At 62.7% G+C, this 57,671-nt stretch carries 45 protein-coding genes and 1 pseudogene (2 of these 46 running past the window's edge); 24 read left to right on the top strand and 22 right to left on the bottom strand.

Going from position 1 to position 57,671, the window contains the following annotated elements:
* The 4 genes from M2375_RS09820 to M2375_RS09835 all read left to right on the top strand — a co-directional run.
* Positions 1–113: the 3' end of an ABC transporter ATP-binding protein gene (locus M2375_RS09820; protein WP_259165567.1), read on the top strand. Its footprint begins 868 nt before the window's first position; 113 of the gene's 981 nt are visible here — the last part of the coding sequence; the start codon falls outside the window, past its left edge; the stop codon is at positions 111–113.
* A 21-nt stretch (positions 114–134) separates the two neighbouring features.
* Positions 135–1,163 carry an aldo/keto reductase gene (locus tag M2375_RS09825; protein ID WP_259165569.1) on the top strand — a complete coding sequence of 343 codons (1,029 nt, stop codon included), beginning with the start codon at positions 135–137 and terminating at the stop codon, positions 1,161–1,163.
* Between the two features lie 17 nt (positions 1,164–1,180).
* Positions 1,181–2,407: an acyl-CoA dehydrogenase family protein gene (locus tag M2375_RS09830; protein WP_259165571.1), complete on the top strand. Its 1,227-nt coding sequence runs from the start codon at positions 1,181–1,183 to the stop codon at positions 2,405–2,407.
* Between the two features lie 195 nt (positions 2,408–2,602).
* Complete coding sequence (locus M2375_RS09835; RefSeq protein WP_259165574.1) at positions 2,603–4,687, top strand: IPTL-CTERM sorting domain-containing protein; 2,085 nt, start codon at positions 2,603–2,605, stop codon at positions 4,685–4,687.
* A gap of 90 nt (positions 4,688–4,777) precedes the next feature.
* On the opposite strand, the gene M2375_RS09840 is transcribed toward M2375_RS09835, so the two are convergent.
* The 5 genes from M2375_RS09840 to M2375_RS09860 all read right to left on the bottom strand — a co-directional run bounded on the left by M2375_RS09840 (position 4,778) and on the right by M2375_RS09860 (position 13,924).
* Entirely contained in the window at positions 4,778–6,631 is a 1,854-nt protein-coding gene (locus M2375_RS09840; RefSeq protein ID WP_259165577.1) for an Hsp70 family protein, read from the bottom strand.
* A gap of 3 nt (positions 6,632–6,634) precedes the next feature.
* Positions 6,635–7,297 carry a DUF2760 domain-containing protein gene (locus M2375_RS09845; RefSeq protein ID WP_259165579.1) on the bottom strand — a complete coding sequence of 221 codons (663 nt, stop codon included), beginning with the start codon at positions 7,295–7,297 and terminating at the stop codon, positions 6,635–6,637.
* A gap of 237 nt (positions 7,298–7,534) precedes the next feature.
* On the bottom strand, positions 7,535–9,679 hold the full coding sequence (locus M2375_RS09850) for a TonB-dependent receptor (protein ID WP_259165580.1): 2,145 nt from the start codon (positions 9,677–9,679) through the stop codon (positions 7,535–7,537).
* A gap of 82 nt (positions 9,680–9,761) precedes the next feature.
* The gene (locus M2375_RS09855) at positions 9,762–12,092 is read right to left on the bottom strand and encodes an ATP-dependent DNA helicase (RefSeq protein WP_259165581.1); all 2,331 of its coding nucleotides are present in this window, start codon (positions 12,090–12,092) and stop codon (positions 9,762–9,764) included.
* A complete protein-coding gene (locus M2375_RS09860; RefSeq protein ID WP_259165582.1) occupies positions 12,089–13,924 on the bottom strand; it encodes a VRR-NUC domain-containing protein in 1,836 nt (611 codons plus the stop codon). Before M2375_RS09860 ends, M2375_RS09855 begins: the two co-directional genes overlap by 4 nt.
* A gap of 249 nt (positions 13,925–14,173) precedes the next feature.
* On the opposite strand from M2375_RS09860, the gene M2375_RS09865 reads away from it, so the two are divergent.
* From M2375_RS09865 to M2375_RS09885, 5 genes are all read left to right on the top strand, one after another.
* Positions 14,174–14,710, top strand: a complete 537-nt coding sequence (locus M2375_RS09865) for a DUF2325 domain-containing protein (protein WP_259165583.1) — start codon at positions 14,174–14,176, stop codon at positions 14,708–14,710.
* Entirely contained in the window at positions 14,707–15,201 is a 495-nt protein-coding gene (locus M2375_RS09870) for a hypothetical protein (RefSeq protein ID WP_259165586.1), read from the top strand. Before M2375_RS09865 ends, M2375_RS09870 begins: the two co-directional genes overlap by 4 nt.
* 56 nt (positions 15,202–15,257) lie before the next feature.
* Positions 15,258–15,884, top strand: a complete 627-nt coding sequence (locus M2375_RS09875) for a superoxide dismutase (protein WP_259165587.1) — start codon at positions 15,258–15,260, stop codon at positions 15,882–15,884.
* Between the two features lie 60 nt (positions 15,885–15,944).
* The gene (locus M2375_RS09880; protein WP_259166064.1) at positions 15,945–16,883 is read left to right on the top strand and encodes a ZIP family metal transporter; all 939 of its coding nucleotides are present in this window, start codon (positions 15,945–15,947) and stop codon (positions 16,881–16,883) included.
* Between the two features lie 414 nt (positions 16,884–17,297).
* The gene (locus M2375_RS09885) at positions 17,298–19,139 is read left to right on the top strand and encodes a cold-shock protein (RefSeq protein WP_259165589.1); all 1,842 of its coding nucleotides are present in this window, start codon (positions 17,298–17,300) and stop codon (positions 19,137–19,139) included.
* A gap of 481 nt (positions 19,140–19,620) precedes the next feature.
* On the opposite strand, the gene M2375_RS09890 is transcribed toward M2375_RS09885, so the two are convergent.
* A complete protein-coding gene (locus M2375_RS09890) occupies positions 19,621–19,899 on the bottom strand; it encodes a helix-turn-helix domain-containing protein (RefSeq protein WP_259165590.1) in 279 nt (92 codons plus the stop codon).
* A gap of 152 nt (positions 19,900–20,051) precedes the next feature.
* On the opposite strand from M2375_RS09890, the gene M2375_RS09895 reads away from it, so the two are divergent.
* Together M2375_RS09895 and M2375_RS09900 are read left to right on the top strand one after the other, a co-directional pair.
* A complete protein-coding gene (locus M2375_RS09895; RefSeq protein ID WP_259165591.1) occupies positions 20,052–20,387 on the top strand; it encodes a hypothetical protein in 336 nt (111 codons plus the stop codon).
* 50 nt (positions 20,388–20,437) lie between these two features.
* Positions 20,438–20,876: pseudogene (locus tag M2375_RS09900) on the top strand (ZIP family metal transporter); the annotation flags it as partial.
* A 289-nt stretch (positions 20,877–21,165) separates the two neighbouring features.
* Here the strand turns inward: M2375_RS09900 and M2375_RS09905 are convergent.
* The 10 genes from M2375_RS09905 to M2375_RS09950 all read right to left on the bottom strand — a co-directional run bounded on the left by M2375_RS09905 (position 21,166) and on the right by M2375_RS09950 (position 37,834).
* Positions 21,166–21,915 (bottom strand): DUF2321 domain-containing protein, encoded by a 750-nt coding sequence (locus tag M2375_RS09905; protein WP_259165592.1) that lies wholly within the window; start codon positions 21,913–21,915, stop codon positions 21,166–21,168.
* 383 nt (positions 21,916–22,298) lie between these two features.
* Positions 22,299–26,333: a hypothetical protein gene (locus M2375_RS09910; RefSeq protein WP_404979301.1), complete on the bottom strand. Its 4,035-nt coding sequence runs from the start codon at positions 26,331–26,333 to the stop codon at positions 22,299–22,301.
* 23 nt (positions 26,334–26,356) lie between these two features.
* On the bottom strand, positions 26,357–27,265 hold the full coding sequence (locus tag M2375_RS09915; protein WP_259165594.1) for a hypothetical protein: 909 nt from the start codon (positions 27,263–27,265) through the stop codon (positions 26,357–26,359).
* Between the two features lie 920 nt (positions 27,266–28,185).
* Positions 28,186–30,450: a TonB-dependent siderophore receptor gene (locus tag M2375_RS09920; protein WP_259165595.1), complete on the bottom strand. Its 2,265-nt coding sequence runs from the start codon at positions 30,448–30,450 to the stop codon at positions 28,186–28,188.
* Between the two features lie 159 nt (positions 30,451–30,609).
* Positions 30,610–31,623: a siderophore ABC transporter substrate-binding protein gene (locus tag M2375_RS09925; RefSeq protein WP_259165596.1), complete on the bottom strand. Its 1,014-nt coding sequence runs from the start codon at positions 31,621–31,623 to the stop codon at positions 30,610–30,612.
* A gap of 11 nt (positions 31,624–31,634) precedes the next feature.
* Positions 31,635–32,396, bottom strand: coding sequence for an ABC transporter ATP-binding protein (locus tag M2375_RS09930; protein ID WP_259165598.1), 762 nt, complete (start codon positions 32,394–32,396; stop codon positions 31,635–31,637).
* Positions 32,393–33,343 carry an iron chelate uptake ABC transporter family permease subunit gene (locus M2375_RS09935; RefSeq protein WP_404979302.1) on the bottom strand — a complete coding sequence of 317 codons (951 nt, stop codon included), beginning with the start codon at positions 33,341–33,343 and terminating at the stop codon, positions 32,393–32,395. Before M2375_RS09935 ends, M2375_RS09930 begins: the two co-directional genes overlap by 4 nt.
* A gap of 14 nt (positions 33,344–33,357) precedes the next feature.
* The gene (locus M2375_RS09940; RefSeq protein WP_259165601.1) at positions 33,358–34,299 is read right to left on the bottom strand and encodes an ABC transporter permease; all 942 of its coding nucleotides are present in this window, start codon (positions 34,297–34,299) and stop codon (positions 33,358–33,360) included.
* Positions 34,299–36,062: an ABC transporter ATP-binding protein gene (locus M2375_RS09945; RefSeq protein ID WP_259165602.1), complete on the bottom strand. Its 1,764-nt coding sequence runs from the start codon at positions 36,060–36,062 to the stop codon at positions 34,299–34,301. Before M2375_RS09945 ends, M2375_RS09940 begins: the two co-directional genes overlap by 1 nt.
* On the bottom strand, positions 36,056–37,834 hold the full coding sequence (locus M2375_RS09950) for an ABC transporter ATP-binding protein (protein ID WP_259165603.1): 1,779 nt from the start codon (positions 37,832–37,834) through the stop codon (positions 36,056–36,058). The genes M2375_RS09945 and M2375_RS09950 overlap by 7 nt, the downstream gene beginning before the upstream one ends.
* 346 nt (positions 37,835–38,180) lie before the next feature.
* Between M2375_RS09950 and M2375_RS09955 the strand changes: the two genes are divergently transcribed.
* The 10 genes from M2375_RS09955 to M2375_RS10000 all read left to right on the top strand — a co-directional run bounded on the left by M2375_RS09955 (position 38,181) and on the right by M2375_RS10000 (position 43,191).
* Positions 38,181–38,804, top strand: a complete 624-nt coding sequence (locus M2375_RS09955; protein WP_259165604.1) for a TetR/AcrR family transcriptional regulator — start codon at positions 38,181–38,183, stop codon at positions 38,802–38,804.
* Positions 38,805–39,031: 227 nt separating this feature from the next.
* Complete coding sequence (locus tag M2375_RS09960; RefSeq protein ID WP_259165605.1) at positions 39,032–39,259, top strand: hypothetical protein; 228 nt, start codon at positions 39,032–39,034, stop codon at positions 39,257–39,259.
* 73 nt (positions 39,260–39,332) lie between these two features.
* Positions 39,333–39,662, top strand: a complete 330-nt coding sequence (locus M2375_RS09965) for a hypothetical protein (RefSeq protein WP_259165607.1) — start codon at positions 39,333–39,335, stop codon at positions 39,660–39,662.
* 56 nt (positions 39,663–39,718) lie between these two features.
* Positions 39,719–40,501, top strand: a complete 783-nt coding sequence (locus M2375_RS09970; RefSeq protein WP_259165608.1) for a DUF692 family multinuclear iron-containing protein — start codon at positions 39,719–39,721, stop codon at positions 40,499–40,501.
* The gene (locus tag M2375_RS09975) at positions 40,474–40,755 is read left to right on the top strand and encodes a putative DNA-binding domain-containing protein (RefSeq protein WP_259165611.1); all 282 of its coding nucleotides are present in this window, start codon (positions 40,474–40,476) and stop codon (positions 40,753–40,755) included. Before M2375_RS09970 ends, M2375_RS09975 begins: the two co-directional genes overlap by 28 nt.
* Positions 40,718–41,173 (top strand): DoxX family protein, encoded by a 456-nt coding sequence (locus M2375_RS09980; protein ID WP_259165612.1) that lies wholly within the window; start codon positions 40,718–40,720, stop codon positions 41,171–41,173. The genes M2375_RS09975 and M2375_RS09980 overlap by 38 nt, the downstream gene beginning before the upstream one ends.
* Before the next feature lie 12 nt (positions 41,174–41,185).
* Positions 41,186–41,755, top strand: coding sequence for a sigma-70 family RNA polymerase sigma factor (locus tag M2375_RS09985; RefSeq protein ID WP_259165613.1), 570 nt, complete (start codon positions 41,186–41,188; stop codon positions 41,753–41,755).
* Positions 41,752–41,964: a hypothetical protein gene (locus M2375_RS09990; protein WP_259165615.1), complete on the top strand. Its 213-nt coding sequence runs from the start codon at positions 41,752–41,754 to the stop codon at positions 41,962–41,964. Before M2375_RS09985 ends, M2375_RS09990 begins: the two co-directional genes overlap by 4 nt.
* 127 nt (positions 41,965–42,091) lie before the next feature.
* Positions 42,092–42,493 (top strand): DUF3224 domain-containing protein, encoded by a 402-nt coding sequence (locus M2375_RS09995; RefSeq protein ID WP_259165617.1) that lies wholly within the window; start codon positions 42,092–42,094, stop codon positions 42,491–42,493.
* A gap of 215 nt (positions 42,494–42,708) precedes the next feature.
* On the top strand, positions 42,709–43,191 hold the full coding sequence (locus M2375_RS10000; RefSeq protein ID WP_259165618.1) for a hypothetical protein: 483 nt from the start codon (positions 42,709–42,711) through the stop codon (positions 43,189–43,191).
* Between the two features lie 127 nt (positions 43,192–43,318).
* Here the strand turns inward: M2375_RS10000 and M2375_RS10005 are convergent, their stop codons facing one another.
* On the bottom strand, positions 43,319–45,634 hold the full coding sequence (locus M2375_RS10005; RefSeq protein WP_259165621.1) for a TonB-dependent siderophore receptor: 2,316 nt from the start codon (positions 45,632–45,634) through the stop codon (positions 43,319–43,321).
* A gap of 155 nt (positions 45,635–45,789) precedes the next feature.
* On the opposite strand from M2375_RS10005, the gene M2375_RS10010 reads away from it, so the two are divergent.
* Together M2375_RS10010 and M2375_RS10015 are read left to right on the top strand one after the other, a co-directional pair.
* Positions 45,790–46,530 carry a response regulator gene (locus M2375_RS10010; protein ID WP_259165623.1) on the top strand — a complete coding sequence of 247 codons (741 nt, stop codon included), beginning with the start codon at positions 45,790–45,792 and terminating at the stop codon, positions 46,528–46,530.
* Positions 46,523–47,995, top strand: coding sequence for an ATP-binding protein (locus M2375_RS10015; protein WP_259165625.1), 1,473 nt, complete (start codon positions 46,523–46,525; stop codon positions 47,993–47,995). Before M2375_RS10010 ends, M2375_RS10015 begins: the two co-directional genes overlap by 8 nt.
* A gap of 92 nt (positions 47,996–48,087) precedes the next feature.
* On the opposite strand, the gene M2375_RS10020 is transcribed toward M2375_RS10015, so the two are convergent.
* Both M2375_RS10020 and M2375_RS10025 read right to left on the bottom strand, forming a co-directional pair.
* On the bottom strand, positions 48,088–48,495 hold the full coding sequence (locus M2375_RS10020) for a BLUF domain-containing protein (protein WP_259165626.1): 408 nt from the start codon (positions 48,493–48,495) through the stop codon (positions 48,088–48,090).
* Between the two features lie 227 nt (positions 48,496–48,722).
* Entirely contained in the window at positions 48,723–49,289 is a 567-nt protein-coding gene (locus M2375_RS10025) for a hypothetical protein (protein ID WP_259165627.1), read from the bottom strand.
* Positions 49,290–49,629: 340 nt separating this feature from the next.
* Here M2375_RS10025 and M2375_RS10030 point away from each other — a divergent pair, with 340 nt between their 5' ends.
* Positions 49,630–50,136 (top strand): DUF6314 family protein, encoded by a 507-nt coding sequence (locus M2375_RS10030; RefSeq protein ID WP_259165628.1) that lies wholly within the window; start codon positions 49,630–49,632, stop codon positions 50,134–50,136.
* Between the two features lie 202 nt (positions 50,137–50,338).
* Here M2375_RS10030 and M2375_RS10035 read toward each other — a convergent pair whose 3' ends face one another.
* From M2375_RS10035 to M2375_RS10045, 3 genes are all read right to left on the bottom strand, one after another.
* Positions 50,339–56,089, bottom strand: coding sequence for a PilC/PilY family type IV pilus protein (locus M2375_RS10035; protein ID WP_259165629.1), 5,751 nt, complete (start codon positions 56,087–56,089; stop codon positions 50,339–50,341).
* Between the two features lie 81 nt (positions 56,090–56,170).
* Positions 56,171–56,764, bottom strand: coding sequence for a hypothetical protein (locus M2375_RS10040; protein WP_259165630.1), 594 nt, complete (start codon positions 56,762–56,764; stop codon positions 56,171–56,173).
* Positions 56,761–57,671, bottom strand: the 3' portion of a protein-coding gene (locus M2375_RS10045) for a PilW family protein (RefSeq protein ID WP_259165631.1). 235 nt of this gene lie beyond the right edge of the window; 911 of the gene's 1,146 nt are visible here — the last part of the coding sequence; its start codon lies beyond the right edge, outside the window — the gene reads right to left on this strand; it ends in the stop codon at positions 56,761–56,763. The genes M2375_RS10040 and M2375_RS10045 overlap by 4 nt, the downstream gene beginning before the upstream one ends.

A 57,671-nucleotide genomic window follows, 5' to 3' on the forward strand; every position in this document is an offset into this window, starting at 1 on the left:
CAGCGCAAGAACCACTGCTCAGCGACAGCGGCAACGGCCATCTGGTCGCCTGCCACCATCCGCAGCTGCCACAGACCTCTGGCACGCAAACCTCCGTGATTTCCTTTCACTAACCCTTCGTTTTTTCTTTTGCCATGACCTACCGTTATCTCGGCCGCAGCGGCCTCAAAGTCTCCCGCCTCGCACTGGGCACCATGATGTTTGGCGGGCCCACCGACGAGCAGACCGCGCACGCGATCATTGCCAAGGCCAAGTCCCAGGGCATCAACTTCATCGACACGGCCGACGTCTACCAAAAGGGCGTGACCGAGCAGGTGGTAGGCCGGGCACTGGCTAAGGATCGCCATGACTGGGTGCTGGCCACCAAGTTTGGCAACCCGCTGGGCGAGGGCCCGAACCGGAGCGGCACCTCGCGCAAATGGATCATCGAATCCGTCGACAACAGCCTGCGCCGCCTGGGCACCGACTACATCGACCTGCTGTACTTTCACCGCGCCGATTTTGATGCGCCCCTGGGCGAGGCGGTGCGCGCCATTGGCGACCTGGTGCGTGCGGGCAAGCTGCGCTACTTTGGGCTGTCCAACTTTCGCGGCTGGCGCATTGCCGAGGTGGCCCACCTGGCGGACGCCGAAGGCATTGACCGGCCCATCGCCAGCCAGCCGCTGTACAACATCGTCAACCGCACGGCCGAGGCCGAGCAGCTGCCCGCTGCCACCGCCTATGGCCTGGGCGTGGTGTCGTACAGCCCGCTGGCCCGGGGCGTTTTGACCGCCAAGTACCCGAATGTGGAGGCGGCCGAGCCCGGCTCGCGCGCCGCACGGCTGGACAAGCGCATGCTGGAGACCGAGTGGCGGCCCGAGTCCATCGACATTGCCGCCGAGATCAAAAAGCACACCGACGAGCGCGGCATCAGCACCGTGGACTTTGCGCTGGCCTGGGTGCTGAACAACCGCCTGGTGACCGCCGCCATTGCCGGCCCCCGCACGGCAGAGCAATGGGATGGCTATATTCGCGCGCTGGACTACCAGTTCACCGCCGATGACGAGGCACTGGTCAACCGCCTGGTCGCGGCCGGCCACCCCTCGACCCTGGGCTTTACCGACCCAGGCCACCCCGTTGAAGGCCGCGTGCCCTACGTGGCGGCTGCAGCTGCCAGCGCCTAACCCACCAGGTCCCCACTATGAATGCATCGGTTCCACCCCTGCGGTCTGGCCACCCCAGCCGCGACGAACTGCTGGCCCGCCTGCCCCAGCTGGCCGCCGACATTGGCACGGGCGCTGCGCAGCGCGAGCTGCAGCGCGAGCCGCCCTGGGCGGCCTTTGATCTGCTGCGCGCATCAGGCCTGGGCGGCCTGCGCATTGGCCGCGAACAAGGCGGGCCGGGAGGATCGGTGGCCGATGTGATCGAGGTGGTCAGCACCTTGGCCGCAGCGGATTCCAATGTGGCCCATGCGCTGCGCACCCACTTCAACACCACCGAGCTGCTGCGGCTGGAGCCCAAGCCCTCAGCACTGGCCCAGCGCCAAAGCGCCTGGGCCTTGCAGGGCAAGCTGTTTGGCGGTGCTTTTACCGAGCTGGGCACCGCACGCGCCGGCATCAGCACCTCCACCTTGCTGCGCGATGGCGCGCACCACCGGCTGAATGGCAAGAAGTACTACGCCACCGGCACCGCCTATGCGGACTACTTCAATATCTTTGCGGTCAACGACGAGGGCCAAGCCCTGAACGCCGTGATCCCCGTGCAGCGCGAAGGCGTACGCGTGCTAGACGACTGGGACGGCATGGGCCAGCGGCTGACCGCCAGCGGCAGCCTGGAGCTGAACAATGTGCTGGTCTATGACGACGAAATCAGCCCCGGCGCCCGCGACCATTTGGCAGGCCGCCATGCCTCTGCGCTGCGCCAGCTGATCTTGGTGGCGACTGCCGCCGGCATTGTGCGCAACATCCTGGCCGATGCCCGCCACTATGTGCTGCAGCTGGGCCGACCTGCGATGCACAGCCCCGCCGAGCGCTCACGCGACGACCACTTTGTGCAGGCCGTCGTCGGCGAGCTGGCTGCCGCCAGCTATGCCATTGATGCGCTGGTCGCCGCCAATGCCCGCCAGCTGGACCAGGGCGCCTACGCCATCGTGCACGCACCGGCCACCGCCGACGATGTGGTGCTGCAAGGGGCTTTGGCCACCGCCCAGACCCAGCTGGTCGTCAGCCGCCTGGCGCTGAATGCCGGCGAGCGTTTGTTTGAAGTGGGCGGCGCGTCAGCTACCTCGCGCCAGCTGAACCTGGACCGCCACTGGCGCAACCTGCGCACCATCTTTAGCCACAACCCGCTGCTGCACAAAACCAGGGTGGTGGGGGACTATGTGCTCAATGGCACGCGGACGCATCTGGAGGAAGGGCGGGTGTTTTGAGGGGCTGCCACAGGCTTGCAAGCGTCAGGCAGCCCCCTGCCGACCCATAAATCAAACACGCGATCAACAAACCAAATGACTTCAATAAAGTTGACAATTTTTCAGCAGACCTACAGAGCAACACGCTAGCGAAATTAAATTGTTGCGGTTATCTTGTAAAAGTTACCTATTAAGTAAATTTCTTACAAATACGCCATGCACCTCGCTTCTGAATCCGCGACTTCGCATCTGAATCCCCTTCGTGCCGCATCCCCATGGGGCAAAACCGCCCTCCATGGCAGCTTGCTTGCTGGGTTGTTTGCAGCGCCTCAGATAGCGCTGGCCTGCCCTCCCAACCTCAACGCATCGACTTACACCACGCAGGCTTCGGACAATGGTTTGACCTGCGTCTACACCGCAGACCCCGTGGCCGTCACCGTCAATGGATGGCTGGCCACCGGTTTGGTCCAAATCACCGGCAACACCACCGTCAATGGCGTACTGACCGTCACCGACACCAACGGCAACAACAGTCGGGGCATCCTGGTGTCTGGTGCTGGGATTGGCAATTTTCTGAAGGACGTCACCATCAACAAGCCCAGTGGCTCCAACAATGCGGCGGGGATTGAGAAAGCTGGATCCGGTGTCGCCACCTTCCAGGGCAATGTCGCCGTCAGCTCCAACACTGGCGCACCTTCTAGCACCATCAATACGCGCGATGGGGTGCGCAACAACTCAGGTACCTCCAACTACCAACAAAACCTCAACATCACCAGCTTGGGCGGCACCCGTTCGGGCCTGTATGTGGGCGCTGGCACGGTGACGGTGAGCGGCAATCTGTTGTTGGACTTCCAGTCCAACTACTACAACACCAACTTTGCGCCGCTGTGGAGCCAGGGCGGCACCACCACGGTAACGGGCACCACAACGGTCAACACGGCAGTCGCCTCGGGCCTCACGCCAGCGGTGGTGGTGACGAATTCACAGGTCACTCTGAACGGCCCAACCACCGTGACGGCAGCGGGCGCAGGCGCTGCTGCGGTGGATATCCGCGCTGGCGGCATTGCCCAGTGGCCGCTGGCGGGCAACACCATCACCGCATCGGGCGCGGCAGGCATTGGTCTGCAACTGCGGGGCAATGGCAGCTTCAGTGCGGGCTCCGGTCTCATCATCAATGCGCAGGGCAGCTCCTTCAACTACCTGGCAGCGACCGGCAGCACCAGCCTGGATGCAGTGACCGCCACCACCGCCCCGGTGGTCTGGAACGCCGATGCCACCAGCACGGCCACCTACACCGGCAACGGCGGCCACTACAAGGGTGCCAGCCAGCTGGCGGGAGGCGGTCAGCTGACCCTGAACCTGAACAGCACCGCCTTGTGGGAGGCCACTGCTGCCTCGGCCTTTACGGTGCTGAACCTGCAAAGCGATGCGGTGCTGGATGCCTCGTTGCTGCCCAGCCTGGCCGCCACGGGCAACCTGAGCAATGCCGGTGGTGTCGTGTCGTTGGCACGCAGCGATGCCAGCCCCAACAACACCTTGGCCTTGGCGGGTGTCTACACCGCCAATGGCGGCAGCCTCGTGCTCAATACCGTGCTCAACGATGGCTCCACCTCGGTCAGCGATGTGCTGCAAGTGACGTCCACAGCAGCCGCCGGCGCCCCCACCCTGCTCTCGGTTCTGCCAGATGCCGCCAGCGCGCCGGCCTTCACCACGGGCAAAGGCATTCTGGTCGTGCGCGTGACCGGCGGCGCAGCCAGCTCGGCGGCCAGTGCCTTTGCGCTGCCAAGCGGTTTCTTGGATGCCGCAGGCGTTCGCTACGAACTGGTGCGCGACGCAGACGATGGAAACTGGTACCTGCGCTCGGTGGCAGCTGCGCAGCTGACCGTGAACAAGGTGGTGACCGCCCCTGCAGGTGCAGCACCGTTTGCCGGCGAGATTCCTTTTACCGTCACCTGCACCGGCCCGGCTGCGTCCTTCAGCGGCAGCCTGGTGGTTGCGGCCAACCAGGGCAGTGCCGCGCCGCTCACCATCCAGCAAGGCAGTACCTGCACCGTAGCCGAAGGCACCTTGCCCGCCGCCCCCACGGGCTACCGCTGGGCAGAGCCCAGCTACACGCAGCCTGCGGCCATAGCCGCTGGTGCCAACACTGCGACCATCACCAACACCTTGGTCTCTAACGCCACCCCCACCGATGCCGGCACGCTCAAGCAGGTTCCAACGCTTGGCACTTGGGCCGTCAGCGCGCTATCGCTGGGCATGGCGCTGATGGGCCTGGGCCGTATGCGCCGACGCACGGTCTGATCGCGCCGCCTTGCTGCGGCCAGACGCAAAAATGCCACCTCGCGGTGGCATTTTTTCTGGGGCCTTCAATAGGTAAACAGCGGCAGCTTACTACTCCGCCGCCACCGGCGCCCGCACATCAAACTCCACCTTCCAGCGCTCATTGCCGCCCACGGGCACGGCATTGAGCTCCAAGGTGCCAATATCAGTCACACGGGCCTGCAGGGTGACGGGGACGACCTCGCCATTGGCGCGGCCTTCGGCGGGCAGGTTCAGCTCGATCTCTTGCAGCTCCAGCAGCTCCTCCGGCCCCCAGAAATCGAGCATGGTGCCGACCGTATCGCTGCGGCGCACGCTGGAGCCAAAGAAGCGCAGGCGCACCGGCTCGCCGACGACCAGGCCAAACTCCTGCGTGTCCAATACCGCCTCGCTGCCCTCTTCCATGCCAAACGGTGCCAGGCACAGTGCAGACATAGGGGGATCCATGCCTGGGATGGCAGGCATGTTGGATTCAACGCCCACGTAGTAGGACTGGGCGGTGCCGCCCCGGATGCGCACACCCCGGCCTTCGCGCACATGGCCGTAGTAGGCGGCGCCACGGGCGACAGCCAGGTCCAGGTTGGCGCCGTCCAGCAGGCGTGCGGGGGCAGCGCCTTCGGCGGCCAGCCAGCTGCCCAGCACTTCGGTGATGCGCTGCTCGATCTGCGGGGCCTTGAGCACGCCGCCGTTGAACAGGATGGCGCTGGGGTGCAAAAAGCTGGCGCCTTCAGGCTGCGTGCCCTGCAGGCCGTCGATCTGCTCGGTCACGCCGGCTTGGCGCGACAGGAAGGCGGCCAGATGGCGGGTGACGGCGGCATCTTGCGCATAGGGCAGACCCAGCTGGGTCAGTGCGCCACGCGCGCGGCTGATGGGCTTGTCACTCACGGCCACTTGGGGGAAGAAGCCCTCGACCAGGGTGGCCAGCACTTCGGCGCGGGTCACCTCCGTGCGGATGCTGCCGCCGATCAGCTTGCTGCCCCGGCTGGGCACCACCACGGGTACGGATTGCAGCGCCGCATCGGACAGCAGCTGCTCCTTGGCGGCGCGGCAGCCATGGGCCAGCGCACGGGTTTGCCAGGCGTCCAGCTGCTTGCCCTCTTGCGCCAGCTTGCGCGCCACGGCATAGGCCAGGGCCAGGTCCATGTTGTCGCCGCCCAGCAAGATGTGCTCGCCCACGGCCACGCGCTGCAAGGCCAGGTTGCCATCGCGCTCCAGCACGGCGATCAGCGACAGGTCGGTGGTGCCACCGCCCACGTCGACGACGAGGATCACATCGCCGCTTTCTACCTGCTTGCGCCAGTCGCCGCCGCTCGCCTGGATCCAGCTGTAGAGCGCCGCTTGCGGCTCTTCGAGCAGGCTCAGCTTTTGAAAGCCGGCCGCCTTGCAGGCCTCGGCCGTCAGCTCGCGCGCGGCCGGGTCAAAGGATGCGGGAATGGTGACCGTGATGTCCTGCGCATCAAAGGGTGCCTCGGGGTGGGCCTGCTCCCAGGCCCAGCGCAGGTGCGACAGGTAGCGGATGGAGGCCGTCAGCGGCGAGACGCGGTGCACCTCGGCCGGCGCATCCGCTGGCAGCAGGGGGCTGCGGCGGTCCACACCGGGGTGGCACAGCCAGCTTTTGGCGCTGGAGACCAGGCGGATGGGTGTGGCCGCCCCGCGTGCGCGGGCAAACTCGCCAACGACAAAATCCTGCTGCGCGCCCCAGGGCAAGGCGATATCGGCGGCGCTCAGCTCGCTCTCATGGGGCAGGTACAAAAACGAGGGCAGCAAAGGCCGCGCCTCGATGCTGGCGGGCGCCGTGAGCTGGGGGATGGCGAGCACGCCCTGGACCAGGTTTTCGCCATCGCTGGCGGCCTTGTCCACATAGGACAGCGCGCAGTGCGTGGTGCCCAGGTCGATACCGATGCTGAATTGTGCGGGTGCTTGCATGGTTTAGAGCTCCACCTCGGCCTGGGCCAGCACCTTGGCTGCGGCCGTGTCGGTCAGCTGGGGCAGCTTCACCTCCGTCACCTGCCAACCCCGGTGGCCCAGGGTACCGCTGAACGGGGCCTCGCCCACCACATGGCCGGTCAGGCGCACGGCGGCGGCATCAAAGCCGGCCTGCAGGGTGACGCGGCTGCCTTCGGCCTCCGTACGCACAGGGGCCAGCGCAAAATGCTCGCGCAGCACCTTGCGGCAGCCTTCGTGCACCACGCGGGCGGCTGCGCCAATCTCGGCATCGGTGTAGGGCGCCACGTCCTCCTGCACAAAGTCAACAAAGCGGGCCTCACGCTGGAGCAGACCCAGCAGCTGCAGGGCAGCGGTCTCGGTGGGCAGTTGCACGGTCTTTTCGACCACTTTCTCGACCAGCTTTTCTACCGGTACTTCAACCCGCTTTTCAACGATTTTTTCGACCGGCACTTCGATGCGGACTTCAACGATCTTCTCGACCGGCACTTCGACGCGTACTTCCTTCGGCGGCACATCGGCTGCCAGGCTTTCGCCGCCGCGCACGCGCTGCACATCGGCGGCCAGGCGGCCATTGCCCAGAATGGCGAAAAAACTGCCGATCGCAATGGCGATGCGGCTGAGAAAGGATGGGGGGGTGTTGTTCATGGAGGCACCAACAGACACCCGCCAGGACGCTGGGGGCTGCGCGGCTAGGGCCGGGACAGCTACATCGCGCAGGCGGGTGGTTTTAAAAATGGGGTTTGCGCCAAGCGCTGGGCCCGGCACCTACAGCCAGCGGCCAGCCCGCAAAACCGGGGATTTTACCGGCGGCCCTATGCCCCCGTGCGATGCACCAGCAAGCTGTGGATAAGCATCCCGGTGTGCGATGGCGAAGCTAAGGGCTTAGAACTGGTAAGTCACGTTGACGCCGCTGGCCCAGTTGCGGCCCATGGCGCTTTCAAAATAGCGCTGGTTGCCATCATTGACGATGACCGAGCCGATGTAGTTCTTGTCAAACACATTGTCGACCCGCGCAAAGGCAGCCAAGGTCCAGCGCGGGGCGATCTGTGCGCGGTAGCCCAGGCTGAGCGCGGTGGTGGCGTAGCCCGGGGCAGCCTGGGTGTTGGCATCGTTGGCCTGCACATGGGAGCTGGCCTGCAGGCCCATGCCGACGGTCCAGGCCGGCGCAAAGTGCCAGTCGGCACCCAGGTAGGCATTGTGGCGTGCCAGGCCGGGCAGGCGCTGGCCGGCGATGCCGCTGCCCGAATCCTCGCGGAAGCGCGCATCCAGCCAGGTGTAGGCGGCGCGCAGTTGCCAGTCACGCATCAAATCCAGCTGGGCCGACAGCTCCAGGCCCTGGCGCCGGGTCTTGCCGGCATTGCGGTAGGTGGTGCGGCCGCCAGCGCTTTGGTCGGTCACTATCTCGTCGTTGCTGTGCGACTGGAACAGCGCCGCACTCCACAGCCCGCGCAGCGCATCGCCACGCAGTTGCTGGCGGTAGCCCAGCTCCCACTGCGTGCTGCTGGTGGGCCGCAGATCGGTGTTCAGGCCCGAGCCGCTGTTGCGGTAGGACATCTCGGTGATGCTCGGCGTCTCAAAACCCCGGCCTACGCTGGCGTAGATGGTTTGCTGCGGGCTGAGCTGGTAAGAGAGCGAAGCAACCGGCAGCAGCTTGCTGTGGCGGCTGCTGCCGCTGTCGTCGCCATTGCCCGGGGTAATGTAGTCATCGTCCGAGCTAAAGCGCACGCGGCTGTAGCGCAGGCCGGTATCCAGGCTCCAGCGCGGGGCCAGTTGCCAGCGGGCTTGCACAAAGGGGTCGGTGCTGCTGACCTTGTTTTTCTCATCGCGGCGCAGCTGGCCGCGCAGGCCATAGGTGTCGCCGATAAAGTTTTCGTAGCCCTGGCGGTCTTCAGTCATCTGCTGCAGATCCAAGCCCACGCTCAGCTGCAGCGGCACGATGGTATCGAACTCACCCACCCAGACCAGGCGCGCACCGGCATAGTCGCGCGCCATGTCGATCACGCCGCCGGCGTGGCCGGGCGCCAGCTGCGGCGCCTTGGGGATGGACTGGTACTGCAGCATGCTGCGGTGGCCGTAGTAGGCCGACAGGCTCAGGCTTTGCTGGGCGTTGATGCGCAGGTCATAGGTGGCGCCCAGCTGCTGCTGCTCCAGTGATTTGCGGGTGTTGTACTGTTCGGCCACACTGCTGGCCTGGCGCGGATTGGCCTGCCACTGCGCCATCGTCAGGCCCTGCGGGTCCTGCGCGTCGCCCCGGGTCTGATTGGCCACCAGGGTCAGCTTGTCGTCATGCGCCAGCGGAATCACCAGCTTGGCATTGAGCAGGTTGCGATCGGCCGCGCTGTGGTCGCGGTAGCCATCGGTCATAAAGCGGCTGGTGCTCAGCACATAGCCCATGCCGCCATCGGTCTGGCCGCTGGCCTTCAGGCTGTAGCGCTGCTGGCCATCGCTGCCCATGCTCACGCCAGTCTCCAGCTTCAAGGGGCCTTGCGGGTCTTCGGTATAGAAGCTGATCACGCCCCCCGAGGCATTGCCGTACAGCGCCGAGTATGGGCCGCGCAGCACCTCCACCCGCTCCAGGCTGGAGATATCGACATTCGAGGTCTGGCCCTGGCCATCGGGCATCGTTGCCGGTATGCCATCGACATACAGCCGCACACCACGCACGCCAAAGGTGGAGCGCGCGCCATAGCCGCGCACGCTCAGCTGCAGATCCTGGGCGTAGTTGTTGCGGTTGTTCAGGGTCAGGCCGGGCACGCTGCCCAGCGCTTCAGACAGGTTGACCTGCATCTGCCGGTCCTGCAGCTCGCGGCCTTTCACCACATTGGCCGAGGCCGGCAGGCGCAGCAGATCGGCTGTGCCGACCGCCGAGCGCACCGATACCGTTGGCAAGGTGGCTTCGGCAGCGGGGGTTTCAGGGGTGGAGGGTGTTGCTGGTGCGGTCTGCGCAGCGGCGGACAAGGCGCACAGCAGCGCAGCAGCCCCGGCCACGGGGCGCAGGGGCGAGAAGGAAAAGGCTTGGATCGGCATAGAGGCCGCTATTTTCTTACAGCGCCTGCCGCTATGGGAAATTTGGTACATAAACCCCTCCTCTACTCTGAGAAACCCCAAACTACAACCGTTGCGGCTGCCACCAGCTTGGCAGCAGCGCGCGCACCTGGGCGCGGTGAAAGCGGTCATCGATCAGCACCACCACACCCCGGTCGTCCTCACTGCGAATCACCCGACCTGCAGCCTGCACCACCTTGCGCAAACCGGGGTAGAGGTAGGTGTAGTCATAGGCCTTGGCGGCACCAAAGCGCTGCGCCATGGCCTGCTGCATATGCGTGTTGATGGGGTTGATCTGCGGCAGGCCCAGGGTGGCGATAAAGGCGCCAATCAGCCGGTTGCCCGGCAAATCCACCCCTTCCGAAAAAGCCCCGCCCAACACGGCCAGGCCAATGCCCTGCCCCGCCTCATCAAACCGCGCCAAAAAGGCGGCGCGCCCGGCATCGTCCATGGCCGAGGTCTGGCAAAACAGCGGCAGCTGCGGGTGCAAGCGCTGCATGCATTCGGCAGCGCGTTGCAGGTAATCAAAGCTGCTGAAAAAGCACAGGTAGTTGCCCGGCTGGCGGGCAAACTGCGCTGCCACCAGCTCGGCAATCGGCGCCAGCGACTGCGCCCGGTCCTGGTAGCGGGTGGAGATATGCCCCGCAATCTGCACCTGCAGCTGCGCGGCCTGGAAGGGCGATGCCACCTCTACCCACTGCGTGGCGGGCGGCAGGCCCAGCAAATCCTGGTAGAAGGCCTGCGGCCCCAAGGTGCCAGAGAACAGCACCGTGGCGCAGGCGGCGCTGTGGCGCGCGGCCAGGTGCGGCGCGGGCACGACATTGCGGATGCAGAGCGTGGACATGGGCCCCCGGCGGCCCGCCGATGTCCCCCCAAAAGCACTGCCCCACAAACTGATATCAAACAGCGCATGCGGCCCCAGCTGCTCGGCCAGGTTCAGCCAGGACAGCGCCTCCAGGTAAAAGCCCAGCACTGCATCGCCCGGCAGCAGGGGGCTGTCGCCCTGGGCCTGGGCAATGGCGGCCACGGCGCGCTGCACGGCGCCCAGCAGGCCGGGCGGCAGCTCGGCGTAGACTTGGTAGTCCTGGCCGCCTTCTTGCTGCGCCTTGTTCAGGGCGGTCCATTGCCGGTTCAAGGCATCCAGCGATTTTTTAACCGGGCCGCTGGCGGCCTTGCGCGCCGCAGCCAGGGTGTGCTGCGGCAGCTCGGCCGTGTACATGCGGCGCGCGCGTTCGAGCAGGTTATGGGCCTCGTCCACCAGCACGCCCACCTTCCACTGGTGGGCCTGGGTCAGCGCATACAGCATCGCGGCGCTGTCGTAAAAGTAGTGGTAATCGCCGACGACCACATCGCTCCAGCGCGCCAGCTCCTGGGTCAGGTAATAGGGGCAGACTTGGTGCTGCAGCGCCAGGCTGCGCACCTTGTCGGGCGTCAGCATCGGCTCTTGCACCAGGGCCTGGGCGCGGGCAGCGGGCAGGCGGTCGTAAAAGCCCTGGGCCAGCGGGCAGGAATCGCCATGGCAGGCCTTGTCCGGGTGCTCACAGCTTTTGTCGCGCGCCTGCAGATCGACCACGCGCAGCGGCACTGCCCCCGTCTGGCCCTGCAGCGCCGTCTGCAAAAGGCCCAGCGCATGCAAGGCCAGCCGATGGCCGGTGGTTTTGGCGGTCAGAAAAAACAGCTTGTCCAGCCCCTGCGCCGCACTGGCCTTGAGCATCGGAAAAATCGTGGCCACCGTCTTGCCAATGCCCGTGGGCGCCTGCGCCATCAGGCAGCTGCCGCCGCCCGCCTGCAAGCCCGCCTGGGCCGTGCGGTACACCGCAACCGATAGCGCCCGCTGCCCCGTGCGGAACTGCGCAAACGGAAAGCGCAGCGCCGCCATGGCCGCATCGCGCGCGCTGCGGTGCGCGGCCTCGCTACGCGCCCAGTCCAAAAACAAGCGGCATTGCTGCTCAAAAAACGCCTGCAGGTCGGCGGCGCTTTGCTGCTCAGCCAGCACCGTCTCCTGCTGCGTGCCGACGTTGAAGTAGACCAGCGCCACCTTCAAGCTGGGCAGGCCCCGCTCCAGGCACAGCAGGTGGCCGTATACCTTGGCCTGCGCCCAGTGCAAGGCGCGGTGGTTGTCGCGCACGCTGTCGATCTGGCCCCGGTAGGTTTTGATTTCTTCGAGCTGACCCAGGACCGGGTCAAAGCCATCGGCGCGGCCGCGCACCTGCAGGTCTTCATAACTGCCTGCCAGGCGCAACTCCGACTCATACCCGGCGCCCCGGCGTGCGCGCACCAGGCCATGGCCTTCAATGCCTTCCAGTGCCGATGGCGCAGGCGTAAAGCGCAAATCCAAGTCGCCTGCGCGGGCGGTGAACTCGCACAAAGCGCGCACCGCCACGGTGTAGCTCATGCGCCCGCCTCGCGCCACTGCACATGGCAGACGCCCACGGGTATGCCATGGGCGGCGCAGTACTCCAGCCAGCGGATCTGGTTGTCCTGCAGCTTGTCGCCCGGGCCTTTGACCTCCACCAGCTGGTAGCGCCGCTCTTGCGGCCAAAACCGCACCAGGTCCGGAAAGCCCGTGCGGTTGGCCTGCAGATTGCCAAGCAGGCGCTGGAACAGCAGCTTGAGGTGGGCAGCCGGTATGCAGGCCAGTGCATGGTCCAGCAGCGCATCCGTCAGCGTTCCCCAAAACACAAAGGGCGACTGCAGCCCCGCCTTGTCGGCAAAGCGCTGGCGGATCACTGCCGGGTAGCTGCCGTCATCCAAGGCCGCCAAGCAAGCATCAAACAGCGCCGCGCGACGGGCGACAAAATCGGGCGCATAGACATCGGCCGGCCCCGCCTGGAATGGATGAAAAAACGCCCCCGGCAAAGGCGCAAAAATGGCCGGCCAGCACAGCAGGCCAAACAGCGAGTTGACGAGCGCGTTCTCAACATAGAACACCGGTGCGTCTTCGCGGTGCCAGTGGTCGCGCAAGGCGTATTCCACGGCCATCAGGCGCAGGCCTTCGGTGGCCTCGGCGGCATCCGTTGCCTCCATGGCCTCGATGGCTTCGCCAGCGCGCAAGGCCGCCTCCAATGCAGCCGCATCGCTCAGCGCATCCATCGCAGGCTGGCCCTCAGCCATGCGTGGCATGCCTGGCATGCGCAGCACGCGATCCAGCGCCACATCCTCGCGCAGCTGCGCCACCTCGGGTTTCAGCGCGCGGCGGCTGGCGCTGCGCTGGCCCAGGTGGCGGCGCAGGCGCGGCAGCATGCGGGCCAGGCGCTGGCTCTCTTCATCGCTCTCGGGCTGCAGCGCGGCGGCGCTGGCGAGGGCCAGGGCCTCGTCAAAGCGCTCCATGCGTTCGAGCACGCGCATGCGGCGATGGCGTGCGCCCGGGTAGGGGCTGGCGGCATAGGCCTGCTCGGCAAGGCCCCAGCTTTGGCTGCGCTCGCAGGCCTGGCCCAGGCGCAGCAACACCTTGGCATGGCGCTGCTGCAGCCAGGGGTTGGCGCTGCGCCAAGCGGCCAGCGCATCCATCAACGCTTGTCGGTCTTCGTCCTCATCCACCGCCTGGCGCCATTGCTGCAGCTGGCGGTAGCCCTGCACATCGGCACGGGTCTGGAAGGCGCGCGACTGCGCATCAAAGTCCACCGTCTCGTATTTGAAGATGCCCAGATCGGCCAGCACAAACTCCGACCAGTCCTGGTGCAGATTGCCAAAGAACATCAGGCGCAGGCCTTCGGCCAGCTCGCCGACGGTGACGCGCCAGGCGGCATGTTCGGCTTGGGGGTGCCAGCGGTGGTAGGGCTGCAGCTGCTCTTCGGCTTTTTGCTCGGTGCTTGGGTCTGACGGCTGCGCCAATTGCGTCAGTTGCGCCAGCATCTCCGCCTTGCGCAGCGACCGCGCCAAACCGGCGTTGGCAAATATCTGCAGCAGCTCGGGCTTGGTGTGCAGCGCAAACAGCTCCGTCAAGGCCATGTCCGCATCGGCATCGATCCAGCCCAGCGCCAGCAAGGGCTGTGCAGCGGCCTGCACATCGGGGATCTCGTCATACACCAGCTTGTCGGCCCGGAACCAGGGCCCGCGCCGCATCAGCATGCGCACCATCAGCGCCTGCGACGGCATGGGGACCTGCGCAAAGTCGGCCAGAAACTGCTGCTCCTGCGCATCCAGCACATCGCCATAGCGCTGCCCCAGCCACTGCAGCGCGCGCTCGAAGTTGTGCAAGTAATAGTAGCGGTGGGGGGCCAACATGGGGGTTCGTGTCAGGGGGTGGCGGCGATAGGCTATCTGTTTTTTTATACAGCTATTTTAACGGCGTACTTCTTCCCTAGCCTTGCGCAGGGCCAGGCGGAGGCGATAGCACTAATCCACTGTTTGCAGACAGGCTATAAGCAAATGCGTTTGCGAATAGAAACGATTCTCATTTATTATGTTTTTTATTTGATGACGCCTTAGGCCTAGCAAAGTGTTTACCGTTTATCCCGTGGAGGCGAGCCAACCGTGCCAAACCCAGACAGTGACATCCACCCGTTGGTGCAGGAGCACGGTGTGATGCTGCGCCACTATGCTGCGCTGCAAGCGCGCTGCACGGCCCAGGTCGATGCTCTGCGTGCCGAAGTCGCCTCCCTGCGCACGCAGGTCACGAGGCTGCGGGCCCAGGTCATCATGCGCGACAGCGCCCTGATCTGGGAGCGCGAAGACCGGCTGCTGCACCTGTCGGCCATTGCCAACCGCGCAGCGGTAACAGCGGTGCGCCGCTGTGTGGACCCTGCTGCCACCATGGAGGTAGTGGCCGTGCCGCAGCCCGCGCCCGATGCCTATTTGCAAGAGCTGGGCCAGCATGCCGCCAACCTGGTGATCTGCCAGACCGGCTGCATCAGCCACGGCGGCTATTGGCGCGAGCACGACCAGTGCAAGCGCCTGGGCACCACCTGCTTGCTGGAAGACCCCAAGGCCTTTGCCCCCACAGAAACCGCCAAGGCATCACACGCCTGGGTGATGACGGCGGCCAGCGTGCCCGCCAAGGAACTGCCATGAGCTCGCGTTTTCCGTCGTCGGTATCCGGCCCGCTGCTGCTGCGCGAATGGGAACGCCTGACCCAAACCGGCGTAGAGGCCAGCCGCGACAACCGCCCCGAGCAAGCGCTGGCCTGGCACGAGCATGCACTGCGCGTGGCGCACCAGCTGTTCCACGACGCACCAGCCGGCGTCTGCGCCGATGACCGCCTGGCCGCCTTTGTGGTGGCGCACCTGAACCTGGCCGACTGCTTCAACAGCTTGAGCCAGCCGGTATCGGCCGGCGAGTGCATCAACTGCGCCCACCACCAGCTGCTGGCCTTGACGCGTGACGACCATGCCAGCGCAGAGCTGCGATCGGCCGCCTGCAAGCACCTGCACCACACCTTTGCCGCCTTGACCGAGCACCACAACCGCTGCGCCGCCCGCGAGCGCGAGGATGCGATGGAGCGGCAGGCCCACAGCGTTTCCATGCCTTCGGGCAAGCCGCCGCCGGGCACGCTGCTGCACTGACAGCCGCCGCACCGGTATTGACCTCCCTGCTCCCTACCCAACGACCAACACACGATATGCCCTATACCCTGCCCAAGCTGGCCTATGCCTACGATGCCCTGGAGCCCAACATTGACGCCCAGACGATGGAGATCCACTACAGCAAGCACCACCAGACCTATGTGAACAACCTCAATGCAGCGCTTGAAGGCACCGAGTTCGCCAACCTGTCGATTGAAGCGCTGGTGGCCCAGGTGGAATCGCTGCCCGAGAAGCTGCGCCTGCCCGTGCGCAACAACGGCGGCGGCCATGCTAACCACTGCCTGTTCTGGGAAGTGATGTCCCCCACCGGCGGCGGCCTGCCCCAAGGTGATGTGGCCAAGGCCATCGATGCCGACCTGGGCGGTTTTGAGGCCTTCAAGGACGCTTTCACCAAGGCCGCACTGAGCCGTTTTGGCAGCGGCTGGGCCTGGCTGACCGTGACGCCACAAGGCAAGCTGGCCGTGGAAAGCAGCGCCAACCAAGATTCGCCCTTGATGAAGGGCATTGGCTCGGGCAACACCCCGATCCTGGGCCTGGACGTGTGGGAGCACGCCTACTACCTGAAGTACCAGAACCGCCGCCCTGAATACATTGCCGCTTTCTACAATGTGGTGGACTGGGGCACCGTTGCCCGCAAGTACGCCGCCGCACTGGGCAAGTAAGTCACTCCCATCTTCGAGCACGCGAGCACGCACATGACCCCAGGCAACCAACCGATGGAAATGGACAACCAGCCCGATCCGCGCGACGACACATCGCGCAGCACCGCCAGCCCTGCGCCCAAACCGGCGCTCAAGCTGCGAACCCGCATCGGTCTGTTGATCTGTGCCCTGGGGGTATTTGCGCTGGCCGCCCTGATCTGGGATGGCCTCAAAAACCAGCCCTCGGTGCGCAACGCGCTGCTGGGCGGCTGCATGGCCGCGCTGGCTACTGCCCTGGGCACCCTGCCCGTGCTGCTGGCCCAGCGCCCATCGGAACGCACACGCGATACCTTGTTTGGCTTTGGCGCCGGCGTGATGCTGGCCGCCTGCGCGTTCTCGCTGGTCATCCCTGCACTGGATGCCGCACGCGCCTCCAACCTGATGGGCGGCAGCGCCTGGGCTGCTGGCGGCGTCGTCGGCACCTCCATCTTGCTGGGGGGACTGGCCCTGCTGGCCATGGACCGCCTGCTGCCCCACGAACACTTCATCAAAGGCCGCGAAGGTGCCAGCGCCCAGCAGCTGCGCCGCACCTGGCTCTTTGTGTTTGCGATCATCCTCCACAACCTGCCCGAGGGCCTGGCCATTGGCGTGGGCTACGCCGGCAATGAAGGCATGCGCGCCAACGCCCTCGCCATCGGCATCTCCATCCAGGATGTGCCCGAAGGCTTTGTCGTTGCCGCCGCGCTGCTGGCCGTCGGCTACAGCCGAGGCTTCTCCGTCCTGCTGGGCATCGCCTCCGGCCTGGTCGAACCCCTGGGCGCCGTCGCCGGCGCCGCCATCATCGGCAGCTCCGCCCTGCTCCTGCCTTGGGGCCTGGGCTTCGCCGCCGGCGCCATGCTCTTCGTCATCAGCCACGAAATCATCCCGGAATCGCACCGCAAGGGGCATGAGTTTTTTGCGACTACGGGGTTGATGGTGGGGTTTGTTTTGATGATGGTGTTGGATACGGCTTTGGGGTGAGGGGCGCAGTTACCGGTATTTTTGAATGCACTCGGGCCCTGCACAGGGCGCTCTCAGTTCCCTAGGTTTAAGGCTGTTTTGCAGCGGGTGCTGTTGCTAATGGCTGCATCAAGACGTATTGAGCGCTGCCACGTAGACACTAATCGAGCATCGAAGCCAGCGGCTTCATCACAATGGGTTTGAGTTATGCAGCCGACGATAACTAACAGTCCGGCCCGATTAGATGCAGGAAGTCCGTAGATGCCGCTGAATGCTCGTACCGACCCATTGTGGAATTTGGATGCCTCTAAATCTGCGGGAGGAAAACAGACTTATGACTGCTGTTAAAGGAAAGGATGCATGCTGCGGCAGACGCGACCCGATGCGCTAATGGCTTAGACTGCTCAACGGAAAAAAAGGAGCAGGAGAAATCAAATGAGATCTGAAGTGGTGTTGCAGACGGCCGGAAAGGTGCGCAGTTACGGAACTGTCAAATGGTTTGGTGGTTTAAACAACAAGACTGGCCGGGAGAATCACTTCGGATTCATTAGCGATCTGAATGGGAAGGACATTTTCTTACACAAGGGTGAGTGGCTGGGGGCGTGTCAGCCTGCTGAGGGCCAACTAGTTACGTATCTGCAACAAGAAAGAGATGACAAGTTCAGCGCCCATCAAGCTGAAAGCCTGGACAGCGCCAAAATACGCGCGCCGGAGTGGTACTCAGCACTGTGCAATCCGCCCCTGAATACGAGCAAATTTGCCCCCTCTGACTTACAAGAGGCCATAGAGGAGAAGCTGCGACGAAGCCTAGACTACAGCAACCAGGCGGACTTGCACGAACTACTCGAACTATCACAGCAGCCAGGAGCACCCTCGGTTTTCGCCCTTGTTGCCAACGACATGGATGCGGCGAAGAACTACCTCGTGCTGATGGAGGCGGCCCGTCTAAGCATTACTGACGCCGCTCCCTGGGCCGGTCTATCGCACTGTGTGGCGAGCCATTTCGAGACAGAAATTGCAAGTCGTCTAGGGAGTTTGGAACCTCAGATAGCGCGTGAAAAATGCACCGACTTCCTGACAGTCCTTCCGGTGTCGATCCTCACATATTTGCTCACGAGAGGCATCTTCACAACCACCGACCAGCTGGGGTCAGCAAGCGTGAAGAAGATTTACGACTATGTGAGCTCAGTGATTGCCCGGGGTACTTCCACGTTCCCCGACTACCTGCGAGCCAGCTTCGACACGAGTCTTGTCACGCCAAATGGCCGACCTTCCAACCCAATCCTCCGAGACATCGTAGACAACCTACAGTTCAAGAAGAGCCTGTTTGAGAAAAGTACTGAATTCACTGACATCTACAACGCATCGGCCCGCCTGCAGCGCAATGTTGAGACCTTCATCCTCAACCACCTCCTAGGGCTTGTTGTCGCGGGGAATGATCATCAGGTGGTGTATAGCGTTTTCATGCAGCGCCTATGGGAGGCACTGATGTTGAACGCTCTGCCTCTTGAACACCGAACTGCTCAATTGCAGTCACTTTTTCCTTCATGCACGATGATGGGCCCTAAGCTTTCGTGTGAAGCAGTTTATTGGTCCAAGCAGAACCTCTTCCTGTGCCGAGGCAAGCGTTGCATCTCCCAGAAGATTCTTCCGAATCTTACGCGCCACTTCTTGGACTTCAACATATACGACTGGTTGAGCCATTACGGTGTCAATTACATGTTGAGCGACAAGCCGCAGGATAAGGATTTCCCGATAAAACTTGCCAGTTACTTCAACCGTCTGCGGGAAATCTTGCCTGTGCTGCATTGCCGTGCGTGCTGCGATCTGATGCTGCCGAACATGAAATATGCGCGGACACAATATAAGGAAGTAGTCAGGGGGGTTATCGAGATCAAAGAGATGGCTGCAGCCTATCGACTTACGGTCTTTCACTGCAACAATGCCAACTGCGAGGAGTTCAACGTCGGCCACTATATTAGTCACTGCGTCGGATTTGGCTGCTCCCACATCGTTGATTCACGAGACCTGAAGCAGCGTTGCAGTGAAGGTCGCTATGTCTGCCAAGGCTGTGGAAGTTGTTGCCCGAGCCATGCACAATCGCACCCCGTGGGAATCTGCGCTGAGTGCGGCGACGAACTGGAGGTCTTGAGCGAAAGAGTGCGTGGCAGACAAAGTACTTACAGTCGAAAATACGTGAAGTGCAAGTCGGCATCGTGCAGCTTCACGATCCTCAGTGAAGATTTACCTGCAAAGTTTAGTCTCCTTCCGGCGTAGAACCATCTCGAAACTGCCAACGCCGACGAATTCCATGATCTTGGCTAGACTGTTGCGCGGCTGATCAGATAGGTCGAGTCGTAGGCACTAGAGCCTCTTTCCGAATTTGAAGGAAGTATCTGCCTAACTGCCGCCACCGGCGCCGGCGTCTTATAGGGGCTCGCCGAGGACATCCGAACCTTGTAGGCAGCTGCCAGCACCTCGTCCGAAAGTTGGAGGGCGCCTAGAGCGGCCATTGACGAGCGCCTGCTCCTGGCTGACAACCGCCCTACCGGCCTGCCCATATCTCGTAACCACCGAGAAACAAGAGCTCTGCGCTGATCTATCAGCAAGTTCATTGAGCAGAGTCACGATCGCCGATCCTGACCAGTAAAGACAAGCCCACGACACCACAAGCGCCTTGGCTATCCATCTGGCCCACACGCCGCGCAGTTTTCTACAACCAAGCAGGCAGGCAGGCAGTTGCCTGGTTCTTTCAGCTTCAGCTTCTCGTCTTCTTGCTAGCTGCGAATAGGTTGCTGTCCCGTCTTTCGAGATATTCCGTCATCACCTCCAACGGTGGCACACCAAGAGCCTCGGCGAACTCCACCAACTCCACAGCATCAATGCGACGCTCGCCGCGTTCGCACTTGGACACAAAGGTCTGCGTGTTGCCAAGCCGCTGTGCCAGCTCCACTTGCGACACGCCCATGCGCTTGCGAGTGGAAGTGAGAACGGACAGTAAGAGCTGGTAGTTGGGATTGTGGGTGGAGCGGTACATGGTGCATAGACATAAAACTGCTCCCAAGTTAAAGTCCGTTCTGGAATAGTCTGAAATAGACTATTTTTGTATCCAAACCGCCCTCTGAATGCTTGCGAGCGGGGCTACCCATATGTCTGCGTTTATGCGTCAACCTGAAAGGATTCATTGCTATGGAGCACGAGCACAAGCGCTTCGTCGTGACCGATGAAGCCGTCAGTCCAACTCCCTTGGATGAAGGCCATATCGAAGCCGAAGTGCTTGATCCCTCCGGCTCTAGAGTTGATGAACAGGGTGATGCGCACATGCACCAACAGATGCCGCGCCGGTTCAGGCCTATACAGCTTTGGATCTGTCTGCTGTTTTTTGTTGAAGGCGTCTTGGGAGTCTTTGTCGTCGGATGGCCAGCGCTGAGCCTGTGCATCCTGGGGACCTTGTATATGGCATGGGCGGCTAAGCTGCCTAACGCGCCAGCAAATGAGGGTTTGAAACGAAGCGGGCTTGAATAAAAAGTGCCTGCGCTTGACGGCAAGGCCTTCAAGCGATTGACGCCGCCCAGGCCCAACAGCTGCGCCGCAACTGGCTCTCTGTGTTTGCACAACCTGCCCGAGGGCTTGGCCATTGCAGTGGGCTACGCGGGCAATGAAGGCATGCGCGCCAATGCGCTCGCCATCGGCATCTCCATCCAGGATGTGCCCGAAGGCTTTGTCGTTGCCGCCGCGCTGCTGGCCGTCGGCTACAGCCGAGGCTTCTCCGTCCTGCTGGGCATCGCCTCCGGCCTGGTCGAACCCCTGGGCGCCGTCGCCGGCGCCGCCATCATCGGCAGCTCCGCCCTGCTCCTCCCCTGGGGCCTGGGCTTCGCCGCCGGCGCCATGCTCTTCGTCATCAGCCACGAAATCATCCCGGAATCGCACCGCAAGGGACATGAGTTTTTTGCGACTACGGGGTTGATGGTGGGGTTTGTTTTGATGATGGTGTTGGATACGGCGCTGGGGTGAGGGGGATTGCGCTGCGGGCGTTCTAGGGATGTGCATAGTACTGCACAGGGCTTCATCTGAGCCTAATCAAACTGAGGTTGACGGCTACTGTGCAGGAATCGCAGTGGCTTGTGGCTACATCGTTATCTTTCAGTTCCGAATTAGTAGCAGTCAATCCAACATCGAAGCGAGCGGCTACGCAGATTAGTCTAGATTGCTACAAGAAGTCTTCGATCCCTACAGCTGAATAAGCTTACTGCCTCTTTTCAGGTCGGCTGAACCTCAAAGTCAGCTCGTACGTTGGACCAACTCAGTAGCCCTTAGGAACAATAACGGCTTTGACTTCAAAGTCATCTATTTTTTTGCTCAAATCATTTTCTAGACCTCGTGGATTAGAAATCCAGCCATCCGGATCGTATACAAAGCAAAAAAGGCGCTTGCAATCGGGATGCGCTTTATAGCGCTGGCAATCGATAAGTAGTTCGTCTCCAAGTTCACGGGCCCTGAGAGTTGCTCTGGTCTTCTTCACTTCGATGATGATCTGCTCGCTTTTGAGTAAAAAGTCCACTCGCGAACTTCCTCCCGCGTAGCTTGGTGTCCATTCCTCTCGACGGATGTCATCAAAGTAGAGGTGCAGAAGTGCATGGAGCAAATCCTGAACGTCATACTCGTCGTTGACAACAAGCGTCTCTCGGTTCGCATGACGAGCCTTGATTTGTCGTGCGATCAGGTGAAAGCGGCCACAAACCTGCTCAACCATAACGAGTGGGTCAAGCGCTTTTGAACTGGGAGTTCCAGCCAGTTTTACCTTTAGTGCTGCCCATGGAAATGACTTCCCGCAACCCGAGCAATGAGTTGGAACAGGAGTGCTAAAACCAATTGCAATGATCCCGTCGACTTTATAGCAACCAGGGATTCCAAGATCACAGTTTGGACACCTGTGAATCGTGGCAGAGCCGCAACTTGCACAGAAATTCTTTCGAAATTCAGGTGAAGAATTGAAGCTATCGGTGATCTGATGACCGTTGATGCAGACCTGTTGTATGTCGTAGTGTCCCATGGTGACCATTGTTCAATGTAACTTGAAGGCAAGTCTAGTGCATCCAATAGTCGGCGTTTGAAATCTCTACAGGCAAATTAACTGAGACTGTCATAAGGCCTCTCATCCAGGGCGATCACAAACCCCATTACAGCCCTCACCTGCTCTCTCTATTAATATAGCCATCGCAAAACAATTACTCTGAACTGATCTTTCAGCGACTGCATTGAGTAGAGGTATATGGAAGAGCCGCTGATTCTGATTGGGTCTGCGATAGCTTTGACGGTGCCGTTGGGAGAACTTATACGGCTATCGTTAGTGGACAAAACTCCCGACGCGCCGCACGTTGGCGTACGGTATGGGAACGGTGCAACAACGCCGCAGCCGATGATTGGTCAGCAGGCTCATCGTCCTACGCCGCCGGAAGGCGTCAAAAAATCTTCTCGAAGAAGAAACGCGTTGGATGAACCCGATTGAACGAGAGCATCTAGCAGCGCGAGGGTCGACGCGCGCAGCGTCGCCGTCTGCAATCCTGGCAAGTCCTCGAACATCAAGCGAGACATGAGTTGGTCCATCGCAGTCCTCGCCGAATTCGACCTTCTGAGTGCATCTTCGAGCCTGTCACCCATGCGCGACTGAATGATCTTCACCGCGGCTGGCAAAGACGAATTTCCAATCGAGAGCAGGTAATCACCGTAAGCCTCAAGGGCAAGACTGCTGACAGGCAAAGCCTCGAAGAGGGCATCGACACGTTGGCTCGCCGCTCCGAGCAATCTCCACTCCCGAACACCCGCCTTCCACCCCTTGCTGAGCAACAACGACCGGATCAAAGAACCACCCCACGACCGGTCGTCGCGAAGTTCCGCAAACCACTTAGCCTTTTGCGCTTCTGCAGAAATCAGTGTCCAGAGCGTCCAAAAGGTCGTTCCGTTCCCACGGGCATCCGCCGCCCGTATCAAGTCGTCGAGCAACTTGGCGAATTCGTTGGGCTCTCCGGCGATTTGGGGCAGCACGCGTTGCAGCAGAGCGGCCCCAACGGACGCCTCCGACTCAATCAAGAAGTCCGCGAAGGCCCTCTGCGCGGCGATGTGCAGTTCAAAGTTTTTGTCGCGGCCTTCATCCATCCGATTCCACCACCACTTGAACTGATCGCCGATCCACTCAAAGAGCTTAAGGGCATGCGGACTCCCGGTTCGGGAGCGGAAGACAGGCAAGAGGTAGAGAGCGAGGGTATGGTCGTGCCGCAGCAATTGCGGATCAAGCAGCGGCGGCGCGCAACCCCACATCGATCTGTCAGTGGCGGAAAATCGGGCCTGACGCTGGTGTCGCAACTCGGACGCGGACGGATGTTGATTCCATGGATGTTCTTCCAGCTCGGCATCCTGATCGCAAGTCGTACGCGCGGCGGCAACCAGTATGTGTAAAGCGAAGTTCAACAGAGACGGAGCATCCCATAGACTCTGATGCGCCAAACTCTGGGCGGCGGCTTGCTGCACATGTCTGTTCCAGTGGGTCAAAGAAACTTCGAGCAGCCGCTCGGCGTCGGCTTGGCTCACCAGCGGCGCAAGAGCGCCGATCGCTGCCGCGCACTCCATCTTCCCGTCGACGGGAATGCTGCCTCCGAAGACGTCTTCGGACGGGATCTCACCAAGGCAACCCACAATGGTTTCGAGGCACCACTGCCGATCCACAGGGTCCAGGACGGCCCAGCGATCTCGCGCAATCACCGCCGCAACCATCACGCCTCCTCCATCGAGGATGTCGCGGGTGCCACGAACTGCGATCTGGCCCTCCACCTCTTTCGCCAACGCCAATTTGTCACGCCACGACTCATCGCCAGCAGCGACTCCATCGTCTTTGTGCTTGTGAGCCCAGTTTTGAAGTTCGATGCCCTTCATGAACTCGACTTGGTCGGCCTGCGAATCTCGCACCATGGCTTGGACATCTGATGGAAGCTCACCCATTGTGAATTCGACCTGGTCGCCGAAATCTCTGCGATCGTATGTTCTAAGATCCATTCGCCGCAGCGCCAACATCGACTGCGATTGTTCTGTGGTCCGATCTTGCTCGGGTGGCAACGTAGCGAGATAGCGGTCCAGCAACGCTTCCACCGACGCTCGCTGCGGGCCGAGCTGGAGCTGAATGGCAAGGTCTTCGAGATGAGTTTTTCGATGCGGAAGCACGTTCGAGTCAAACCGCTCGCGCTGGAAAATTTGAGAGAAGACGTCAAAGCCACCGGGAGCAAGCACGGTCTTGTCCGTCATCATGCGCGCCAAATCAATTCGGATTAGCTCGGTGGATCCGAGCATACTTACGCAGCAATCGCCGGCTAGGCCCGGGTGCGCTAGGCAGGCGCTGGCCACGACCCCCAACGACGCTGCGTTGTTCGAGTTGTCCAAGATGTATTTCAGAAAACTCTGGAATACATCGGACGTTTCCGCGACCTCCGCGGTGTCGAGAAGCCATGCTTCAAGGGCCATCAGGGCGCACTCCATCACGGCGGGCATGACGTGGGTTCCTCGATACGTCTGCCAGAGTCGTTGATTTTCTAGGATGGACCGCGCCCTGCCGTCAGATAGCGTCAGCTCGATCTCGTTCGGTGGCTCGATCAGCCGCCGCTGCTGCGAGTTCGCCTTGTAGTTGGAGCAGCATTGATTGATGAAATTGACGACGAACCGCATGCCCTCGAAAGGATGGGCGCGCAACAAGAACAATATCGGCCCTTGCATCGACGACCGAGGGAAGAAGCGCTGCTCGTAACTGTGCGTCAGCCCAAACACCGCCTCCAATTCACGCGAGGAATTCCACCGATCGTCCTCATCACTGGCGAACCACCGCCCCAAGCAGACCGCTTGAAGCTCACAGGGGAATGCGCGGGCAAAGGCAATGGCCTTGAAGGGCTCGAAAGTGAGCTTGGCGAAGTGCCTGGCATCTTCGTCGTGACGGATCGACCCGGGCGCGGATGCCCTGCTAGCAATGTTCTTGAAGAGCGCCTCGTTCGCGCGGGGCGCCTTCATCAGGATTTCGACGAGTCGCTCTCTGGGAACCACTCGTCCGGGCGCGTCCGTCGGGAGCGCAAGGAACTTTTCGATAAGAGAGCCCACGCTGGCGGCTCCTTCGGGTAGCTGTTCGCTGCCAGAAATGTTTTCGGACCAATCCTCCATGAAGGCGACGAGCAGGGTATCCATTCGCCTGGGCACAGCCTCCCAGTTCTCGTCCATGAACGCGAGCAGTATCGGCCAAGCGTTCCCCGTCGGAACCTGCCAACGAAGCCAAACATGAACCCCCTGCACTTTGGGCGAAACGGTCTTGCAGCCGACGCGTACCAGGTGAAGCACTCGTTGGAGCAACGCGCCTTCATCAGCAAGCAGCTTGCCGGCGAAGGTAGTCATGAACGAGCCCGCTGCGCTCGACTGAAAAACAGCGAGCCAGGTGTCATCAATGAAATGGGGCGGGAGCGACTTCTCGGAGCTCACCGCGGAGATGAACTGGCCCACTACCTTCCTGTCGACGTCGAGTTGCTCTGTTAGCCACTTGCGATAGGCGCGCCGCAACGCGGGATGGCCCCCAACTTCCCCAGCCATCGCTGTCGAGCTGCCGGAGTGCGCTTCAAATCGGCGCATGAACCACTCTACGAGCCCCCAGTCCTCGAAAACGTCGTGAGCGGCCGCGACCCGATGAAACTCATCCTTTGCCACGAGATTGGCGTTTCCAAGCCGTTGCAGAGCGCCGTCGACGTCAGCAACTTCAACGTATGGGAGAAGCGCCCGCGCCCTCGCAATGCAGACGTCAAAGAAGACCTTTTCGCGCTTGGACGGCATGCCGTCCGCGACATAGGCGTCGTCGCGAACAAGCTCGCTCCACATCCTGCGCCGCAACGCGCGCTCGGTTTGTGGAATGGATTCGTCCTGCGCGAGGCGCAGTTGGGATGCGCGCGTAAGAAGAAATGGATTCCTGAGGATCGACCTCAGACTCTGATTCGCGAGCAAAGGTTGCAAAGTCGGCACCGCGGCTTCGGCCTGCGAAAGCTCCGCGTCGGAAAGGCCGTCGACAAAGATTTTCGCGAAGGTTATATTGCTCGTCGCCAGTAAACAGCGCTCAACGACCTCCGTGTAGTAGTCGCGACACGTGATTACAAGCGAGATTGAGTTGTCGTCCTTGACACCCAGCAACAAGTCTTTGAACGCTGCTCGTTCGCTCGCCTCAAGTAATCGTTCGAGACCATCGACAAAGAACGTCTTACGGTGGAGTGGCATCAACCCCTCCAATTCTTTCCACGTGAGATTGAGGCTCGCATTGGTCAAGACCTGATCGATGTGCGCGGCTTTGAACTCCTCAGCGGAAAAGGCGAAATTCGTCTCAGCGCTCGCCGCGCCCGACATGTAGGTCATTCCCAACACGGACTTGCCGCTGCCGGCAGGACCAACCACTAGCACCACCTGTTGCTGGGCTACCGCGGCCTCTAGCTGGGCGCGCAGCTCGGGTCGTTCAATACTATCCCCTGCGGGCCGGCCGCCGCGAGACGCCGCAACGTTGTCGCGGAGTGCTGTCGAAGTCTGGACAATTCGCCATGCTTGGAGGACGGAACTTGGCTGTGCCTGGCCTTGGCGCGCTCCGGCAGTGAAGCGTAGTCGACGCTGCGGCCCTCCGCAGCAGCCAACCCAGCAAAGTCGATCAATTCGCTCCAACTGCTCGATGCTGCGTCGGCTTCCGCGCCAGCAGCCCGCAGCGAGGCGAGGAGCGACAAGATCGCGGCAGCGTCCTTTGCCGCTGCATCTTGAAAATCGAAGCTGATAACGTGGAAGGCTTGCAAGAACCTCCATACACACTCATCGGCCACCGGTGAACCGTTCACCTGATCGATGATTGCTTTGATCGTCTCGTAGTCGGCCTTGGCTTGCTTGTTCAAGGTTCCCTGGCCTTGGCGGCGCGCCAAGAAGTCGGCCGCGTCGCCTGCGGCTCTGGCTTGACCAATCAGCCAGCGTACGTCGTGCTGAATCCGATTCGTGCCCAGGAAGGTGATCAATACGATCGCGTCGCGGCCCTGCTGGAACAATATCGCGTTATTGAAATCCGCCCAAGCGGCCGCCAGCGTCTCCCTGCATTCCTCGTCGCCGAGGCTGAGCGTGAAGGTTCGCTTGATCTGCGCGGCCACCTTGTGGGTTTGGCCAGCTTCCACCTGCGCCTCCACTACCAAGTCGTCGATGCGCCAACCGAGTCGACGAGCCTGGAAGTGCACCCGTTGCGGGGCCGCGTCGGAGAAGATAGGCATGAACGACTTCGTGAGCAGCAGGCCCAGAAAATAGGCGCCAACCCGCCGCTCGAAGTCGCCTCCAGCTCCCCCCGTTGAGATCACGCTCGCCACGCTCATTTGGCCCCTTTTTTCCGCACGCGATAATCATCGATGTTCTCGTAGATTGGAAGCGAATGCAAGTCAAGGGTGCTTCGAAGTGCACCTTCAGAGAACTTATTTAGCTATAGCGCGTGGTGCGCATGAACCTCTCGCTGGATGGATTATGAAGATACGCCCTCTTGGTACCGCTGTTGACGAATGTCTATGCGAGTCCTGTCATGTTGCTGACGGCGCCCAGCGTCCGCTGTGAAGTAACGCGGTCCTCCATGGAGGGGCGTTTGAATTACGGCTACCAGCCTAAACAGCTATCAAAGCATGATCACTGCCAACCGGCACGTCGATACCTCCTGAAATGCATCGTCAACCCTTCTGTAGATCCCAGCTTCTGCCAACTCGAGCTCAAGAATTGCGGTTTACGATTCGTCATCTCTCACCACTCCCAATCCCCCACAACCCCAAAGCTTATTTGCGAATGATTCTCAATTGAGTGTATACTGCACCCATGGCGTAGCAATTGCGGCTACTCCAAGGTTCATCGTGGGGCGACTTACCGGAACTGTCCGGAAGTCGTTTTTGCCAGCCAATGGTTCACACTAGCCACGCATTTTTTTGCGATGAACACTGGCTTCGATAGCTCCATTGCAGCGCAGCGATCCAGTCTCTGACAGCGCCTTTGCTCTCTGCCCTGCCAATGGTTGGCAAGACAGAACCAGCAGGCCTTCTGTCCACCCTCCCCTGATCTCTCTATCTACACACATGCCAAGGGCATGTTTTTTTGCGTCCGCACAGTGCCTCGCATGGACTGCATCTGCGCGCTTCAGAGCATGCCAACCCAACAAAAAAGCCCAGATCACCCCTGCCAACGGCAGCAGCAATCTGGGCTACTTACCACGCCCACCGCAGCGGCAAACGCTGCAGCAGGCTAGCTACTAACTTAATTAAAAATCCACCGACGCCGACAGCGCAAACGTACGCGGCGCGCCCAGCGCCAGGCTGGACAACTGGGGCATGCCCCAGTACGACTTGTTGGTCGCATTCAGAACAGACGCGCGCAGAGTAACGGGCTTGTCGGCCACCTTGGTGCTGTAGCGGGCGCCCAGGTCGTAGGTGGTGCGGCCGGCGGCCCAAAGGCTGTTGTCGGCACTGATGTACTGGCGGGATACGGCGGTGCCGTTGGCGCTAAGGGCCAGGCCTTGCACGCCGGGGACATCCCACTCGACGCCCAGCTTGCCTTGCCACTTGGGGGTGCCGGTGGCGAGCTTGCCTTCGTTCAGGCCGCCAGCGGTTTGCGTCAGCTTCGGCGCAGTGTAGGCCACGCCGCCCATCAGGCGCAGGCCGTGCATGGCGGTGCCGAAAAAGCTCCACTCAATGCCTCGATTGCGCTGCTCGCCGCCGAACGAGTAAACGTTGGTCACAGGGTCGGTATAGCTGCTGGGCCGGGTGATTTCAAACAGGCTGACGGTGTGGGCGAAGTCGCCCAGGTCGAGTTTCAGACCCATTTCCTTTTGCTTGCTCTTGTAGGGGGCAAACACTTCGCCGGCGTTGGCGGCGGTCATCGGTGCGGTGGCGCCCTGGCTCAGGCCTTCGATGTAGTTGGCGTAGAGCGAGAGGTTGTCGCTGGCCTTGACCAGCAGCGCAGCGGCGGGCGAGGTGGCGCTTTCGTCATAGCGCGAGGTGCGCGCGCCCGAGGTGATGTTGTAGCTGTCGCTGACCACCTGCTGGCGGCGCACGCCCAGGGTCAGCTGCACGCGGTCTTGCGCCATCGACAAGGTATCGGCCACACCATAGCTGGCCAGGCGCACCTCGGTGTGCGAGATGTGGGGCGCGACAAAATCGGCAGCCGGGCCCCATACCGGGTTGTAGATATTGGTGGTCCAGTCGGCGCCGGGCACGCTGCGGCGGCCGTAGTCGTTTTGCTTGTGCGCGTAGTGCGTGGCGTTGACGGCCCACTGGTGGCCGAGCGGGCCGGTTTGGCTGCGGCCCTTGATGCCGACTTCGCCCGACTGCTTTTTCACATCAAAGGCCAGCTGGCCCATCGTTGTGCGATAGTCGCCTGCGGTGTTCAGCACCAGGGCCGACATCGTGCCGTTGTACTGGTAGTCGGTCTTGCTCATGCCAAAGGCGGCATAGGCCATGACCTGGTCGCTCAGGTCGTACTCGCCGCGCAGGATGGCGGCCTTGTCCTTGGTGCGCACGGTGGACCAATCGGGGTTCAGCAAGGTATCGCCCTTGGGCGCCTTGGGGATAGGCAAGCCGGGCGACAGGCTGATGCCCCGGTTGACGCCATTCACGCGGTCATCGCTGGCATACAAATCGGCCGACAGGCGGGCGCGGTCGCCGCGCCAATCCAGTGCCAGCGATCCCAGCTGCACTTTTTTCTGCTGGTCTTTGATGGAGCCATCGCCATCGCGGTACACGCCGTTAAAGCGCACACCCAGCTGCTGGCGGTCGCCAAAGCGGCGGCCCATATCCAGGTGGCCGCCCAACTGCGCATCGGACATATAGGTGGTGGTCAGGCGGGTGAGCGGATCGTTGCCGGCGCGCTTGGGCACCAGGTTGACGGCTCCCCCCACCGAGCCACCCGGCGGCATGCCGTTGAGCAGCGCCGATGGGCCCTTGAGCACTTCGATGCGCTCAAACATCTCCGGCGAGGTGCGGTAGTACGGCGCCATGCCGTAGAGGCCGCCAAAGGTCATGTCGGTGGAGCTCGATGCGAAACCCCGGATTGAATAGTTCTCGGCCCAGGCGCCTGAGACGCCATTGCTGAACACCGTTGGGTCGGTGGCGGCAATCACATCGGTGATGTTCTGCGCCTGGCGGTCTTCGATGTACTTCTCGGTGTAGCCGATGGTGCTGAACGGCGTCTCCATAAAGTCTTTGTCGCCCAACAGGCCCACGCGGCCGCCGGTGGTGACCTGGCCGCCGGCATAGGGTGCCGCGACCTGGGCGGCTTTTTCTTGCACCGTTATCGGCGCCAGGGTGATGGCGTTGTCAGCCCCGGCGGGTGCCGGCTCTGCCGCGCTGCTGGTTTGCGCGTTGGCCAGGGGCGCTGCGACCAGCATGGCGCCTATCGTCAGGCCCAGCAGCACCTGGGGGCTGATGACGCTGCGACGCAGCACATAGGGCGCCGGTTGAGGAGTGGCGGGCGTGGCATTGCGCAAAGCGCTGGCGGCACGGCGGGTAGGTTGAAGGCGTTGAGACATGCCTGGTTCCTTTGAAGGTGAAAAGCACTGAAAAGCAAGGGGCGGCCCCGGCAGGCGTTGGTGCGTGGAGCACGGCAAAGCCGCAGGGCCTTTGGCTGGGTCGGAACCTGGCTACAACGGGAGAGAAAAGAGAAGCTGGATGTGGTGGCTGGCCGGCAATCAGCCCGGGTAGCCGCGCAGCACGTCGTCAATCAGCAGGCTGAGCGAGGTGGGGCTGGCCCCTGTCGTGTACCAGGCATCGGCATCGACAAAGACGACGCGGCCGCTCTTCCAAGCCTGGGTCTCGCGCAGCAAGGGGTTGGCCAGCTGCTCGGCAGTCATCACCGCGTGGCGCTCCATCACGGCAGTGCGGTCCACCACATAGAGGATGTCGGGGTTGGCCTGCTGGATGAACTCGCTGGAGATGGGCTGGCCGTGCAGACTGCCCTCGGCATCGGCGCTGGCGGGCTTGACGCCCAGATCGCTGAACACAAAGCCGTAGCGCGACTGCGGGCCAAAGGAGCTGAAGGCGCCGTTGTTGTGCAGGACGATCAAGGCCTTGTCGTTGCTGCCCGCAATGCGCTGGCGTGCCTGGGCCAGCTTGGCATCCAATGCGGCCACTTTTTGCGCGGCCAGCGCCTCTTTGTCAAAGATGCGGCCCAGGGTCAGCAGATGGTCTTTGACGACTGCGATGTGCTTGGCATGGCTGTCCTTGAAATCCACATCCAGGTGGAGGGTCGGCGCAATCTCGCTGAGCGCCTGGTAGTGGTTGGCTTGCAGGGGCGTGATCAGGATCAGGTCAGGCTTCAAAGCATGCACGCGCTCCAGGTTGGGCTGCACGATGGCGCCCAGGTCTTGCACCGCTGGGTCGGCCTGGTACTTGGCCAGAAAGTGCGGCACATAGTCTTTGACCATGCCGGCAATCGGCACGCCGAGCTGGTCGAGGAAATCGGCCTCGTTCATCTCCAGCGCGGCCACCCGCTGCGGGGTGCGGGTGATGACGGTGCTGCCCAGTTGGTGCTGCACGGTGATGGGGGCGGCGGCCGGTTGGCTTGCAGAGGCCGTGGTGGATGGCGCATCTGCAGCCGAAGTCGATGCGCGGTCGCAGCCGCTTAGCGCGATAGCGATGGTGGCTGCGGCGACGGCAGCGAAGGCGGGGAAAAAGGGCCGCCAAAGGGTGCTGGGGCGTTTCATGGCAAGGGTTCCTAGGTTCTGAAGTAGTTGCACAGGCATCCCTGCGCGGTGCGGGTGATGTCAAACCGCAGCTCGTAAAGCTGCGACAAATTGGCTTCTGTCAGCACCGCATCGGCGGGGCCGCTAAAGCGCAGCATTCCGCCTTTGAGCGCGACGATGTGGTCCGAGTAATTGGCGGCAAAGTTGATGTCGTGGATGACCAGGATCACCGTGCGGCCGGCCTCGTCGCAAAGCCTGCGCAGCGCACGCATGATCTGCACGGCATGCTTCATGTCCAGGTTGTTCAGGGGCTCATCGAGCAGCAGCACATCGGTCTGCTGGGCAATGGTCATTGCCAAAAAAGCCATCTGCCGCTGGCCGCCACTGATCTCGTCGATATAGGCGTGGCGCAGGGGCTCCAGCGACAAAAAGGCAAGGGCCTCATCCACCGCTTGCTGGTCTTTGTCGGTCATCGAACCCCGGTGGTGCGGAAAGCGGCCAAAGCCGACCAGCTCTTGCACCGTCAGCCGCATCTGAAAACCGGGCGACTGGCGCAGGGTGGCAATGCGCAGCGCATAGTGGGCGACCGAGATGGTGGCAATGCTGCGGCCTTCCAACTGAATCTCGCCACTGCTGGGCGCCAGCAGGCGGGCCACCATCATCAGCAAGGTGGATTTGCCGGCGCCATTGGGGCCGATGAGTGAGGTGATGCGCCCGGCCGGGAAGCTGGTGCTGACATCCGACAGCACAGCGCGGCTGCCATAGGATTTATGGAGGTTGCTGACAATGATCATGAAAGAGCCCGGCCGCGCACCGTGAGCGCCAAAAAGTAAGCACCACAGACCAGATTGACCAGGATGCTGACGGTGGTCTTGTAGTTAAAAACATGCTCCACCAGCAGCTGCGCCACCAGGAAGATGGCGATGGCGACTGCGCAGCCCATGGGCAAGGTGCTGCGGTGGCGCCATTGCGGTGCCAGCGCGTAGACGATGTTGGCCACAAAGATGCCCATAAAGGCCGTGGGCCCGATGAGGCTGGTGGAGACCGCCACCAGCACCGCCACCAAGGCCAGGTACAGGCGCATGCTGCGGGCATGGGGCACCCCCAGTGATATGGCCTGCTCGCGGCCCAGCGCCATCACATCGAGCACCGGCAGGGTTTTGTGCAGCACCAGGCAGACGGCGCCCACGGCCAGCGCGGCATAGGCCAAGGTGTCAGGCCGGGCGCGGTTGAAGGACGCATAGCTCATGCCCTGAAAAACGGCAAACTCGCCCGGGCTGATGCGCAGCTGCACAAACTGGGTGAAGGTGCCTATCACCATGGTCAGCACCAGGCCAACGAGCAGCAGCACATAGACATCGCCCTGCCCCCGGCACAGCAGCCAGCGCTGCAGGCCCCAGGAATACAGCAGCATCAGCGCCACCGATACAAAGAAGTTGCCCCGCTCACCCAGCATGCCCATGCCCTGCGTGCCCAGCACCAGCAGCAGCAATGCCTGCCACAGCAAGAACACCGCCTCGTAGCCCATGATGGCGGGGGTCAGAATGCGGTTGCCCATCAAGGTTTGGAACACGATGGCCGACACCGCCACGCAGATGCCGCCCAGCGCAATGGCCGCCAGGCGCAGCAAACGCCGGGGGATGACATAGCCCATATCCATGCCCGAGCCCAGCAGCACAAAGCCCAAAGCCAGCACGGCGATGCCCAGCCACAGCGCATGGCTGGCGCTCAATGCCTTCATGGCGATCGGGCGCTTCATCGCCGTCCCCGCAGAATCATGACCAGAAACACCACGCCGCCCAAGGCCCCTGCGGTGAGGCCGATGGGCACCTCGAACGGATAGATCAGCAGCCGCCCAGCGATATCGCAAACCAGCAGCAGGCTAGCCCCGCCCAAGGCCACCAGCGGCAAGGTGCGCGCCAGGTGGTCGCCCTTGTACAAGGCCACCAGCTGGGGCACGACCAGGCCGACAAAGGGGATGGCGCCCACGGCGATGACGGTGGCCGAGACGGTGACGGCGACCAACACCAGCCCCAAGGTGGCAGTGGCTGCATAGCCCATGCCCAGGCTGGTCGCCATCTCCTCGCCCATGCCCAGCACGGTAAAGCGCTGCGCATACAAATAGGCCAGCGCCACCACGGGCAGGATGACGTAGAGCATCTCGTAGTGGCCTTGCACGATGCGCGAAAAATCGCCCAGCAGCCAGCCCTGCATGCTTTGCAGGATGTTGTTGCGGTAGGCATAGAACTCGGCCACGGCGCTGAGCACGCTGCCGTACATCAGCCCGATCACGGGCACCAGGACGGTATTTTTAAAGCGGATGCGCGCGATGATGGCGACATAGAGCAGGCTGGACAAAAAGCAGAACAGCAATGCCAGCGCCATGCGGCCCGGCGCGCCGGCAGACGGCACCACCGTCATCGCGATCAGGATGCCCAGCTTGGCGGCATCCAAGCCGCCCGAGGTACCCGGCTCGACAAACTTGTTGCGCACAATGTGCTGCAGGATCACGCCGCACACCGCCAGGCCCGCGCCCGTTAGCACCAACGCCGCCAGGCGCGGCAGCCGGCTGGCCGTCAAGGTCAGCCAGGCATCACCCGAAAACGCCCACAGCTGCGACCAGGCCATCTGGCGCGCGCCCACCAAGAGGGAGGCCAGGCACAGCAGCCCAAAGCCCAGCAACCAACGCAAGCGCATCAGGCCGGCTCCCCGTCTGCGGCCATGCGCCAGCCCTGGGCGTGGGCACGCTGGGCCAGCCAATGCGCGTAGCGGCCCGGCTGCGCTGCCAGTTGCGCAGGTGTGCCCTGCTGCACCACCTGGCCGCCCTCCAGCACCAGCACCTGGTCGGCCATCGCAATGGTCGACAGCTGGTGCGCAATGACCACCAGGGTGCGCTGGCCGCGCAGGCGTGCCAGGGTCTGGGCAATCAGGGCTTGGTTCTCGGTATCGAGCGTGGCGGTGGCCTCGTCCACCAGCAAGATGGGCGCGTCTTTGATCAGCGCACGGGCAATGGCAATGCGCTGGCATTCGCCGCCCGACAGCTGCGCGCCGCCCTCGCCCACCGGGCTGTCCATGCCACCAGGCAGGCGCTGCGCAATGCTGTCCACGCCTGCTTGCTGAGCGGCTTCCCACACCTCGGCATCGCTGGCACCGGGCCGGCCAATGCGGATGTTGTCGGCCATGCTGCCGGCAAACAAATAGCTGTCCTGAAAGATCTGGCTGATCTGTGCGGCCAGCCGCACCTCGTCCATCTGCCGCACATCGGTGCCGCCGATCAGCACCGATCCCTGGTCCACATCCCAAAAGCGCGCCATCAGCCGCACCAGGGTGCTTTTGCCGGAGCCCGAAGCCCCCACCAAGGCCGTCATGCTGCCCGGAGGCACATGCAGGTTGATCCCGCGCAGCACGGCGGGGCTGCCTGCGCCATAGGAGAAATGCACATCGCGCAAGCTGATCGATGCATCGCGCGGCGGCTGAGGCAACTGCGGCTGCGGCAAGGGCTGCTGCGCAAAAAGGGCATCCATCGCCTCCAGCTGGCCCTTTGCGCTGCGCAGCGCATCGGCGTAACCCACCACCTCCAACAGCGGCTCCACAAAGCGGCTGATCAGCAGCATGGACAGCACGGCGCCCACCACCTGTGCAGGCGCCAGCGCCTGGCCGGCCTGCTGGTCCAGGCCAATGGCGACGGCGATCAGCAAGGCCGCAAACACGGCCTGCACGGCCCAGACATTGAGCACGGACGACAGCGCGGACACCGCAATCAAGCGCCCGGCCGACTGGCGCTGCTGGTCAATCGCCTGCGCGACCCAGCGGGTGCTTTGGCCGTCTTCGCCCTGGAAGGCGCGCAGCACCGACTGGGCCTGCGCAAACTCCACCATGCGCTGGCTGGTCTGGGCAAAGTCATGCTGAAAGGCGGCGTCCGCCCAGCGGCCCATACGGCCCGTCAGCACCAGCACACCCAACAGCAGCGGCAAGGCCAACAGCCCCACCAGGCCCAGGCGCCAGTCCTGCGCAAACAGCAGCGCCAGCACCACCAGGGGCGCTACCACACCGCTGATCACAGGCGTAAATACATGGGCCGGCAGCTGGGCCACGGCCATCATCCCCTGGGTGACCAGGTGGCTGACGCGAGCCGTGTTCTGCGCGCTAAACCAACCCATCGGCAAGCGCGCCACATGGGCGCCCAGCCGGTGGCGGCCGCTTTGCAAGATCGCTACGCCCACGCCCACCCCGGCTTGCTCTACCCGGCCGCGCCACCACCAGGCCGCCGCCACGGCGGCCAACAGCGCCAGCAACCAGCCGCCAGCCCCTTGCCACTGGCCTTGCAGCAGCTGGGCCATCAGCGGCAGCAGCAGGGCGGTACACAGGCCACACAGCGCGCCGTACAAGACGGCCATCCAGGCATAGCGGCGCAGCAGCGGCGCCTGCGGGCCCAGCAATAGCTGCAAGGTTTTCAGCATGGGCTGGCCCCTTGTGCGGCGGTATAAGCGCCCTCCCGCCATAGGCGGGCGTAACGCCCTTGCCGGGCCAGCAGGTCGGCGTGGCGGCCCTGCTCTACCAGGCGGCCGCCATCCAGCACCAAAATCTGGTCGGCCTGCAGGATGGTGTCCAGCCGGTGCGCGATCACCAGCACGCTGCGGCCTTGCGCCAGGCGCGACAGTGCGCGCTGTATCGCCGCCTGGCTGTCGGCATCCACGGCGGCCGTGGCCTCGTCCAGCACCACAATGGGCGCATCCATCAGCAACGCGCGGGCAATGCTGATGCGCTGGCGCTCGCCACCCGACAGCTGGGCGTCTTCGCCCACCACCGCGTCGTAGCCGCGCGGCAGCGCTGCAATGCAGCCATGCACATCGGCAGCGCGCGCGGCGGCCTCGATCTCTTCGATGCTGGCGAAAGGCCGGCCCAGCGCAATGTTGTCGCGCAGGCTGGCATGGACCAGGCGCACATCCTGCAGCACAAAGCCGATGCGCTGGTAGAGCTGCGCACTGCCGATGGCGCGCAGATCGGCCCCGCCCAAGGTAATGCGGCCTTCAGTCGGATCAAAAAACCGCAGCAGCAAGCGCGCGATGGTGGTTTTGCCGGCGCCCGAGGGGCCGACGATGGCGGTCACCGTGCCGGGCGCCAGCTGGAAGCTGATGCCTTGCAGCACTTGCTGGCCCGGCGCATAGGCATAGCCCACCTGGTCAAAACATACGTGGTTGTTCAGCGGTGATTGCTGCTCGCTGGTCGCGGGTTGTGCCAGCACGGATGTATCGAGCAGGGCCAGCACGCGCTGGGCCGCAGCGGCCGCGCCTTGCAGGTCATGCAGCAAGGTGTGCAGCAGCAGCACCGGCGCGCAGATGCCCGGGGCCACCAGCACAAAGGGCAGCAGATCCATAGGCGCCAGCGCGCCCTGGCTGCCCAGCAGCCAGCCACCGGCCAGCACAAAGCCGAGCACCGTGACCGGGGCGGCCATGCCATGGGCATGGGCCATGGCGCCGACCAGGGGGCGCACAAAATCCCTAAAGGCCTGGGCAAACGCATCCACCGCGCCCTGGTAGCTGGCCTGGCCCTGCCCGCTGTTGCCAAAGGCCTTGATGACCGGCATGCCGGCGACAAAGGCGAAGGCGGCGGATTGGATGCGCCCCATATGGCCGGCAAACGCGCCCATCTGCGCGCCACTGGCGCGCAGCGCCCGGCGCAGAAACCAGACATAGCCGGGGAACGGCAGCAAGGCGATCAAGGCCAGGCGCCAATCGAGCAGCAAAAGGTACAGCACCGCCATCGCAATCGCGCCGCCCGCGCGCGCCACCGAGGTGTAGAAATGCGCGCTCAGGCTGTGCAAGGTGGCGATGTCGTCTTGCAGCACCTGCTTGACCTCCCCCGAGGAGCGGCTGCTGAACCAGCCCAGCGGCACCTGGCCCAGCCGCTGCACGGCGGCCCGTCGCAGGCCGTGGGTAAGCTGGTTGTCCGCCCAGTGCGCCAGTACCTCGCCCGCCAATATCAGCAGAGCACCCGCAAACAGGCACACCAGCGCCACCCCCAGCAAGGGCCAGATGCTGGCAGCGCCATCCCCTTGCCCCATGGCGACCTGGACCATATGCACCATGGCTGCCAGCGGCACCAGGCCAAGCATGGCCCCCAAGGCGGACAACACGGCCGCAACGATCAAACGCCCGCGAATCGGTTGGAGTACCCGCCTGATAGGACCGGGCCCTGGGGCTGCGGCGGCTGCCGCGTCATCAGCATGCATGGGAGCAAGACCTAGAGAAAAACAAAAGCGCTCCGGTGCGTGCGCTGCCGCCGCTATCCAGCGCGGGGCAGCGCCTCTGCGGGGCGCCGGGCCTGCAACAGACCGCCAACGTCAACGCGAAACGCAACAAGAACAATAATTAGTTGCATCATACTAAACTAATTAATCACCGTACATTTTTTACAGCTATCGGAGCTGCGGTTTGCCTGACAATGGCTTGGCGATCCTCTGCAAAACGCCCCGCCATGGGCTGGACGCGGGCTTGGGCGACGCGCAGGCGTCTTCCGATCCGTGTCCATTTCCTGGGCGACGGTTCTGCAGCGGATTCCTAGCCTTCGGAGAGAACATGGACCCTGAGAAAAAAGCAGCCCCGCGCGGACGCCCGCGCCTGATCACCCAAGAGCGCATTGCCGATGCGGGCATCGAGATTGGCCTCCCCCACATCACCTTTGTGGGCGTGGCCAGCGCGCTGGGCGTGACCCATATGGCGCTGTACAAGCATGTGCCCAGCCTGGCCGAGCTCAAGCACATGGTGGCCGAGGAGATCTTCCGGCGCTGGGAGTTTTCTCTGCCCAAGGTGGGCCAACAAGAAGGGCTGCAGGACTACCTGGTCCGCTTTAGCGACTCGGTGCGCCAGTTCGCCAAGACCTATCCGGGCGTGACGCCGTATGTGATCCGCAGACTGGTCGCCACCCAGGCCATGCTCGACAAGATCGATGCGCACCAACAAGAGGTGGCGCAAGCCTACCGCATCACCAAGGAGCAATCACGCTGGCTGCTGGCCACGGTTGCCTTCCACGGCCTGGCTGCCGCCGACTCGGTGTACTCGGCCGCGCGCCAAGAGACCGTAGTGCCGACCAGCTACGAGGCCGAAACCGCCGAGATGGAAGAAGACCTGGCCCAAGGCATGCAGGCGCTGATCGCTGGCGCGTTGATGCGCGTGCAGCTCGATCCTGCACTGCAGCCCTGATACCCACACCCCACTGAAGCGGCGCTGAGCCCAAGCTCAGCCACGCTGCCCATTCCACTTGGGCACACCGCCTCAAGCGCGTACCGCGCCTTGCCAGCGCCTGCAGGTCTGCGGGTTTCAAAAAATATTTTCAAAAAGATGTCAGGAATGGATGCCGTCAAACGACTTCATCCATGTGGCAGCACTGTGCTGTGCACTTTCAACCTTTCATCACCAGGAAATACACCATGAACATCAAGACCCTCACCACCTTGGCCGCTGCTGTGCTCGCAACTTCCGCCTGGGCCGCTGGCAGCCAGGACAGCAAATGCGGCGCAGGCAGCTGCGGCAAAAAGGAATCGAGCACCAAGGAAGCCAAGTGCTCCAAGAAAGACGGCGGCTGCTCGAAAAAAGATGCTGGCTGCTCCAAAAAGGACGGCGGCTGCTCCAAGAAAGATGGCGCTGGCACGAAGTAACTCCAACAGCGGCACCCGCGGGAGACCTTCCCCTCTCCCGCCTCTCTCTCTCTCTTAAAAAGCACCTATTCCTATGTTGACACGCCATACCGCCCGATTGATATTGACCGCCAGCCTGGCTTTGGCTGGCAGCGCACAAGCCATGCGCACCGCCCCCGTGGGCAATGGCTCGGACTACCCGGCCTACGCCCCCGCAAACAGCAGCCTCAGCCGCGACCAGGTCCGGATGCAGTTCACCCAGGCCCGCATGGACGGCACGTTGCGCTTCGACGGTAATTTTGATGCGCCACCGTTCACCAACAACGCATCAGGCATGGGCCTCAGCCGTGCACAGGTCGTAGCGGATGCTGCCAAGGCCCGCATGGCCGGCAGCTTGCCACAGGGCGAGAGCTTTGGAGAGTAACGCAGGCCACGGGTTGGCCTCAGACCAGCCCCTGCCCCAACAGAAATGAGTACACCATGATTGGCCTTGGCTTCCGACGTGAAATGCTGGACTGGGACATGTCTGCCGTGCAGGCTGATTTCTTTGAAGTCGCGCCCGAGAACTGGGTGGGCAGGGATTTGACTCCTCTGCACGACCTCATCGCTTCTGGCCGGCCGGTGCACCTGCACGGCGTGGCCCTGAACCTGGGCGGCACCGCTGCGCTGGATACCGCCTTTTTGCGCGATCTGCGCCAGCTGATGGCGGCCTTGGGTGCGCCGCTGTACTCCGACCATATGGCGGCCAGCGGCGACAGCTACCAGCTCTATGACCTGTTTGCCGTGCCCTTTACCGCCGCGCAGGCGCGCCGCGTGGCGGACCGCATCCGCGCTGTGCAAGATGTGCTGGGCATGCGCATCGCTATCGAGAACACCACCTGGTATACCAATGTCGGCACCATGCCGGAGGCAGATTTTCTCGGTCTGGTTCTCGAGCGTGCCGACTGCCAGCTGCTGCTGGACCTCAACAACCTGTCGGTCAACCACAAGAACCACGGCGGCCTCAGCCCCCATGACTTTGTGCAACGCCTGGGCATGGACCGTGTGAGCTACATGCATGTCGCAGGCCATGAATTCGATACACGCTTTGACCTGTTCATGGATACGCACAGCCAGCCGGTTGAGGCCTGTACCCAGCAGCTGGCACACCGACTGACTGAGGACTACGGCACACCCGTGCTGCTGGAGTGGGACAACGATGTCCCGGGCATGGATGTCATCAACCAGGAGCTGTCATGTCTGCGAACTTCTACGACTACGTGAGAGGCGTCTCAGACCAGGTGCCCCCAGGCTACAGCGACAACGGCATGCGCGCCTACCGACACCTGGTTTTTTTGGGGGCCAGCCAAATGGTGGAAGCCCATTTTCCCGAGCTGCGCGAACAATTGGGCGAGACGGCATGGCGCGAATTGATCAGCGCCTTCGTGCGCGATTCCCGCTGGAGTTCGGCCTACTATGGAGATATGAAAGATGCATTCCTTGAATTCATTGAGCGCGAAAGCACGCGCGAAGATTGATGGCCTGGGCCTGCTGCTGCTGCGCCTTTGGGTGGGGCAGGAGTTTGCGCTGGCAGGGTTTCGTAAACTGTCATCCGGTTGGGAAGCTCCGGCCTGGTTTGCCGGCCTGGACTTTCCCATTCCGGTGAGTTGGCTGCCCGCCAGCCTCAACTGGGGCATCGCAGGCCTTGCCGAGCTGGTGCTGGGCGTTGCGCTGATCATCGGGCTGGCATCGCGCATTGCCGCGCTGGGGTTGATCGTCATCACCTATGTGGCGGTGTACAGCGTTCATTTCGACCTGGGCTGGGCCGGCTGGAACCAGATCGACAGCGATGCCGGCCTGGGCTTTAAAGTGCCACTGATGCTGGGCATCATGTTGGCAGCCATCGTCAGCCAAGGGCCGGGGCGCTGGTCTCTGGACCGTTGTTGCCGTCGATAAGCAAAGGAGTCTATGCACCGCATTGCAGCAGACATCACCGTTCAGTGGCGCAGCACCATGCTGCGCTTTGCACTGCTGCACCTTCCCTCTCGCGAAGAGGCCGAGGATGCTGTGCAAGATACCCTGACCGCGTTGCTGCTGCTTGACCGTGCCAGCTTTGAGCCAGCCAATGCCAAGAGCTACTTGTTTGGCATCTTGCGCAACAAGATCAGCGACCGGCTGCGCCAGAAGTACCGCGCTCCCGTGAGCTATGACGAGGCTTTCGAGGATGACCTTGACCAGACCTTGTTTGACGAGCGCGGTCACTGGGTGGAAGGGGTTGCCCCAGCTACCTGGGCCAGCCCCCAACAGCAGCTGCAAAATGACCAATTCTTCATCGTGCTCGACCTGTGTGTACACAAGCTGCCGACCAAGCCGGCGCGGGTGTTCTCGATGAAGGAATTTCTGGAATGCGAAGCCGAGGAGATTTGCAACACCTTGGGCATCACCAAGGCCGACTACTGGCAGTGCATGAGCCGCGCGCGCAAGCAGCTGCAGCTGTGCCTGCACCAAAACTGGTTTGACCAAGAAAGCGCGCCATGAAATGCCGTGACTACATTTTTCAACTCACCTCCGGGCAACTGGAGGACGCTGGCACCGCCACCAAGATCGCCGCCTGGCAGCACCGCATGGTCTGCTTTCGCTGCCGCGCCTTTAGCCGCAACGACCAGGCACTGCAAGGCCTGCTCAAGGGCTACAACGACCATATTCAGACCCCACAAGCGCCAGCGTCCAAGCCCGCCGACCAGTAATGCACAAGCAGGCTCGACAAGCCCGTGCGCCAGCACCCCACCCACGCCAGTCGCTGCATGGGCGCACAAAAACTGTACATAAATACAGTGCCATGTGAAAATACGCCTCTTTTGCACGGACACTGCCATGGACCACGTTGCCACCGGACTCTTTGACATCACCCTCCAGCCCCAAAGCCTTAGCCCCGTAGCAGAGACAACGGGTTTGGGTCGGCTCTCGCTGGACAAGGTCTTCAGCGGCGATCTGCAGGGCAGCAGCCAAGGCGAGATGCTGTCGTTCCGCAGCAGCATCCCGGGCTCTGCAGGCTATGTGGCCATGGAGCGCGTGCAAGCCAGCCTGCATGGCCGCAGTGGCAGCTTTGTGCTGCAGCACAGCGCCAGCATGGCGCAAGGCCAGTCCACGCAAAGCATCACCGTGGTGCCTGATTCGGCCACCGATGCGCTCCAGGGCCTGAGCGGCAGCATGCAGATCACGATCGACAACGGCCAGCATGCCTACCGCTTTGTCTACCAGCTGCCAGAGGCCTGAGCAGCCCTCCACACCCTCCGCGATGAACCCGTCCCGGGCCTGCGATGGCATGCAGGCCCGGGACTTTTTGCAGGGGGCGTCTTCGCGCTTCCCAGAAGACGAAGCCGCCCCGTAGAATCCAGAGCCCATCCTGTGCAACTCCCTGGCGACCCCAATAGGGGGTTCCCAACTTCAGCGCCCCCTCCGCGCCCCGCGCCCCGCGCAAAAGGCATGACATGACCCATGGCTTCCGCGACTCCCCCGACGGCCTGCGTTACGAGGAGCAGATCAGCGGGGCGATGCGGCTGTTTGTCGCCGCCATTGGCCTGGCGATGTTTCTGATCCCGGTGCCCTTTGTGCAGCATGGCCACTGGGGGCTGCCTTGGTGGCAGTTGCTGCTGCTGGCTGTCTGCATCACGCTGCCGGTGTTGCTGGGGCTGTTTTTTCTCTGCCTGGCGGGTGGGCGCTGCCTGCGGCTGCATTTTGACCAGCACCAGCGCTGCCTGGTGCGCCATGGGCGCCTGCCGCTGCGCCCGCGTGCCATCCCCTACGCCGATATCGAGCCGCCCACCGTGCTGGAGCGCAGTGCCGAAGATGGGCCCTACTATGTGGTGCGCGTGCGTGTGCGGGGCGAACGCGCCATGCACCTGAGCAGCTTTGGCCTGCAGGCAGAGGCACAGGCCTGGTGCCAGCGCATCGCGGACGAGCTCCAGCATTGATAAACCAAACGGCCACAAAAAAGGACTCTGCAGCGCAAGCACAGGGCTGGCACTGCACAGTCCAGGGCTGCAGAGTGGGCTGCAGCAGGGGCGGACCGGCTAAGGCCCACCTTAGGAACGCGGAGGCTTAGAAATTCGCCTTCAGGTTCAGGCGCACGGTGCGCGGCTCGCCGTAGATGGCGCCCGAGTAGAAGCCGTACTGGCGGTAGTAGGTCTTGTCGAACAGGTTGGAGATGTTCAGGGTGGCAACCAGGTCCTTGTTGACCTCATAGCGCGCCATCGCATGGAACAAGGTGTAGGCCTTCAGGTCGATATTGACATCGGCGCCCTGCGTGGGGTGGCTGGTGCCGGTAGCAACCTGGTGCATCTTGCTTTGCGCCGTGAGGCCGGTGCCCAGGGTCAGCCTGTTCCAGCTGCCGGGCAGGCGGTAGCTGGTGTTCAGGCGCAGCAAGTGCTTGGGGTCGTCTTCAGCACCGGTGGCGTTGGGGTTGTTCACCGACAAGAAGGTGTAGCCGCCATACACATTCCAGCTGGGCGTAATGCGGCCGGAGAAGTCCAGCTCAAAGCCCTTGGTCGTCACACCCGATGCGCCATTGACATAAGCGGTCACGCCTTCGTCGCCAGTCACATAGAGCGGGTCACCACCGGCATCCCGCGCAATGGTGGCTACATCCTTTTGCTTGTTGCGGAAGATGGCGACCGAGCCATCGAACTGGCCATCGAGCCACTCGCCCTTGACGCCGACTTCCATCGCGGTGCCGGACTTGGGGTCGAGGTAGGTTCCATCCACCCGGCGCTGCGACTGGGCTTCGAACACATCGGTGTAGCTGGCGTAGAGCGAGTAGTTGCGACTCAGGTCATACACGGCGCCCAGGTAAGGCGTGACCTGGTGGCTGAAGTCCGAGGTGACCACGCCGTTGGAGAAGTTGCGCTGCCAGCTCAGGCGAGCACCGACGATGACCGACAGCGGATCGGTGATGCTCAGGCGCGTGGCGGCATAGCTGCCATAGGTCTTGATGCGGGTGACGGTGTCCTTGCCATTGCGGGCGGTGGTGACGTCGCCAATGCCCTCGCCCGAGCGGATGAAGTCGCGCCAGTCGCCAATCGCAAAGCCGTTGCTGATGCGGTTCATGCAGGCGACGGCCTTGCCGGCGCTGTTAAAGCAGTCAATGCCGTAGGCGGTCGATGTGTTGTCGTTGTAGTTCGCGCCCATCATGAACTGGTGGCGGCGGCCCAGCGCCTCGAAGGGGCCGTTCAGCGTCCACTGCAGGTTCTTGGTGGTGCTGTGCGCCTCGGACAAATAGGTGTTCAGGTAGGCACCGCTGCCATCTTGGGCCCAGTAGCCGGCCGAGACCGTGCCCCGGTTGGCCTTGGCCACTGCCAGGTGGCTGTCCACATCGCCGCGCGTCCAGGTGCCCGATAGCTTGCTGGTCCAGTTATTGTCAAAGCGGTGCTCCAGAGCGCCAAAGATGGTTTTGCTCTCGCGCTCGCTGTAGCTCCAGTCGGCCGACGCATTCAGGCTGCGCGGGAAGTGCGTCTCGGTGCCATCGGCGTACCAGATGGGCACATTGGTGCCCCAGGTGGCGCCATCGATGCGGCGGCGCTCGTACTGCAGGCCCAGGCTGGCCTTGGTGTCGCGGCTGATGTCGGCCGCAAAGCTGGCCAGCAGACCCAGGGACTTGTCCTTCTCGCGGTCGCGGAAGGTGTTGGAGTCATCGCCGCTGATCACAAAGCGCGAGCGCACGCTGCCATCGGCATTGAGCGGCTGGTTCAGATCGGCGGTCAGGTGGCGGCCGCCATGGCTGCCCAGGGTCACACCCACGCTGCCAAAGCGGGTCTTGCGCGGCTCCTTGCGCAGCAGGTCCACCACGCCGGCCGGGTCGCCGGTGGCGCCCAGCAGGCCATTGGCGCCGCGCAAAATCTCTACCCGGTCATACAGGTCCATGTTGAGCGCCAGGCCCTGGCCGGAGAAGCCTGTCTGGCCGTTCATCAACGCGCCATCCACGCGGAAGTTGGTGATCTCAAAGCCCCGCGCCCGGTAGCTGGTGCGGCCGCCCACATCGAGCTGGGTGGCCGAGATGCCAGTGGCGTTGAGCAAGGCGTCATCCAGGGTCTGGACGTTTTCGTCGTCCATTTGCTGGCGGGTGACCACGCTGACCGACTGCGGTGTTTCGCGCCGGGTCAGCAAGAGCCCCGTGGCACTGGAGACCGCTGGGTTCTCGTAAGAGCGTGTGGCCTCGCTGGCATTGGTGGATTCGGCGCTGACCACCACTTCTTCGAGCTGGGTGGTGTCTGCCATGCGCTTGGCAGCGGCTGCGTCCGCCGGCGCGGTTTGCGCCAGTGAGGCTTGCGAACATACCGCCAAGGCGGCACATACCACCGGGCTCAACCGCAGCCAAACCGGCACCCCTACCACCGCTGCGCGCTTTTGATTCACCACCATGCCAACCCCTTTTTTGTCGCAAAGCTGGCACTGTAGAAACGATGGCGCCTCGCCATGTATTCGCCGCCTGTGGAAATGAAATGAAATGTATTCTCATTCGCATGTCCCGTTTACAATAGCCGGCGCTGCGCTGCTAGGCGCTGCCAAGCACAGCCATGGAAAACCTGCCCCTGATCCTGGTGGTCGAAGACGACGCCGATATGCGAGAGCTCATCGTGAGCTATCTGGCCAAATCACGCCTGCACACCCAGTGCGCGGCCGATGGCCTGGAGATGGCAGCTGCGCTGGCAGAGCGGCAGCCCGATCTGATTTTGCTGGACATCATGCTGCCCGGCGCTGACGGCATGGTGCTGTGCCAGCAGCTGCGCGCCCACCCGGCCACGGCGCAAATCCCCATCATCATGCTGACCGCGCGCGACAGCGTGCTCAACCGCGTGGTGGGCCTGGAGCTGGGCGCTGACGATTACCTGAGCAAGCCCTTTGAGCCGATGGAGCTGCTGGCCCGCATCCGCGCGGTGCTGCGCCGCGCCCGCCCCAGCGCCCCGCCTGTGCCCGGCGCACCCGCGCCGCAGGCGCCGATGCTGCTGCGCTTTGGGCGGTTTACCTTGGACCTGCGCCAGCGCCACCTGGTCTCGCCCAGCCAGGTGCTGATCAGCCTGGCCAGCTCGGACTTCCGCATTCTGGAACACCTGCTGCGCCACCCGCACCAGGCGGTGAGCCGCGACCAGCTGATGGACCTGGCCTTTGGCCGCGAGCGGTCCGCATCGGACCGGGCCGTGGATGTCTGCATCAGCCGCTTGCGCGGCCATATCGAGCTGGACAGCCGCAAGCCGCTGATCATTCGTACCGTGCGGCATGAGGGCTATATGCTGGTGCCGCCCCTGGCCCATGGCTGAATCCAAGCGGACTGAGACGGTTGCAGCGCACCCCAGCGGCTGGCGCGCCAGGCTGGCCCGCTGGCTGCCCGATACCTTGTTTGGCCGCCTGGTGCTGGTGTTGGCCGTCGGCATGCTGGCCACCCAGTTCCTCACCAGCAGCATCTGGCTGGATCTGCGCCACACCCAGACTTTGGAGACGCCCACCCGCGTTGCCGCTGAGCGCCTGGCCGATGCCATCCAGGTGCTGGCGCACAACCACCAAGACCCGCAAGCGCTGGCCTACCTGACCGGCCCAGGGCTGCAAACCCGGGTGGTGGACCAGGCTCAAGCCCCCTACCCGGCAGAAGACCCCGCACTGCAGCAAGAAGCCCAGGCCCTGGTCAACCGCGTGCTGCATGTGCGACTGCCGCAGGTGGCCGACGTCCAGCTGCTGCGGCTGCGGCTGGTGGATGCGCAGGGCCATGCCCTGCCCCGGTCCAGCTATTTCGGGCTCAACCCTTTCACGGTGGACTATGGCCTGCAGATCGAACTGACCGCCGGACGCTGGCTGGTGCTGGACACCCAGCTGAGCCCGGGCTGGCATGCGCAAAGCGGTTGGGAGGTGCTGGCCGATGTGCTGCTGCGCGTCTACCTGCTGCGCATTTTGGTGGTGGTCTTGCTGGTGCTGCTGGCGGTGCGCTGGGTGGTCACCCCGCTGCTGCGCATGGCCCAGGCGGCGCAGGCACTGGAGCGCGATGTGGTCGCCGCCCCGCGCATGCCAGAAAGCGGGCCACGCGAAGTGCGCCAGGCCGCCCACGCCATCAACCGCATGCAGCAGCGCATTGCCGCCAACCTGCAGGAGCGCACCCAGTTTCTGGCCGCCGTATCGCACGACCTGCGCACGCCCATCACCCGCATGCGGCTGCGCCTGGAGCTGCTCGACAGCGCTGAGCTGGAGCGTAGCAAGCGCAAGCTGCGCGGAGATCTCAGCTGCATGGAAGGGCTGATCGACAGCACCCTGGCCTTGATCCTGGCGCGCGAGCACCAGGGCCCGTTGCAGCAGATCGACCTCGATGCGCTAGCCCGCAGCATTTGCCAGGACCGGCAGGAGGTGGGCCAGGCGGTGGACATCCAGGGCCATATCCACGAGCCGGTGATGGGCCAGCCTGTGAGCCTGCGCCGCGCGCTGGACAACCTGATCGACAATGCGCTGCGCTATGCCGGAAGCGCATGTGTGGTGCTGGCGGAAGATGCGACCGATGCCTACCTCTGTGTGGAGGACAAGGGCCCGGGTATTCCTGCCGCCCATCTGGAGCGCATGCGCCAGCCTTTTGAGAGGGGCGACGCCTCACGCAACCAGGACACCGGCGGCCATGGTTTGGGACTGAGCATTGTGGATGCCATCGCCCAGGCGCATGGCGGGGCGCTGCTGCTGCGCAACCGCCAGCCCCAAGGCCTATCAGCCTGCCTGCGTATCCGCAAAAACCGGCACAGCCCGCTGTGACGGGCTGCGCGATACCGCCATACCGCGATACGGCGCTGCAATGCCTGCCTAGCCCAGGTGTCGCCTAGCCCGGCGCGCTGGCATGGCGTCGGTCAAAGAACATCCAGGGTTTTGATGGCCTGGGCGAAGCGCTGCAGCGCCTCATACGAATCGGCTTGTGCCAGCGCAGAGATATCCAGACCGCAGCCATCGATGTCCCCATCGGCATAACCCATGACCCAGTTGGGGAAGCGCCGCTCGGGGCCGGCTGGCCCACTGTCAATGACCCTGAAATCGCTGTGCCGGGGATCGGCGCGCAAATGGGCTTCGAGCACAGCCATGGTTTCGGGCATCCCTTCCACATACTGCGCAAACCAGTCGCCATCAAACACCAGCACCCCGGTGATGCCATGGATGGCATTCATCTCGCGCGCCTGTTTGACAATGCGCCCCACCTCGGTCGGCCCATAACCGGCGGCAAGTCTGCTGGTATAGAGAAGGGATTGGAGGGAGGAAGCCATGCTGCGCTTTCGCTGTCTGATAGAAACAGCCAATGTACGCCTGTCTCAGCGTATCAGCGGCAGTTGAGGTCTTTTTTGTCAACGCCATGCAGACAAGGCCTTCCTGGAGTGCTAGCGCCCACATCCATGGGCAGCGCACACAGTTTGCCCCCGGTAGCCGTTGCATGGCAGCTACCGGGGGCAAAGGGCTGCGCTGGCGTTCCAACGCTGCCAGGGATCGGACCCGCTTACTGGCCAAACTTGCGCTTGGCATCGGTCACGCAGGCATCCTTGGCATCACCGGCCATGGCATCGCAGCGCTCCTTGGCAGCCTTGTAGTCCGCTTCACGCGACTTGTCAGCGGCATCCTTGCGGGCATCGGCCACATCAGAAGGATTGGACGATGGCTTGGCGCTGACTTCAGCCACCTTGGCAGCTTCCAGGGCCTTCACGTGGGCAGCCTTGGCTTCCTTTTGGCAGACGTCCTTGGTGTTGCCAGTGGCGTCATCGCACTTTTCCTTGGCCACGTCGTATTCGGCATCAGCCTTGGCCTTGGCCAGGTCATGGCGGTGGCTTTCGGTCGGCTCGGCGCGGTGCTTGAGGTCCGCCATGGCGATCTTCTTTTGGCCGTCCGCCTGCTTCTTGCAGACATCCTGGGCGTTGCCCTTCATGGGCTTGCACTGGTCGCTGGCGGCCTTGTGCTCGGCTTCGATGCGGGTCTTCTCGGTTTTCTGTTCTGCCGAGGTCATGGCGAATACACCGCCGGAGAAGAAGGCAGCTGCACACAGGGCGGCGATAGTAGGTTGGAGCTTCATGGCGTTTGTTCCTTGGATCGTTTTGGTAAAGGGAGTCGACTATTTTTTGAGTCCATCAACGAAGCTCAAAAAATAATCTCCTGGGTGGCATCACATGCAACGCCTCCACAATGGCGGGGTTGCTGGCCTCAATGGCGTGAATGAATTATCAACAGCCACCAGCCCGCCGGCTGTGGGTGGCAGGACGCACACGCAGTCAGATTTCACCTACCCACTGAAATCCCCATTCCATGCCGCTCAGCGCCATGCAGCAGCCCTGCAAACCCTGGCAAAATTTGCGGCAACCCGAGGCCAAAAGAAGGCCTGCAATGGAGATGCACAGCGAATGGAAAATACCGCGATGAACACCGAGCACCGGCCACCCTGGGTGGCAGAGCAGCTGCTTGCCGCGCTGCAGGGCGACTGGCGTTTCAGCCGCAGTCTGCAAGAGCTGGCAACCTTGGCCCCGATGGGCAGCGTGCAAGGCCATGCCAGCTTCCAGCCCCTAGGCGCTGACGGGTCGCACTATGTGGAGAACGGCCAATTGCTGCTGCCAAACGGCGCATCGTTTCGCGCCAGCGGCAGCTATTTCTTCTGCCAGCAAGGCGCGGATTTGTGCATCTATTTCGATGCGCAGCAGCAGCGGCTTTTTCACCGGCTGCATCCCGCCGTCGACCAGGACGGGCAGCTGAGCGCCAGCAGCTCGCACCTGTGCGTGGCAGACCGCTATGACAGCAGCTACGCGTTTTTGCGCAGCGGCGGCTTTGTCATCGAGCACCAGGTGCGCGGGCCGCACAAGTCCTACCGCAGCTATACGCTGTATGAGCGGCCGCGCACGAATGGCGCGCATCCCTCCATAAAGGCATAACCAGGCGCAGGCCGCCCACCTCGAAGCGGCTCAATAATGCAAAAGGGAGCATGTTTCACATGCTCCCTTCTCCGTTTCAAACGCGCTTGTGTGCTTGTGAGCTTGCGCGTTTGTGCCTTTTTGCGAACCGGCCTCAGCCCAAGGAGGGCTTGCGTTGACCAAGGACGGTGGTCGGTATCCACCACCGCCTTGGAGCCTTCGCCTACTTGTTGACCAGCTCGCGCCAGCTGATGCGCTTGCCCAGCGGCTTGGGCGTCGCCACCGGAATCCTGATGTCGATAGGATTCTCCGGCACCAGACTGGGTGAAACAGCGCTGGTGACATCACCGTTTTGATTGGCGCTCAGGACGTTGCCTGATATCAGCCCTTCAATGGCCTCGCCGGCCATGCCGGTGGTGGTGTTCACCGCACGTCCCGTCTGGAAATCCAGATAATTGATCCAGCCCTTGCCACCCGCCACACAAGGCTCCGCCGACGGCACATTGCTCGCCACCACCAAGGTGGTGTTGGCCAGGCGCAGATCGATGTTGACGCGCTCGCCGACATCGGGAAGGTCTACAAACCAGCTCTTGGTGGCGTCGTTGCACACCGCATCAGACACGGTCGAGGCACATTGGAGCGTCCGTGTCAGCTTGCCGCTGGTGGTGACGTTCTTCAGTTCCGACTGCTTCAGGCCAGCACGGAACGACGCACCGCTGTTGCTGTAGCCATCGGCCACATCATCAATTCCATAGATGGTCTGCTGGCCGGTGCTGCTCAAATCCCCCAGGCCCAGCAGCTTGCCGGTCGCGACGAGGATACGTGGCAACGGGCTAAGGTTGGGGCTTTGCACCAGTTCCAATCGGGCGGTGATGGGCTGCACATTGCCATCCTTGTCTTTCAACTGCACGACCTTCTGCGCCTGGTAGCTGCCGCTGATCCACTGGTAGCGCCAGATATTGCCCTGGATGTCGCCACCGTAGAACAAGGTGCTGGTGTTGTTGCCACTCGGGTCCTTCATGAAGTTGTTCAGGTCCCTCATGCCGGCGCCATCGGGGTTGGTGATGGTTTGGATCACCGCGCCAGTGCCGGCATTGAGCACATAGACATAGCCCTTGCCATCGGCGTTGTTGTAGCCCGAGGTGAGCAGCGCCACCCAGGTGCCGTCGGGCATCTTGGTGATCAGCGGCTTGCCATAGCTTTGGCCCATGGTCGAGGCGCTCGCTTCCCACAGCGCTTTGGGCGTCTCAGGGTCGGTGATATCGAGCGCGTAATAGCCATTGCCGCCCTTGTTGAAGCCGCCCACCAGGATGGTTTTCCAGGCGCCGTCGTGGAAGATGTCGGCCATCACCGGCGAGCCATCGACAAAGTAGCGGTGGTTGCCGTCGTAGTTGTTGCTGGCCAGCGCCGGCATCGCAGGCATGACGGCCTTGGGCACAAAGGCCCAGGCTTCACGCGCTGCGGGGTACACGCTTTTGCCGCCAATCGTCTCTTGCTTGCTCAGATCGGTGTCCGCATAGAAGGCATGCAGCATGCCGTCATTGCCGCCCACGTACACCATGGGCCGGCGGTCCTTTTGCGCCAGGCGGAAGGCGGCATAGCCGGCATCGCGGTACTTGCGCTGGGGCTTGCCCACATACTGCGGCTGCGAGCCAATGATGTCGCCCAGACGGCTTTCACGGCTGCGGTAGAGCTTGGTGTCATCGCCTTGCACATAGCCTTCCTTGCTACGGTCGCCACGCAGGAACTTCACCAGGTTCTCACCCAGCGCTGCGGTCTTTTGCGTATCGCTCATCGGGCTGTACTGGGACAGCAGCGCCTGGGCCGCCGTGCCATTGAAGTGGCTTTGCAAACCGCCCAAGCTGGCCCAGTTGAAGTTCTTCAAGGTCGCACCATCCATGAAATAGATGCGGCGGTCATCGCTGGCCAGATCGCGGGTATCCAGCTTGGTCTTGGCAGACCAGCTGGGGATCAAGCTGCGCACGCCCGAGCTCGTATTGATCTCGTAGGCTTGCACCTCGCCCGACCAGCGGCCGCTGCGGTACAGCGCGCCAAAGGCAAAGTTGTTGCCCGCTTCGACCACGGCCGATGACACCGCCACACCGGCGCCAGAGCCCACGGCGGCACGGATATCGGCAAACACCTGGCCCAGGCCCGATTTAATGGCCTGCGGATCGTTGGCGCTGAAGTAAAGCCCCCGGCCATTGACGGCGGTATGCCAGAAGTCATCGATGGACTGGGGCTGCTCGTAGTTGGTGACGCCCGGCGCAGGCCACACGGGCCAGGTTTTGGTGCCGTTGCGGATGCCCGCAAAATCACCCGCGCCGTTCTTGTAGTCCTTGTCAAACTTCAAGGTGCCCGAGACGCCCATGCCGATCACATAGGTCGCCATGTGCTGCCAGGTCACCTTGTCATCTTCTGCACCCGTGCCCGCAGGCCTGACCAGGTTGGCCAGCTCGGGGCGCAGGTCGGTGCCGTAGTAGTACTGCGCCACATCGGCCAGAGAGTTGCGGCTGCCGCCCGTGACCGTGCTTTGCTCCACCGCATCGCAAGGCAGCTTGGTGCAGGCCTGGTGCGCAGCAGGCAGTTTGCTCCACACCACCGTGTTGGCTGGCAGTGGGCGGCCATTGGCGGGCAAGCTCATGCCGGCGGCTTCTGTCGCGCTGTAGCACTGCGCGGGCGATTCCAGATCCGTCACAGGGATCGTCACCGTGGAGATCAGCTGGGGCGTGCTCTCGGTCGAGCCCAGCAGGTTCACGCGGTGCGTGGTCGCCGTGCCGGAGAAGACCTTCTTCTTGCCCAGCACTGGTGTACAACTGGGCGCTGTGCAGTTGGCTGGCTGATCGGCGGAGAAGACGGTGGTGCTGCTCTCCACATTGCAGACCGTGACCTTGTGGGTCAGCGGATCGTAGCCGGCCGCACAGGCCTCGCCTTGCGGCACGGTGATGGTAGTGGGGCCCTCTTGCTCGCAGATGGTTTCCACACCATTGGCTGCCGTGCCCGTCGTGCAAGCGGCATAGTCGGCCGCACTGCTCAGGTAGTTCACCTGTTCCACCTTTGCGCAGGTCGTCGTGGTCCAGCCGTTGTCGCTGCTCGGGCCTGATTCCACGCAGGCGCCGTAAGCCATGTCCGTGGTGGTGCTCTGCGGATTGCAATCCGTCACGGCACCCGTTTGTGGGCAGCTTTGCACTGGCTGGTTGTACTGGTTGTTGGCCACGCATTTGGTGGTTACCCAGCCATTGCCGGCCGAGGGGCCTGGCGTCGTGCTACAGCTCGTGGTCTCGACCGGATCGGTGGTCTTGCCTTCACAGGTCACCAGGAAGCAGCCATTGGCAGCCGACGGACCTGCCGCCGTGCAGCTTTGCACGGCGCCATTGACCATGGAAGACGGCGAACCCGGGGCTGGCGTGCAGGTGCCGCCGCCGGAGCTGCATTCCACCCCCGTCCAGTTGTTGCCCGCAGAAGGCGACTGCGGCGTGCAGCTGGCGGCATAGCCCCAGTCCGAGTACTTCATCTCGCAAACCCTGTCGCCGGTGCAGCTGGCAGGGTTGACCGCAGCGCTTCCGTAGGCGGTCGTATAGGGCTCCTCGCAGGTCACGATGGTCGGCGAGGTGGACGCTACACAGCTGCTCGCTGGCACGCCTGTGCTGGAGTACTGCTGGGCAGCACCGCAGACCTTGTCCATCTGGGTCGCCGTGTTGGACAGATCCGGGCAGCTGTCGACAAACTGCGTGGTCGGCACCTTGGGGCCACAGGTGGTGTACACGTTGCTGCCACTCACACCTGCCGTGCAGAAGTTATTAACGGCTGATCCAACCGGCTCTTTGGCACAGACCGACTTCTTGAAGTCCGGTGCCACCGGGCTGGTGTTCACACACTGGGCATCGGTCACATAGCTGGTCACGCTGTGGCTGCTGTCGCAGCCGCTGAACAGCACCATGCTGGCGCTCACGCCGCTGGCGGCCAAGGCCGGGTGCAGCGTGCCGCAGGCAGGCACCGGCCCATTGATCGGAGAAACACCGGAGCTGCCTTCGCAATAAATGGTGCCCTGGCCAGGCTCAAACTGCCCATTTCTGCTGCAGACCGAAGCGCTGGTGGGCACCTCGCTGGTCTGGCACTCGACCTTGTAGTCGCCATCCATGCCGGGCGAACAGCTGGCATTCACCAGCTGCCACTGGTCACTGCCGACCAGGTTGCAGCCATAGGGCTCGCACACGCTCTTGTCCGTGGTCTTGAACGGAATCTCGCCAATCGCCTGGTTGATGTAGGAGTAGAAATAGCGCTTTTGCTCGACCCGCTTGTACACGGCCTTGCCAAAAGGCTCTTGCTTCTCGGTGGCCCAGGTCGTTCTCATGGCATTGCGGTACTGGCTCTGGGTGATGGCGTTCCAGGTGTATTTGTGCTTGTAGACGCGCTGGTAGACCATCTTGGTGGCAGCCACATTCCAGTAGGTGCGCATGGAATTGGCATAGCCCGTTTTCTTCTCGGCCTTTTGCTCCGTCCACAAGGTGCTCTTGTAAAAGCCCAGCACCGTGCCATAGGTCACCGCCTGGGTCTTCACGCTTTTCTTGGTGATCTTCTTGTAGGTCGTCTCGGTCTTGGTGCCGCCGCCAGGAACAAGGGTTTGCCAGCCTAGGCCGCAGGCGTTCCAGGCATAGCCAATGCTGGCGTCTCGGCGAAACAAGGAGCCGCTGGTGGAGCCGTCATAAATCGGGCGGGGGGTCAGGCCATCGGGCCCGGTCAGCGGCCGGTTGTAGGCCGGGTCGCTGTCGGGGCCATCTTGCTGGCCGACCAAGGTGGTGCCATCGAGCTGTAAAGCACCTTTGCCTGGGGTACTTTCCTGGGCGGTATTCCAATACCCGTCGGTCGTGACGATGGCATAGTGGCGCTGGCAGGCGGAGACCACGGGATCATCGAATGGGCTCATCGCCGCATTGATGCTGTCACTCTTGTTACCGTAATAGCGCCCGACGCGGGCCAGGGCTTCACGGGTGGGCGAGCTGCCGCCCGTCGGCGCCGATTGGATCGACTGCAACCAGTTCGCCTTGTCCGTGCTCTCGAAGTCCTTGACGGGCATGAACTTGAACACGCTGGAATTGGGTTTGGCGCCCGTCAGGAAACCCACGCGGAAGTTGTTGTCCAGCGCATTGAAGGCCAAGCTGATGGAAGACTTGGCCATGTTGATACGCGTGCGGTAGAAGCTGTACCAGATGGCAAAGTTCTGTTGCTGCGCCGCGGTCGTGATGCCCCGACGAATCCAGGAGCCATCGGGTGCGGTGGTGCTGCCCATGTTGATATTGGCGCTGGCCTGGTTCAGCAGCAAGCTGCCGTTGTCGACCTTGATGGCGCTGTTGCTGACCTTGTTGCAGGCACCGGCCGTGACATCGGCACCTTCAAATGAAGGCATCACCCCGCTTACCCGTGGCACCCATTCAAAATAATAGGCCGCTTGCGCAGGGTCGTTGTAGATGGTCTCTTGCCGCAAACGGGTGGAGATGTCGTAGGCCTGGAAGCTGGTGGCCAGGTTCACCGTGCCTTTGGAATGGTCGTAGCCATCGATCCAGGCGCCGGTAAAGATGGGTTGGGCATAGGCCGTGCCATCGGGCTGGGCTGGCAGCTCGTACTTGGCGGCGGGGTTGTAGTACAGGGTGTTGCACAACGAACTCTTGTAGCCCACCGGGAAGAAGGTCGCCGAGTAATTGACCGGGTCCCAGTCGTCCGGCATGTGAGACCACCTCATCGATTCCGAAGTGTCCATCAGCAGCATCACATTGGGCTTGTCCTGGTTGGCAAAGGTATTGACCGGCACATCGGCAATATCTACCGGGTTGTGGGGGGTATCGGCAATGGCCATGCCCCCGCTTACCGCACCGGCCACCAAGGCCGCCAAACCCAGCGACCACAGCAGCGGGCTACGCCAAGCGCGCGCCCCTGCCTTGCGGCCCTCTCTGTCTGCGAAAGTTATATTTTTCATCTATTCGCACTCCTCTTATTGGTCTAAATTTTTTCTGTCCGATCCCACGCAACCATGCCCGGATGCTGATCCGGGCAGGCTTTAGTAGGTGCTCATCTGCACATAGCTTTCGGTGTCACGCGGGCCGGTCACCTTGGCGGTAATGCGGTACATGGGCCGCTGGGTACAGCTGGAGACGCTGCCCACGGACTCGCTGGAGCCTGAACAGCCATCGCCTTGGGGCATGACGCAGCTTTGCCCCGCAGCGTTGATCGCCCCGGCGCTCCGGCAGAGCCGGTGAATCAGATAGCGCACCTCGTTGCCCAGCGGATCACTGGCGGCGGCGACAGGGGCACTGCCCCAGTCCAAGGATTTGGCAGGCAGCTTGGGATCCACACTGGCGAAGTAACCCACGCTGTTGCCATCCAGTGCGCTGGTACCCGTTGCGGACAATGCCTCCAACTTGGCCAGCCCGGTCTCCAGCCCCAGATCGGCGCCAGAAGTCGCCGCCTGCTTGAGTGCCAGACTGCCCGACACACCGGCGCCCAAGGTGCTGGTGCGGACCAGGGCCAGGCCGGTGATCGTCATCACCAGCAGCACGACCAGGGCAACCAGCAAAGTCACGCCCTGCTGGACGCGCACTGGCGCACGATTGGCCGATAGCCGCGCAAGGCGAGGCAGAGGGTGCTTGGTCATTGTTGTTGTCCCCAAATCGTGTTGCGCAGCGGGATCACGCTTTCATAAACGCGGTAACGGTAGTGCGGCCATTCGTCACCGGTGCCCATCTCAAAATCCTTGCTGCCATTGGCCCACTTGGGCGCTGCTGCTGTGACCGCGTCGCGCTCATACTGCGAACTGCGCACAAGAATCGCGACCCGCACCGCCATCAGGCGCTCCATGTTGGATACAGCTGGGGTGGATCCGGACTCCACGTTGAAGGAAGTCCATTCATTGTCTTTGTCGACCTTTCCGTTGCCATCCTTGTCAAAGCCATATTCGGCCACCATTTGCAGCACGTCCTCGGCAACGGCCACGCTCTTGGTATCGGTCTCGTCGAGAAAGTTGTAGCGCATCAGCTGGTTGTCCTGCACCCGCCATACGTTGCGAGTCGGCTGGTTGCCCAGGCTGAACAGCCAGCCCTCGCCCAGGCTGGTGGCGGCGCCATCGAGCATGTCGACGAAAGAGCCGCCATTGCGCTCCGGCGTCAGGGACGCACCGGTGTAAAAGCTGGTGTAGCCACTGGTCATGTGGCGCACGCTGGGGTCATCCTCAGCCGCACCACCCGGCCCGGTGATGGACGAGCCCGCGCCGGCCGTCACTTCCATCAACAAACACTTTTTGGGATCGGTATCACTGGTCCCCACCACCACATCACCGGCCTGAAACCCGGCATTGCTGCGCTCCATCGTGAAAACGCCGCTGGCACTGGCGCTGTAGCGCGCGCCGATAAACATATTGGCCGACGAGCCGGTCAGCACACGCAACTCATTGCCGTTGACGATTTGCACCGGCAGCAGCGGGAATGTGTACTGGGCCGGGTCGCGGCCGGTGCGCTTGTAGGCTTGTACATCGCAGCCCAGGTAGGCCGGATCCATACCCGCAA

Source organism: Comamonas sp. BIGb0152 (assembly GCF_024809975.1).
Taxonomy (GTDB): domain Bacteria; phylum Pseudomonadota; class Gammaproteobacteria; order Burkholderiales; family Burkholderiaceae_C; genus Comamonas.

What these genes read in the sequence shown, in the direction of transcription:
- M2375_RS09960 (WP_259165605.1), top strand. Translation starts at nt 39,032, where the DNA reads ATGAACATCAAGACCCTCACCACCTTGGCCGCTGCTGTGCTCGCAACT.
- M2375_RS09845 (WP_259165579.1), bottom strand. Translation starts at nt 7,297, where the DNA reads ATGAACAACACCCCCCCATCCTTTCTCAGCCGCATCGCCATTGCGATC.
- M2375_RS09835 (WP_259165574.1), top strand. Translation starts at nt 2,603, where the DNA reads ATGCACCTCGCTTCTGAATCCGCGACTTCGCATCTGAATCCCCTTCGT.
- M2375_RS09875 (WP_259165587.1), top strand. Translation starts at nt 15,258, where the DNA reads ATGCCCTATACCCTGCCCAAGCTGGCCTATGCCTACGATGCCCTGGAG.
- M2375_RS09950 (WP_259165603.1), bottom strand. Translation starts at nt 37,834, where the DNA reads ATGCATGCTGATGACGCGGCAGCCGCCGCAGCCCCAGGGCCCGGTCCT.
- M2375_RS09975 (WP_259165611.1), top strand. Translation starts at nt 40,474, where the DNA reads ATGTCTGCGAACTTCTACGACTACGTGAGAGGCGTCTCAGACCAGGTG.
- M2375_RS09965 (WP_259165607.1), top strand. Translation starts at nt 39,333, where the DNA reads ATGTTGACACGCCATACCGCCCGATTGATATTGACCGCCAGCCTGGCT.
- M2375_RS10000 (WP_259165618.1), top strand. Translation starts at nt 42,709, where the DNA reads ATGACCCATGGCTTCCGCGACTCCCCCGACGGCCTGCGTTACGAGGAG.
- M2375_RS09995 (WP_259165617.1), top strand. Translation starts at nt 42,092, where the DNA reads ATGGACCACGTTGCCACCGGACTCTTTGACATCACCCTCCAGCCCCAA.
- M2375_RS09915 (WP_259165594.1), bottom strand. Translation starts at nt 27,265, where the DNA reads ATGAGCGTGGCGAGCGTGATCTCAACGGGGGGAGCTGGAGGCGACTTC.
- M2375_RS09870 (WP_259165586.1), top strand. Translation starts at nt 14,707, where the DNA reads ATGAGCTCGCGTTTTCCGTCGTCGGTATCCGGCCCGCTGCTGCTGCGC.
- M2375_RS09840 (WP_259165577.1), bottom strand. Translation starts at nt 6,631, where the DNA reads ATGCAAGCACCCGCACAATTCAGCATCGGTATCGACCTGGGCACCACG.
- M2375_RS09890 (WP_259165590.1), bottom strand. Translation starts at nt 19,899, where the DNA reads ATGTACCGCTCCACCCACAATCCCAACTACCAGCTCTTACTGTCCGTT.
- M2375_RS09990 (WP_259165615.1), top strand. Translation starts at nt 41,752, where the DNA reads ATGAAATGCCGTGACTACATTTTTCAACTCACCTCCGGGCAACTGGAG.
- M2375_RS09830 (WP_259165571.1), top strand. Translation starts at nt 1,181, where the DNA reads ATGAATGCATCGGTTCCACCCCTGCGGTCTGGCCACCCCAGCCGCGAC.
- M2375_RS09880 (WP_259166064.1), top strand. Translation starts at nt 15,945, where the DNA reads ATGGACAACCAGCCCGATCCGCGCGACGACACATCGCGCAGCACCGCC.
- M2375_RS09920 (WP_259165595.1), bottom strand. Translation starts at nt 30,450, where the DNA reads ATGTCTCAACGCCTTCAACCTACCCGCCGTGCCGCCAGCGCTTTGCGC.
- M2375_RS10010 (WP_259165623.1), top strand. Translation starts at nt 45,790, where the DNA reads ATGGAAAACCTGCCCCTGATCCTGGTGGTCGAAGACGACGCCGATATG.
- M2375_RS09945 (WP_259165602.1), bottom strand. Translation starts at nt 36,062, where the DNA reads ATGCTGAAAACCTTGCAGCTATTGCTGGGCCCGCAGGCGCCGCTGCTG.
- M2375_RS10035 (WP_259165629.1), bottom strand. Translation starts at nt 56,089, where the DNA reads ATGAAAAATATAACTTTCGCAGACAGAGAGGGCCGCAAGGCAGGGGCG.
- M2375_RS09970 (WP_259165608.1), top strand. Translation starts at nt 39,719, where the DNA reads ATGATTGGCCTTGGCTTCCGACGTGAAATGCTGGACTGGGACATGTCT.
- M2375_RS10020 (WP_259165626.1), bottom strand. Translation starts at nt 48,495, where the DNA reads ATGGCTTCCTCCCTCCAATCCCTTCTCTATACCAGCAGACTTGCCGCC.
- M2375_RS09860 (WP_259165582.1), bottom strand. Translation starts at nt 13,924, where the DNA reads ATGTTGGCCCCCCACCGCTACTATTACTTGCACAACTTCGAGCGCGCG.
- M2375_RS09985 (WP_259165613.1), top strand. Translation starts at nt 41,186, where the DNA reads ATGCACCGCATTGCAGCAGACATCACCGTTCAGTGGCGCAGCACCATG.
- M2375_RS10005 (WP_259165621.1), bottom strand. Translation starts at nt 45,634, where the DNA reads ATGGTGGTGAATCAAAAGCGCGCAGCGGTGGTAGGGGTGCCGGTTTGG.
- M2375_RS09955 (WP_259165604.1), top strand. Translation starts at nt 38,181, where the DNA reads ATGGACCCTGAGAAAAAAGCAGCCCCGCGCGGACGCCCGCGCCTGATC.
- M2375_RS09935 (WP_404979302.1), bottom strand. Translation starts at nt 33,343, where the DNA reads ATGAAGGCATTGAGCGCCAGCCATGCGCTGTGGCTGGGCATCGCCGTG.
- M2375_RS10040 (WP_259165630.1), bottom strand. Translation starts at nt 56,764, where the DNA reads ATGACCAAGCACCCTCTGCCTCGCCTTGCGCGGCTATCGGCCAATCGT.
- M2375_RS09895 (WP_259165591.1), top strand. Translation starts at nt 20,052, where the DNA reads ATGGAGCACGAGCACAAGCGCTTCGTCGTGACCGATGAAGCCGTCAGT.
- M2375_RS10015 (WP_259165625.1), top strand. Translation starts at nt 46,523, where the DNA reads ATGGCTGAATCCAAGCGGACTGAGACGGTTGCAGCGCACCCCAGCGGC.
- M2375_RS09885 (WP_259165589.1), top strand. Translation starts at nt 17,298, where the DNA reads ATGAGATCTGAAGTGGTGTTGCAGACGGCCGGAAAGGTGCGCAGTTAC.
- M2375_RS09930 (WP_259165598.1), bottom strand. Translation starts at nt 32,396, where the DNA reads ATGATCATTGTCAGCAACCTCCATAAATCCTATGGCAGCCGCGCTGTG.
- M2375_RS10025 (WP_259165627.1), bottom strand. Translation starts at nt 49,289, where the DNA reads ATGAAGCTCCAACCTACTATCGCCGCCCTGTGTGCAGCTGCCTTCTTC.
- M2375_RS09855 (WP_259165581.1), bottom strand. Translation starts at nt 12,092, where the DNA reads ATGAGCTACACCGTGGCGGTGCGCGCTTTGTGCGAGTTCACCGCCCGC.
- M2375_RS09905 (WP_259165592.1), bottom strand. Translation starts at nt 21,915, where the DNA reads ATGGGACACTACGACATACAACAGGTCTGCATCAACGGTCATCAGATC.
- M2375_RS10030 (WP_259165628.1), top strand. Translation starts at nt 49,630, where the DNA reads ATGAACACCGAGCACCGGCCACCCTGGGTGGCAGAGCAGCTGCTTGCC.
- M2375_RS09825 (WP_259165569.1), top strand. Translation starts at nt 135, where the DNA reads ATGACCTACCGTTATCTCGGCCGCAGCGGCCTCAAAGTCTCCCGCCTC.
- M2375_RS09925 (WP_259165596.1), bottom strand. Translation starts at nt 31,623, where the DNA reads ATGAAACGCCCCAGCACCCTTTGGCGGCCCTTTTTCCCCGCCTTCGCT.
- M2375_RS09850 (WP_259165580.1), bottom strand. Translation starts at nt 9,679, where the DNA reads ATGCCGATCCAAGCCTTTTCCTTCTCGCCCCTGCGCCCCGTGGCCGGG.
- M2375_RS09940 (WP_259165601.1), bottom strand. Translation starts at nt 34,299, where the DNA reads ATGCGCTTGCGTTGGTTGCTGGGCTTTGGGCTGCTGTGCCTGGCCTCC.